Annotated in this window: 46 protein-coding genes (2 of these 46 cut by a window edge); 23 read left to right on the top strand and 23 right to left on the bottom strand. The window is 73.4% G+C overall.

The window, feature by feature from the left end; all coding sequences use genetic code 11:
• The 3 genes from ACIA6C_RS24120 to ACIA6C_RS24110 form a co-directional block, all read right to left on the bottom strand.
• On the bottom strand, positions 1 to 105 hold the start of the coding sequence (locus ACIA6C_RS24120) for a TetR/AcrR family transcriptional regulator (RefSeq protein ID WP_399278848.1). 522 nt of this gene lie to the left of the window's left edge; only the first 105 of its 627 coding nucleotides appear in the window; its start codon is at positions 103 to 105; the stop codon falls past the left edge of the window.
• Positions 106 to 315: 210 nt separating this feature from the next.
• Positions 316 to 627, bottom strand: coding sequence for a YiaA/YiaB family inner membrane protein (locus ACIA6C_RS24115; protein ID WP_329193971.1), 312 nt, complete (start codon positions 625 to 627; stop codon positions 316 to 318).
• A gap of 92 nt (positions 628 to 719) precedes the next feature.
• Positions 720 to 1,871: an acyl-CoA dehydrogenase family protein gene (locus ACIA6C_RS24110; protein WP_399278846.1), complete on the bottom strand. Its 1,152-nt coding sequence runs from the start codon at positions 1,869 to 1,871 to the stop codon at positions 720 to 722.
• A gap of 91 nt (positions 1,872 to 1,962) precedes the next feature.
• Here ACIA6C_RS24110 and ACIA6C_RS24105 point away from each other — a divergent pair, with 91 nt between their 5' ends.
• Positions 1,963 to 2,613 (top strand): TetR/AcrR family transcriptional regulator, encoded by a 651-nt coding sequence (locus ACIA6C_RS24105; protein WP_361133214.1) that lies wholly within the window; start codon positions 1,963 to 1,965, stop codon positions 2,611 to 2,613.
• Positions 2,614 to 2,778: 165 nt separating this feature from the next.
• Here ACIA6C_RS24105 and ACIA6C_RS24100 read toward each other — a convergent pair whose 3' ends face one another.
• The 8 genes from ACIA6C_RS24100 to ACIA6C_RS24065 form a co-directional block, all read right to left on the bottom strand.
• Positions 2,779 to 3,858, bottom strand: a complete 1,080-nt coding sequence (locus ACIA6C_RS24100; RefSeq protein ID WP_399278844.1) for a Zn-dependent alcohol dehydrogenase — start codon at positions 3,856 to 3,858, stop codon at positions 2,779 to 2,781.
• Positions 3,859 to 4,020: 162 nt separating this feature from the next.
• Positions 4,021 to 5,433, bottom strand: coding sequence for an aldehyde dehydrogenase family protein (locus tag ACIA6C_RS24095; RefSeq protein WP_399278842.1), 1,413 nt, complete (start codon positions 5,431 to 5,433; stop codon positions 4,021 to 4,023).
• A 100-nt stretch (positions 5,434 to 5,533) separates the two neighbouring features.
• Positions 5,534 to 7,006, bottom strand: coding sequence for a CitMHS family transporter (locus ACIA6C_RS24090; protein ID WP_399278840.1), 1,473 nt, complete (start codon positions 7,004 to 7,006; stop codon positions 5,534 to 5,536).
• Positions 7,007 to 7,079: 73 nt separating this feature from the next.
• Complete coding sequence (locus ACIA6C_RS24085) at positions 7,080 to 9,371, bottom strand: molybdopterin-dependent oxidoreductase (protein ID WP_399278838.1); 2,292 nt, start codon at positions 9,369 to 9,371, stop codon at positions 7,080 to 7,082.
• A gap of 150 nt (positions 9,372 to 9,521) precedes the next feature.
• The gene (locus ACIA6C_RS24080; RefSeq protein WP_399279112.1) at positions 9,522 to 10,142 is read right to left on the bottom strand and encodes a TetR/AcrR family transcriptional regulator; all 621 of its coding nucleotides are present in this window, start codon (positions 10,140 to 10,142) and stop codon (positions 9,522 to 9,524) included.
• A gap of 36 nt (positions 10,143 to 10,178) precedes the next feature.
• Complete coding sequence (locus ACIA6C_RS24075; protein WP_399278835.1) at positions 10,179 to 11,546, bottom strand: hypothetical protein; 1,368 nt, start codon at positions 11,544 to 11,546, stop codon at positions 10,179 to 10,181.
• Complete coding sequence (locus tag ACIA6C_RS24070; protein ID WP_399279110.1) at positions 11,543 to 12,415, bottom strand: hypothetical protein; 873 nt, start codon at positions 12,413 to 12,415, stop codon at positions 11,543 to 11,545. The genes ACIA6C_RS24075 and ACIA6C_RS24070 overlap by 4 nt, the downstream gene beginning before the upstream one ends.
• Positions 12,416 to 12,471: 56 nt before the next feature.
• Positions 12,472 to 14,604: a right-handed parallel beta-helix repeat-containing protein gene (locus tag ACIA6C_RS24065; RefSeq protein WP_399278833.1), complete on the bottom strand. Its 2,133-nt coding sequence runs from the start codon at positions 14,602 to 14,604 to the stop codon at positions 12,472 to 12,474.
• A 1,572-nt stretch (positions 14,605 to 16,176) separates the two neighbouring features.
• Here ACIA6C_RS24065 and hmgA point away from each other — a divergent pair.
• Both hmgA and ACIA6C_RS24055 read left to right on the top strand, forming a co-directional pair.
• Entirely contained in the window at positions 16,177 to 17,508 is a 1,332-nt protein-coding gene (gene hmgA, locus ACIA6C_RS24060; protein WP_399278831.1) for a homogentisate 1,2-dioxygenase, read from the top strand.
• Positions 17,509 to 17,584: 76 nt separating this feature from the next.
• Positions 17,585 to 18,334: a GntR family transcriptional regulator gene (locus ACIA6C_RS24055; RefSeq protein WP_399278829.1), complete on the top strand. Its 750-nt coding sequence runs from the start codon at positions 17,585 to 17,587 to the stop codon at positions 18,332 to 18,334.
• Between the two features lie 124 nt (positions 18,335 to 18,458).
• Here ACIA6C_RS24055 and ACIA6C_RS24050 read toward each other — a convergent pair whose 3' ends face one another.
• A complete protein-coding gene (locus ACIA6C_RS24050; RefSeq protein ID WP_361133189.1) occupies positions 18,459 to 18,626 on the bottom strand; it encodes a hypothetical protein in 168 nt (55 codons plus the stop codon).
• A gap of 148 nt (positions 18,627 to 18,774) precedes the next feature.
• On the opposite strand from ACIA6C_RS24050, the gene ACIA6C_RS24045 reads away from it, so the two are divergent.
• Positions 18,775 to 19,911: a type ISP restriction/modification enzyme gene (locus ACIA6C_RS24045; protein WP_399279108.1), complete on the top strand. Its 1,137-nt coding sequence runs from the start codon at positions 18,775 to 18,777 to the stop codon at positions 19,909 to 19,911.
• An 18-nt stretch (positions 19,912 to 19,929) separates the two neighbouring features.
• On the opposite strand, the gene ACIA6C_RS24040 is transcribed toward ACIA6C_RS24045, so the two are convergent.
• The gene (locus tag ACIA6C_RS24040) at positions 19,930 to 20,646 is read right to left on the bottom strand and encodes a TetR/AcrR family transcriptional regulator C-terminal domain-containing protein (protein ID WP_399278827.1); all 717 of its coding nucleotides are present in this window, start codon (positions 20,644 to 20,646) and stop codon (positions 19,930 to 19,932) included.
• A gap of 78 nt (positions 20,647 to 20,724) precedes the next feature.
• On the opposite strand from ACIA6C_RS24040, the gene ACIA6C_RS24035 reads away from it, so the two are divergent.
• The 3 genes from ACIA6C_RS24035 (at position 20,725) to ACIA6C_RS24025 (ending at position 24,029) form a co-directional block, all read left to right on the top strand.
• The gene (locus tag ACIA6C_RS24035; protein WP_399278825.1) at positions 20,725 to 21,726 is read left to right on the top strand and encodes an ATP-binding cassette domain-containing protein; all 1,002 of its coding nucleotides are present in this window, start codon (positions 20,725 to 20,727) and stop codon (positions 21,724 to 21,726) included.
• The gene (locus ACIA6C_RS24030) at positions 21,723 to 22,511 is read left to right on the top strand and encodes an ABC transporter permease (RefSeq protein ID WP_399278823.1); all 789 of its coding nucleotides are present in this window, start codon (positions 21,723 to 21,725) and stop codon (positions 22,509 to 22,511) included. The genes ACIA6C_RS24035 and ACIA6C_RS24030 overlap by 4 nt, the downstream gene beginning before the upstream one ends.
• A 258-nt stretch (positions 22,512 to 22,769) precedes the next feature.
• Complete coding sequence (locus tag ACIA6C_RS24025) at positions 22,770 to 24,029, top strand: CaiB/BaiF CoA transferase family protein (RefSeq protein ID WP_399278821.1); 1,260 nt, start codon at positions 22,770 to 22,772, stop codon at positions 24,027 to 24,029.
• A 174-nt stretch (positions 24,030 to 24,203) separates the two neighbouring features.
• Here the strand turns inward: ACIA6C_RS24025 and ACIA6C_RS24020 are convergent, their stop codons facing one another.
• Positions 24,204 to 24,473 carry a hypothetical protein gene (locus ACIA6C_RS24020; RefSeq protein WP_361133174.1) on the bottom strand — a complete coding sequence of 90 codons (270 nt, stop codon included), beginning with the start codon at positions 24,471 to 24,473 and terminating at the stop codon, positions 24,204 to 24,206.
• Between the two features lie 285 nt (positions 24,474 to 24,758).
• On the opposite strand from ACIA6C_RS24020, the gene ACIA6C_RS24015 reads away from it, so the two are divergent.
• On the top strand, positions 24,759 to 26,399 hold the full coding sequence (locus ACIA6C_RS24015) for a protein kinase (RefSeq protein WP_399279106.1): 1,641 nt from the start codon (positions 24,759 to 24,761) through the stop codon (positions 26,397 to 26,399).
• Between the two features lie 13 nt (positions 26,400 to 26,412).
• Here the strand turns inward: ACIA6C_RS24015 and ACIA6C_RS24010 are convergent, their stop codons facing one another.
• Positions 26,413 to 27,219 (bottom strand): SGNH/GDSL hydrolase family protein, encoded by an 807-nt coding sequence (locus ACIA6C_RS24010; protein WP_361133781.1) that lies wholly within the window; start codon positions 27,217 to 27,219, stop codon positions 26,413 to 26,415.
• Between the two features lie 196 nt (positions 27,220 to 27,415).
• On the opposite strand from ACIA6C_RS24010, the gene ACIA6C_RS24005 reads away from it, so the two are divergent.
• Positions 27,416 to 28,525, top strand: coding sequence for a DUF5925 domain-containing protein (locus ACIA6C_RS24005; RefSeq protein ID WP_399278818.1), 1,110 nt, complete (start codon positions 27,416 to 27,418; stop codon positions 28,523 to 28,525).
• A 94-nt stretch (positions 28,526 to 28,619) separates the two neighbouring features.
• Positions 28,620 to 29,174, top strand: coding sequence for an FABP family protein (locus tag ACIA6C_RS24000; protein ID WP_399278816.1), 555 nt, complete (start codon positions 28,620 to 28,622; stop codon positions 29,172 to 29,174).
• 63 nt (positions 29,175 to 29,237) lie between these two features.
• On the opposite strand, the gene ACIA6C_RS23995 is transcribed toward ACIA6C_RS24000, so the two are convergent.
• Complete coding sequence (locus ACIA6C_RS23995; RefSeq protein ID WP_399278814.1) at positions 29,238 to 29,630, bottom strand: GntR family transcriptional regulator; 393 nt, start codon at positions 29,628 to 29,630, stop codon at positions 29,238 to 29,240.
• Positions 29,631 to 29,700: 70 nt separating this feature from the next.
• Between ACIA6C_RS23995 and ACIA6C_RS23990 the strand changes: the two genes are divergently transcribed.
• From ACIA6C_RS23990 to ACIA6C_RS23970, 5 genes are all read left to right on the top strand, one after another.
• The gene (locus tag ACIA6C_RS23990) at positions 29,701 to 30,669 is read left to right on the top strand and encodes a GNAT family N-acetyltransferase (RefSeq protein WP_399278812.1); all 969 of its coding nucleotides are present in this window, start codon (positions 29,701 to 29,703) and stop codon (positions 30,667 to 30,669) included.
• A gap of 5 nt (positions 30,670 to 30,674) precedes the next feature.
• A complete protein-coding gene (locus tag ACIA6C_RS23985) occupies positions 30,675 to 31,148 on the top strand; it encodes a DUF402 domain-containing protein (protein ID WP_361133778.1) in 474 nt (157 codons plus the stop codon).
• Positions 31,149 to 31,253: 105 nt separating this feature from the next.
• Complete coding sequence (locus tag ACIA6C_RS23980) at positions 31,254 to 32,306, top strand: M4 family metallopeptidase (protein ID WP_399278810.1); 1,053 nt, start codon at positions 31,254 to 31,256, stop codon at positions 32,304 to 32,306.
• A gap of 308 nt (positions 32,307 to 32,614) precedes the next feature.
• Entirely contained in the window at positions 32,615 to 34,111 is a 1,497-nt protein-coding gene (locus ACIA6C_RS23975; protein ID WP_399279103.1) for a M4 family metallopeptidase, read from the top strand.
• Between the two features lie 213 nt (positions 34,112 to 34,324).
• Entirely contained in the window at positions 34,325 to 35,368 is a 1,044-nt protein-coding gene (locus tag ACIA6C_RS23970) for a lytic polysaccharide monooxygenase (protein WP_399278808.1), read from the top strand.
• A 31-nt stretch (positions 35,369 to 35,399) separates the two neighbouring features.
• Here the strand turns inward: ACIA6C_RS23970 and ACIA6C_RS23965 are convergent, their stop codons facing one another.
• From ACIA6C_RS23965 to ACIA6C_RS23955, 3 genes are all read right to left on the bottom strand, one after another.
• Complete coding sequence (locus tag ACIA6C_RS23965; protein ID WP_399279101.1) at positions 35,400 to 36,260, bottom strand: esterase/lipase family protein; 861 nt, start codon at positions 36,258 to 36,260, stop codon at positions 35,400 to 35,402.
• Positions 36,261 to 36,521: 261 nt separating this feature from the next.
• Positions 36,522 to 37,505, bottom strand: a complete 984-nt coding sequence (locus ACIA6C_RS23960) for a hypothetical protein (RefSeq protein ID WP_399278806.1) — start codon at positions 37,503 to 37,505, stop codon at positions 36,522 to 36,524.
• Positions 37,502 to 40,915, bottom strand: coding sequence for a DNA polymerase III subunit alpha (locus tag ACIA6C_RS23955; protein ID WP_399278804.1), 3,414 nt, complete (start codon positions 40,913 to 40,915; stop codon positions 37,502 to 37,504). The genes ACIA6C_RS23960 and ACIA6C_RS23955 overlap by 4 nt, the downstream gene beginning before the upstream one ends.
• A gap of 232 nt (positions 40,916 to 41,147) precedes the next feature.
• Between ACIA6C_RS23955 and ACIA6C_RS23950 the strand changes: the two genes are divergently transcribed.
• On the top strand, positions 41,148 to 42,242 hold the full coding sequence (locus tag ACIA6C_RS23950; RefSeq protein ID WP_399278802.1) for a DUF3533 domain-containing protein: 1,095 nt from the start codon (positions 41,148 to 41,150) through the stop codon (positions 42,240 to 42,242).
• Between the two features lie 18 nt (positions 42,243 to 42,260).
• Here ACIA6C_RS23950 and ACIA6C_RS23945 read toward each other — a convergent pair whose 3' ends face one another.
• Complete coding sequence (locus tag ACIA6C_RS23945) at positions 42,261 to 42,686, bottom strand: VOC family protein (protein WP_399278800.1); 426 nt, start codon at positions 42,684 to 42,686, stop codon at positions 42,261 to 42,263.
• A 166-nt stretch (positions 42,687 to 42,852) separates the two neighbouring features.
• On the opposite strand from ACIA6C_RS23945, the gene ACIA6C_RS23940 reads away from it, so the two are divergent.
• Positions 42,853 to 43,755 carry an alpha/beta fold hydrolase gene (locus tag ACIA6C_RS23940; protein WP_399278798.1) on the top strand — a complete coding sequence of 301 codons (903 nt, stop codon included), beginning with the start codon at positions 42,853 to 42,855 and terminating at the stop codon, positions 43,753 to 43,755.
• A 13-nt stretch (positions 43,756 to 43,768) separates the two neighbouring features.
• Here the strand turns inward: ACIA6C_RS23940 and ACIA6C_RS23935 are convergent, their stop codons facing one another.
• On the bottom strand, positions 43,769 to 44,944 hold the full coding sequence (locus tag ACIA6C_RS23935) for a hypothetical protein (protein ID WP_399278796.1): 1,176 nt from the start codon (positions 44,942 to 44,944) through the stop codon (positions 43,769 to 43,771).
• A gap of 298 nt (positions 44,945 to 45,242) precedes the next feature.
• Here ACIA6C_RS23935 and fxsA point away from each other — a divergent pair, with 298 nt between their 5' ends.
• The 6 genes from fxsA to ACIA6C_RS23905 all read left to right on the top strand — a co-directional run bounded on the left by fxsA (position 45,243) and on the right by ACIA6C_RS23905 (position 54,939).
• Positions 45,243 to 45,407 carry an FxSxx-COOH cyclophane-containing RiPP peptide gene (gene fxsA / locus ACIA6C_RS23930; RefSeq protein ID WP_361133135.1) on the top strand — a complete coding sequence of 55 codons (165 nt, stop codon included), beginning with the start codon at positions 45,243 to 45,245 and terminating at the stop codon, positions 45,405 to 45,407.
• A 28-nt stretch (positions 45,408 to 45,435) separates the two neighbouring features.
• The gene (fxsBH, locus tag ACIA6C_RS23925; RefSeq protein WP_399278794.1) at positions 45,436 to 47,700 is read left to right on the top strand and encodes a radical SAM/SPASM protein FxsBH, inactivated beta-hydroxylase extension form; all 2,265 of its coding nucleotides are present in this window, start codon (positions 45,436 to 45,438) and stop codon (positions 47,698 to 47,700) included.
• Positions 47,697 to 48,494 (top strand): aminoglycoside N(3)-acetyltransferase, encoded by a 798-nt coding sequence (locus ACIA6C_RS23920; RefSeq protein ID WP_399278792.1) that lies wholly within the window; start codon positions 47,697 to 47,699, stop codon positions 48,492 to 48,494. The genes fxsBH and ACIA6C_RS23920 overlap by 4 nt, the downstream gene beginning before the upstream one ends.
• A gap of 43 nt (positions 48,495 to 48,537) precedes the next feature.
• Positions 48,538 to 49,950 (top strand): TIR-like protein FxsC, encoded by a 1,413-nt coding sequence (locus ACIA6C_RS23915; protein ID WP_366081834.1) that lies wholly within the window; start codon positions 48,538 to 48,540, stop codon positions 49,948 to 49,950.
• The gene (gene fxsT, locus ACIA6C_RS23910) at positions 49,934 to 53,911 is read left to right on the top strand and encodes an FxSxx-COOH system tetratricopeptide repeat protein (RefSeq protein ID WP_399278790.1); all 3,978 of its coding nucleotides are present in this window, start codon (positions 49,934 to 49,936) and stop codon (positions 53,909 to 53,911) included. The genes ACIA6C_RS23915 and fxsT overlap by 17 nt, the downstream gene beginning before the upstream one ends.
• Positions 53,912 to 54,042: 131 nt before the next feature.
• Positions 54,043 to 54,939 (top strand): DUF4231 domain-containing protein, encoded by an 897-nt coding sequence (locus ACIA6C_RS23905; protein ID WP_399278788.1) that lies wholly within the window; start codon positions 54,043 to 54,045, stop codon positions 54,937 to 54,939.
• A 24-nt stretch (positions 54,940 to 54,963) separates the two neighbouring features.
• On the opposite strand, the gene ACIA6C_RS23900 is transcribed toward ACIA6C_RS23905, so the two are convergent.
• Together ACIA6C_RS23900 and ACIA6C_RS23895 are read right to left on the bottom strand one after the other, a co-directional pair.
• Positions 54,964 to 55,443 carry a hypothetical protein gene (locus ACIA6C_RS23900; RefSeq protein ID WP_399278786.1) on the bottom strand — a complete coding sequence of 160 codons (480 nt, stop codon included), beginning with the start codon at positions 55,441 to 55,443 and terminating at the stop codon, positions 54,964 to 54,966.
• Between the two features lie 89 nt (positions 55,444 to 55,532).
• Positions 55,533 to 55,776, bottom strand: partial view of a S1 family peptidase gene (locus ACIA6C_RS23895; protein ID WP_399278784.1) — the final stretch only. It continues 638 nt past the right edge of the window; 244 of the gene's 882 nt are visible here — the last part of the coding sequence; its start codon lies beyond the right edge, outside the window; it ends in the stop codon at positions 55,533 to 55,535.

The following is a 55,776-nucleotide window of genomic DNA, read 5'->3' as shown; positions in this document are numbered from 1 at the left end:
CGCGAAGGTCTCGACGGCGGCGACCAGCAGCCGCCGGGCGGCGTCGGGGGTGACCTCCGACCACGGCTGGTAGCCGTCGGTCTCGGCCGCGCCGGCACTGTCCATCGCTCGCTCACCCTCTTCGGCTTGTAGGAACCAACACCTTACCGGAGGGTGAGCAAGCGCTTAGGGCATAGCGCGCCTGGGCTCGGCACTGAGGCCGGGGCTGAGCGGCGGGGGGGGCTGAGCGGCCGGTGGCCGGAGGCTGCAGTGGCCAGGCGGCCGGGGGCTGAGGGGCCGGGCGCTGCGGTGGCCAGGCGGCGGGGGCTGCGGTGGCTAGGCGGCCGGGCGTCCCGGGGGCTGCTTCGGGGAGAAGGGGTCGTACTCCGTCATGATCTTCTCCATTCGGGCCTGGTCGACCCGGCTGACGATCTGCGTGACCTCCTGGCGGTCGCGGATGACCTTGGCGAGGGTGAAGGCGGAGGTGGTGAGGTAGAGGACCGCGATGCCGAGGAAGGCGCGGACCCAGCCGTCGGCGTCCATGTTGTAGATGCCCAGCCCGACAGCGGCGAGGGCGGTGGCGAAGGAGGCGACGGCCTGGCCGTAGTACGCCCCCGTGTTCTGCTGCTTGACCGGTGTCTCGTTCATGGCCCCAGCTTCGCGGCGGGACGGCCGGCGGCACATCCGCGCGCGTACTCACGTACGTACTCAGACGGGCGCGCCGACGCCCTTGCCGCCCGCTAGAACGCCGAAACCCCGGTGCGCGCACGGCCGATGAGGAGCTTCTGGATCTGGCTGGTGCCCTCGTACAGGGTCATGACGCGGGCATCGCGCAGCAGTTTCCCGGCCGGGTACTCGTCGATGTACCCGTAGCCGCCGTGCACCTGGAGGGCGTTGCTCGCGGCGCGCACGGCGGCCTCGGAGGCGAAGAGTTTGGCGGTGGAGGCCTCGGTGGCGAAGGGCTGCCCCCGGTCGATCAGGTCGGCGGCCCGCCAGGTCAGCAGTCGCGCCGCGTCGACGTCGACGGAGATGTCGGCGATCAGCTCCTGGACCAGCTGGTGCTGGGCGATGGGCTTGCCGAACTGCTCGCGCTGGGCGGCGTATCCGACGGCGGCGTCGAGCGCCGCCTGAGCGATGCCGACACAGCCGGCGGCGACGGACATCCGGCCCTTGGCCAGCGCCGACATCGCGACGGAGAAGCCCTTGCCCTCGGGGCCGAGCATCGCGGAGGCGGGCACGCGGACGCCGTCGAGGGCGAGTTCGGCGGTGGCCTGGCCGCGCAGGCCGAGCTTGCCATGGATCTCGCGGCGGGTCAGGCCCGGGCTGTCGGCCGGGACGAGGAAGGCGGACACGCCGCGGTGGCCCGGTTCCTCGTTGGTGCGGGCGAAGAGGAGCACCACGTCGGCCCAGGTGCCGTTGGTGATGAACATCTTGCTGCCGCTGATGACGTACGCGTCTCCCTCGCGCGTGGCGCGGGTGGCGAGGTTGCCCGCGTCGGAGCCGGTGCCGGGTTCGGTCAGACCGAAGCAGCCGAGCGCGTCACCGGAGCACAGGCGGGGCAGCCAGGCCCGCTTCTGCTCCTCGGTGCCCCAGGCGGTGATGGTCTTGGCGACGAGCCCGAGGGAGACCGAGACGATGCCGCGGACGGCGGAGTCCCCGCGGCCGAGCTCCTCGGTGACGAGCGCGTAGGCGAGGTGGTCGCCGCCGGAGCCGCCGTACTGCTCCGGGATGGTCAGGCCGAGGAAGCCGAGGTCGCCGAGTTTCTTGACGATGGACCGGTCGACGCTTTCGGCGCGGTCCCATTCGGCGGCGTACGGGGTGATCTCGCGCTCGGTGAATGCGCGGGCGAGCCTGCGTACGGCGGTCTGCTCCTCGCTGAGCTCCAGATTCACGGGGGACCTCCGGGCGTGGTGGGGGCGGGGGTGGTCGCGTGCGGCCGGGGCATTAATTAGCAGCGCTAGTTTAACGGGACCGGGCCTTACTATGTGCCGCATGGCCAGACCGCGCAAGCCCCTCCTGAGCAGAGACCTCATCGTCGAGGCGGCGGGCGCGCTCGTGGACGCGGAGGGACTGGAGGCGGTGTCGACCCGGCGGCTGGCGGCAGCGCTCGGGGTCAGCGGGCCCTCGCTGTACAACCACTTCCGGACGAAGGACGAGATCCTGGAGGCGGTGGCCGACTCGGTGAGCGGCCGGGTCGACTTGTCGATGTTCGACGGCGGCCTCGGGTGGCGGGAGGCCTTGCACGACTGGGCGCACTCCTACCGGGCCGCCCTGGCCGACCATCCGAACATCGTGCCGGTGCTGGCGCGCGGGCCGGGCCGGCGCCCGGCGGGGCTGCGGGTCGCGGACGCCGTGTTCGGCGCGATGACGGAGGCCGGGTGGCCACCGGCCCAGGCGACCAGGATCGGCGCGCTGATGCGGTACTTCATCCTGGGCTCGGCGGTCGCTTCCTTCGCCCGGGGTTTCGTGGACGACCGGACGGCATACGACCCGGGCGATTACCCCCACCTGGGCCAGGCCCACCTGCTGGCGGAGCGGCAGCAGGAGGTGGACGAGGGTGCGTTCGAGACGGGCCTGTCGGCCCTGCTGGACGGCCTGGCACTCCAGTACGAGGCGCTGCGGCAGACGTCGTGACGCCTGCCGGGTGCCCGGTACCGGGGGCGTTAGCGGTGAGGGACGGCCGACCGCCGCGGGCGGCCGCCCCAACCGCCGGGGCGGGGCGGGGTGGGGCGACCGCGGCGGGCGCGGCGGGCGCGGCGGGGGCGGCGGGCGCGGCGGGCGCGGCGGGCGCGGCGGGCGCTAGAAGACGACCAGGGAACGGCCGCCCTTGCCGGCCAGCATGTCGTCGAAGGCTCCCGGGATGCCGTCGAGGGTGATGTGGTCGGTGACGAGGTCCTTGAGGACCAGGCGGCCGGCCCTGATGTGGTCGGCGATCACCGGCAGGTCGCGGGCCGGGTCGCTGTTGCCGTAGACGCAACCGGTGAGGGTGCGGGCGAAGTGGAAGATCTCCAGGGCGTGGAAGGTGACCTGCTGCTCCTTGCCGCCGATACCGACGACGGTGGTACGGCCCCCGCGGCGCGTGGACTCCCACGCCCCCCGGATGGTCTCGGCCCGGCCGACGCATTCGATGGCGACGTCCGCACCCTGCCCGCCCGTGAGTGCGCGGACTTGCTTGGCCGTGGTGTCGGACGCGAGGACGAACTCGGTGGCTCCGGCCGCGCGCGCCAGCCCCTCCTTGGCCGGGGAGACGTCGACGGCGACGATCGGACCCGCCTGCGCGATCCTCGCCGCCTGGAGGGCGGCCAGCCCGACCCCGCCGACGCCGAAGACGGCGACCGACTCGCCTGGGCGGACCTGGGCGCTGTGGTGGACGGCGCCGTAGCCGGTGAGGACGGCGCAGCCGAGCAGGGCGGCTTCGGTGAGCGGGATCCCCTCGGGCGCGGGGAGCACGCAGTTGGCCGCGACCACCGTCTCCTCGGCGAAGGCGGCGACATTGAGCCCGGGGTGCAGCTCGGTGCCGTCGGCGTCGTGGGCGTAGACCGCGCCGACCCCGGTGAGGGCATTGGCGCAGAGCCACACCTCGCCGATCCGGCAGTGGTGGCATTCACCGCAGGACGGCGCCCAGTTGAGCACCACTCCGTCTCCCGGGGCGACGTGGGTGACCCCCTCCCCCACGGCGATGACCGTCCCGGCGCCCTCGTGGCCGAGGACGGCGGGGACGGGAACCCGCATGGTGCCGTTGGTGAGGGAGAGGTCGGAGTGGCAGACACCGGCTGCGGCGAGGCGCACCCGGACCTGCCCGGGGGCGGGTGCGGGCAGCACGATGTCCCGGATCTCCAGCGGGGCTCCGACGGCGGGCAGGATGGCGGCGCGGACCATGGTCGTTTCCGTCTCTCGGGGCGGTGTTGAGCGGGGCGGGGTGTGGGGTCGGGGCGGGTTGGGGGCCGGCCCGGGGTGTCGGCCCGGGCGGGGTCGGGGGCCGGGGCCGGCCGGGGAGGGGCCGGTCGGGTCGGGGCCGGCCGGGGAGGGGTTCGGCGGGGCTCAGAACTGCAGGGACTTGGTCTGGAGGTACTCGGCCAGGCCGTGCGGACCCAGCTCGCGGCCGACTCCCGACTGCTTGTAGCCGCCGAAGGGCGCGAGCACGTTGAAGCGGCCGCCGTTGATGTCCACCTGGCCGGTGTCCATACGGCGGGCGAAGGCGACCGCGGTCTCCTCGTCCGCGGCCCAGACGGCCCCGCTGAGCCCGTACACGGTGCCGTTGGCGATGCGCAGGGCGTCCTCCTCGTCCTCGTAGCGCAGGATCGACAGCACGGGGCCGAAGATCTCCTCCTGGGCGATGGTCATCTCGGGCGTGACGTCGGCGAACACGGTCGGGGCGACGAAGTACCCGTGCTCGTGCGGCGCCTCGGGGCCACCCGCGACGAGGCGCGCGCCTTCCTCGACGCCCTTGACGATGTACGCGCGGACGCGGTCGCGCTGCCTGGCGTTGACGACCGGGCCGACACGGGTGCCCGGCTGGGTGGGGTCACCGGTGGTGTACTTGGCGACGGCGGAGGCCGCGAGGGCGACGGCTTCCTCGTACTGGTCCCGGTGGACGAGCATGCGGGTGAGGGCGTTGCAGCTCTGGCCGGTGTTGCGCATGACGTCGGCCACGCCCGTGGAGACGGCCTTGGCGAGGTCGGCTCCGGGCAGGATGACGTTGGCCGACTTGCCGCCCAGTTCGAGGGCGACGCGCTTGATTGCGGCGCCGGCGGTGGCGCCGATCTGCCGGCCGACGGCGGTCGAGCCGGTGAAGGAGACGAGGTCGACTCCCTCGTGCGCGGCCAGCGCCTGCCCGGCGACCGGGCCGGTACCGGTCACCAGGTTGAAGACCCCGGCCGGGATGCCCGCCTCGTGCACGGCTTCGGCGAAGAGCTGTGCGGTCAGCGGGGTGTCCTCCGCCGGCTTGAGGACGAGGGTGCAGCCGGCGGCGAGAGCGGGCGCCACCTTTGCAACGATCTGGTGCAGCGGGTAGTTCCAGGGCGTGATGGCCCCGACCACACCGACCGGTTCCAGCAGCACCGTGGAGTTGCCCAGGCGCTCCTCGAAGGCGTAGGAGGCGGCGAGTTCGGCGTAGGAGGCGGCGACCCCGATCGGAGCGCCGACGTGGACGGCCTCCGCGAAGCCGAGCGTGGTACCGAGTTCGGCGGTGATCGTCTCGGCGAACTCGGTCTTGCGGGTGGCCAGTACGTCGCGCAGGGCGCCGATCAGGGCGGCCCGTTCGGCCGGGGCCGTCGACGCCCAGCCGGGCAGGGCCGCGCGGGCCGCCCGTACCGCGGCGTCCACGTCGTCGGCGGTGCCGGCCGGGACCCCGCCGATGACCTGCTCGTCGGCCGGATTGACGACCTCGATCCGGTCGCGTCCGGAGGACGGCCGCCAGGCGCCGCCGATGTACATCCCGTCGTGGGCCTTCATGGCTTTCCTCCCGAGCACGCACGAGCGTGTAGACGCTTGACCTCGCGGACAGCCTACAAACTAGCAACGGTAGTTTTACCGGCGCCAGGGTCCACCGGGATCAGATGATGCCGAAAACCATCCCTGCCGCGAGGACCACGAGGGAGGTCAGGGCCGCCCATTTCACGGTGAAGCGGGTATGGTCGCCGAATTCGACCTTGGCCATGCCGACGAGTACGTAGACGGCCGGAACCAGTGGGCTGGACATGTGCAGGGCCTGCCCGACGAGCGAGGCGCGCGCGATCTCCAGCGGTGAGACGCCGTGGGCGGCGCCGGCTTCGGCCAGCACCGGCAGCACGCCGAAGTAGAAACCGTCGTTCGACATGAAGTACGTCAGGGGCAGGCTGAGCAGTCCGGTGACGAGGGCCATGTGCGGGCCCATGCCGTCGGGGATCGTGCCGACCAGCCAGTCGGCCATGTGCTTGACCATGCCGGTGCCGGTGAGGACGCCGGTGAAGACGGCTGCCGCGAAGACCATTCCGGCGACGTTCAGGACGTTGTCGGCGTGGGCGGCGATCCGGGCCTTCTGGTCCGGCATGTGGGGGAAGTTGACGGTGAGGGCGAGGGCTGCGCCGAGCAGGAAGAGCACCGGGATCGGGAGCAACTCCATGATCATCGCGGTGAGGAGGGCGACGGTCAGGGCGGCGTTGAACCAGTAGAGGCGGGGACGCAGGGTCGACCGGTTCGGGTCGAGGCCCTGCATCCCGTCAGCGTTCGCTTCCCCGGCGGGCGACAGCGCGGCGGGTGCGGGGGCGGGGTGGGGGGACGTGTGCTCGCCCGTACCGGCGTGCGCCGCCGGGGCTGAGCCGACACCGGCTCCGGCTCCGGCTGTGACCGTGACGGGCTGCGCCTCGGCGGCCTCCGCCACGAGCACCGCCTCGTGCGCGTCCTCGTGCGCGTCTTCGCCGGGTAGCACCAGGGTGCCGACGCGGCGGCGCTCCTTCACGCCCAGCACGTAGGCGAGGATGAGCACGCACACCAGCCCCATCGCGAGGGCCGGGATCATGGGCACGAAGATGTCGGCGGCGTCGAGCTTGAGGGCGGTGGCCGCACGGGCGGTGGGGCCGCCCCAGGGCAGCGTGTTCATGACGCCGTTGGCGGTGGCCGCGACGCCGGTCATGACCACCAGGCTGAGCCCGAGCCGCTTGTAGAGCGGGTACATGGCCGAAACGGTGATCATGAAGGTGGTCGAGCCGTCGCCGTCGAGCGAGACGACCGCGGCGAGCACCGCGGTGCCGACCACGACGCGCATCGGGTCGGCCTTGCAGAACCGCAGGATCCCCCGCACGACCGGGTCGAAGAGGCCGACGTCGATCATCACGCCGAAGTAGACGATGGCGAACATCAGCATGGCGGCGGTCGGCGCCAGTTTGCCGACGCCGTCGATGACGTAGTCGCCGAGGTGGGCGCCCTTCCCGGCGAACACGCAGAAGAGCGCGGGGATGAGGACGAGGGCCGCGATGGGCGACATTTTCTTCATCATGATCAGGACGAGGAACGTCCCGATCATGGCGAAGCCGAGGAGAGTCAGCATGCAGGGAACGTAGGCGCCCCCTCCGGGGGCCAACAAGACGTGCACGTGTGAGCAATACGAGCAAAACCCCAGCTCAGGGCAGGGGTGCCAACTCGACGGGGAACCCGTTGAGCACGGCGGTGCCGGACAGCGGGTCGAGCCGGCTGCCGTCCAGCAGCTGGTTCACGTTGACTCCCGGATCGGTGGCGGCCACCGACAGCCGGGAGCCGGCGCGGTCGTGGCCCCAGCCGTGCGGGAGGCTGACGACTCCGGTCCGCACGGTGTCGGTGACCTCGACAGGAACGTCGAGGGCGCCGCCGTCGGCGGTGATCCGGGCCCGGCCGCCGTCGGTGAGGCCGAGCCGGTCCGCGTCGTACGGGTGCACCTGGAGGGTGCAGCGGTTGGAACCTCCGACCAGGGCCGGGACGTTGTGCAGCCAGCTGTTGTTGGACCGCAGATGGCGGCGGCCCACGAGCACCAGTGCGGCGGGGCGTTGGGCGAGCGCCGCGCGCAGCCTGGGGAGCTCGGCCGCGATCGGGTCGGGCAGCAGCTCGATCCTGCCGCTGCGGGTCCTCAGCACGCCCGGGAGCCGGGGGCGCAGCGGCCCCAGGTCGATGCCGTGCGGGTGCGCGAGCAGCCGGTCCAGGCTCAGGCTGCCCTCGGGCACGCCCCAGGCCCCGGTTTCGGGCGCGCCCGTACCCGCCGGCGCGTCGGCGTCCGTGTGCAGCTCGGTGGCGAACCGGTCTCCGTACGGACCGAGTCGCAGCATCAGGTCGAGGCGCCGCTCGGGGCCGCTCTCGCCGTGGAGCAGGCCTGCCAGGCGCGTCGGTTCCTCGCCGTGCAGGGGGGAATGCGGGTCGGCGGTCTCCTTGGCGAGGGTGGCCCGGATGACCGACTCGTCGACCTCGGACGGGGCGGCTCCGTGCATGCCGGAGACGGCGAGGACGAGACGGGCGTGGATCTCGCACTCGTCGAGCCGGTCCGCTTCAAGGGGCACGGCAGGCCGGGTGTAGCGCACCTGGTTGCGGATGGCGAAGCCGTTGAAGGCGAAGTCGTGGTGCGCACTCTGGGCGGGCGGCGGCGGGGGCAGGACGACATGGGCGTGGCGGGAGGTCTCGTTGAGGTACGGGTCCACACTCACCATGAAGTCGAGTCCGGCCAGGGCCCCGTCGAGGCGGCGGCCGTCGGGGGCGGACAGCACCGGGTTGGCCGCGATGGCGATCAGTGCCCGTATGCGCCCCTCACCCGGCGTCTCGATCTCCTCCGCCAGTGCGGCGGTGGGCAGTTCGCTCTTGACCTCCGGGTGACCGCTGACCCGGCTGTGCCAACGGCCCGTGACGAACCCCTTGCCGGAGCCGGCGGGACGGGGCCTCGGGCCGGCCGCAGGGAGCGGGAAGAGGGCTCCGCCCGGTCGGTCGAGGTTGCCGGTGAGGATGTTCAGTACGTCGACCAGCCAGCTGGCGAGGGTGCCGTACTCCACGGTGCAGCTCCCGATCCGCCCGTACACGGCGGCGGTGGGCGCGGCCGCGAGCTCGCGGGCGAGGGCGCGGATCTCGGTGGCCGGGAGGTCGCAGGCGGGGGCTACGGCCTCAGGGGTGAAACTCGCGAGCGCCGCTCCGAGTTCCCCGAGGCCGTCGGTGTGTTCCGCGAGTGCCCCGGGGGTCGTCAGCCCCTCGGCGAGCAGGGTCTGCGCGAGGGCGGCCAGCAGCAGGGCGTCGCTGCCGGGCCGCGGGGCGAGGTGCCGGTCGGCGAGCCGGGCCGTGCGCGTGCGGCGGGGATCGACGACGACCAGCTTGCCGCCGCGGGCGCGCAGGGCCTTGAGCAACCCCGGGAAGTCGGGAGCGGTGCACAGGGAGCCGTTCGATTCGACGGGGTTGGCGCCGAGCAGCAGGAGGAAGTCGGTGCGGTCCAGGTCGGGCACCGGGATCGCGAAGGGGTCGCCGAAGAGCAGGCCGCTGGAGACGTGCTTGGGCATCTGGTCCAGTGTGCTGGCGGTGAAGAGGTTGCGGGTGCCGAGGGCCTTGAGGAGGAGCGGCGGGTAGAGGGCGCCGGCCATGGTGTGGACGTTGGGGTTGCCGAGGACCACGCCGACCGACTGGGCTCCGTACTGCCGCACCAGGGCGGGCACCGCTTCGGCGATGGCGTCGTACGCCTCTTCCCAGGTGGCTTCCCGCAGCCGCCCGTCACGGCGGACGAGGGGGGTGCGCAGCCGGTCGGGGTCGGCGTCGAGGGCACCGAAGGAGGCGCCCTTGGGGCAGATGAAGCCGCGGCTGAACACGTCGTCGCGGTCGCCCCGGGCGCCGGTGACGGTGGTGCCCTCGATGGTGAGGGTGAGGCCGCACGTGGCTTCGCAGAGGGGGCAGATGCGCAGGGCGGTGCGGGACATGGACCCTCCTGGGGCGGCAGGCTGCGGCGCTGGCCGACGGCGGACCGAGCATACCGACCGGTAGGGAGGTTGGGGAGGGTGCCGGGCGGGAAATCCGCCGGTCACGCGGGAGACGGGCGCCACGGGGCCCGGGTCGCAGTCGATACGGGGTCAGTCCAGGACCCGTGCGAGGTACGCCTGCATCATGGCGCGGGTTTCGGCGACGATGCCCGGGTCCCCCGCCGGGTCGGTCCGGAAGGCGAGTTGGACGAGTGCGTCGGTGGCTTCGACGGCGACCAGGACCGCCCGTTCGAGGACGGCGTCGGGAACGAGCCCGAGGTGGTGCGAGAGCAGTGCGGTCAGCCGGACGGCGACCAGGTGGTTCGGGTCGGCCGCGGGGCCCTCGGGGGGCGGCGCGGGCACTCCGAAGTCCACGAGGGCGAAGCCGGGGACGCTGCGCTTCATGGCCAGGTACTCGTCCAGCACCGCGTCCACGACGGGCCGCCAGTGGGTGCGCGGGAGGGTGGCGAGCCGCTCCTGGATCCCCTCGGCGTAGCGGTCGAGGTTGCGGTGCGCGAGGGCGATGGCCATGGCGCGCTTGTTCCCGAAGAAGCGGTAGACGGACCCGATGGGCACGCCGGCGCGCTGGGCCACGGCGCGGGTGCTGAGGTTCTCGTACCCGGTCTCGTCGAGCAGTTCGGCGCAGGCGTCGAGGATGCGGGCGAGGCGGTCGGCGCTGCGCTGCTGGACCGGGGTCCGGCGCATGGGCTGGGCGGGGGGCACGGGGTCCATCATGCCGCTCCTGGCGGGTGCTCGGGTCGGGCGGTCTCAGTTCAGCAGGAGGCTGAGTCCGCCGATGGTGTACGTGATCATCAGCGCGAGCAGCGGCAGTTGGCCGGCGACGGCCTTCGCCGGCGGGAAGAGGCGCACGGAGCGGTCGTGCGCGGCGACGACCCCGAGGACGTGGCCGGTGACGACGGCGATGACCTGGAGGGCCGCGAGGGCGCCCGGACCCAGTGGCGGCAAGGGTCCTGGGGCGTTGTCAGTGCCCAGTGCCATGATTACTGTGCGTGGTCCTTCGGTGACGAGGAGGGAGAAGTAGTGAGCGGTGAGATAGCCGAGGGAGATCGGCACGAGTGAGTGTGCGAAGGCGGTCAGCGGGCCGGGGTGCGGGCCGCTGACGAGGCGGGTGGCCGCCGCGCACAGGCAGTACAGGGTGGCGACGAGGGCGATGGAACCGAGGAGTCCGAGTGTGGCCGTGGGGGTGCGGCCGAGGGGGGAGGTCTGTATCGCGTTGATCCAGGAGGGGTTGTCGGAGAAGCCGTCGTAGGCGGTGGAGCCGAGCAGGACGCAGACGGTGGCGACGAGTCCGGGCCGCTCGGGCGTCGCGTCGAGTCCGTGGAAGGGGTTGCGGAGGACGAGGCGGCCGTCGTCTCGGCGGCCGAGGGGGGAGAGGCGGGCCAGGAGGGTGGAGTACGCCTCGAAGGCGTCCCCGTCGGCGAACCAGTTCTCGCCGAAGCGGGCGGCGAGGGCGAGGTGGAGGGCGGCGTAGCCGCCGAGGGCGATCAGAAGGGTGGTGGTTGATGCGGGATCCGGGGAGACGAGCTCAAGCCAGGTGAAGCCGAACAGTGCGGCCGCGGCGGGCCATTGGCCGAGCCTGGTGGGCAGCGGCCGGCTGGGACCCTGGCGGGGCAGGGCCCGGGCGAGCAGCCGGTGCAGGGTGCGCAGCGGGTTGAGGAGGCGCCAGACCGGGCCGAAGAGGAGGGAGGCGGGCACGAGTCCGACCCAGAGGAGGACGTAGACGGCGCCCGGAGCGGGGTTGCGGGCCGGGCCGTCAGGACCGAGGAGGAGGTGGAGGAGCAGGGCGAGGGCTCCGGCGAGGCCGAGTCCGCGCAGGGTGGTGCGGGTGGCCGGCGCGTCGGCCACCCGCTGGAGCCCGGCGGGCAGGCCGAGGCCGGAGCGGGCGCCGCGGAAGCGTGAGGTGGACCAGAGCAGGCCGAGGGCGAGGAAGGAGACGAACAGTGCGGCGAAGGCACCGGCGAACGCGTAGAAGGGAGATATGGGCAGATCGTGCTGGGATCCGATCCCGTGCGCGAGGTAGGTGACGGCCGGATCGGCCGGGTGCGGGACCACGTCCCGGCCACCGCGGTCACCTCCCGCGCACAGGGCGGGGATCAGGAGCGGTAGCGGGGTCATCGGACGAGGAGCTGGGTCAGGACCAGGTCGGACTCGTGGGTCTCGACCTCGAACAGGCCGGTGCGGTCGGCCGTCAGGACCAGGGCGGCCTCCTGGCCTGCCGGCAGGGCGAGTTCCTTGTCGTATCCGTGGACGTGCAGGGTGTCCGCGCGGTCGCTGGTGACCCGCAGGGCCACGCGTTCGCCGCGCGTCACCTCGATCCGGCCCGGGGCCGGGGTGACCTTGCCGGCCCGGACGGTGAGGGTGATCGTCCGGTCGGCGGCCGGGGTCGCCGACGGTGGGGCTTCCGACGGTGGGCTTGTGGACGGTGGGGTGGGTGCGGCGTGGGTGCGGCCCGCTTCGCCCGGGGCTGCGCCGGTCAGCGGGATGGAGGCCTCCACCGCCTTGCCGCCGACGGCCCAGGCGGTGTGGTCGTCGGCGTAGAGGCGGACGGTCAGCGTGTGCGCGCCCTCGGGCACCTGTGCCGCGGGCAGGTGGAACCACGGGCCGTACACCCGGGCCAGCTTGCGGCCGTCGAGCTCCAGGTGGGCGTGACCGGTGCCGGGGAGGGCGGCGCCGCCCGTGCTGTCGGGGGTGAAGCGGAAGTCGGTCACCGTCAGTTGGAGGTTCCAGCCGTCCTCGGAGTCGGGGTGCGCGGTGAGGGCTACTTGTGGCGCGCCCTGGGCCGGGACCTCGCGCAGGTGGTGGCCGGCGCCGTCCTGGACGGGGAGCAGGGTGCCGACGCTGCCGGAGGCCTGCTCGTGGCTGGTGCCGGGTTTGTGGTGGGTGGTCGCCCTGCCCCCGCAGCCCGTCGCCGCACCGCCCGCGAGCAGGAGGAGGACGACGACCAGGGCTGTCGTGCGGGGCGCGCGCGACGCGGTGCGGGGCAAGGGGGCGCAGGCGTCACAGGTGACGCGGGCGGCCGGGCGGCCGGCGGAGGGGTGGGTCACGGGGTGCCTCCGGTGGTGTCCGGCACGTCCGGGGCGGCCGTGGCGCTCAGGACGGGGGCCGGGCCCGCCGGGGCCGGGGCGCGGTCTCCGCCGGGGCCGGCGGGGCGGGCGGGCGCGGTGCCCGGGCGGGCGGAGGCGACGACCGCCCACAGGGTCCACAGCACTGCCACGACGCCTCGTATCCAGGCTGGGCCGAGTGGTATCCAGGGGATCATCAGGACGGCCTTGTCGAAGGCGTCGAGCAGGGTGAGTGCGCCCAGCAGCAGGGTCAGCCGGGCCAGCCAGGGCCGGTACGGGCGCAGCGCCAGGCCGGCTCCCGTCCACCACAGGCCCAGGAGCAACAGGGCGAGCGCGGGGACGAAGGTCGGGTTGAGCGTCATGGTGGAGCCGGCGACGTCCAGCGCCAGCCCGGCCAGGCCCAGCAGTGAAGCGGCGGTCCCGAGCCGCGAGTGCCGCAGGCGGCGCCACCACAGCACCCCGCCGACCAGCAGCAGTACGGCGGCCACGGCGAGCGCGATCTGGGTCTCGACCCGCTCCAGACCGCGGGCGCCGTACCAGTCGCAGCCCGCGGGGAGTTTGCGTGCCTGGACGTTGTAGTCGGCGCAGACGAGCAGCTGTACCAGCTTGACCGGTTCGCCGGCCAGGCGCGCGGAGCCGCCGGAGACCGATCCGCGGCGGTCGCCGCACTCGGGCAGGGTGCCGGGCGTCGAGCCGTCCGGTCCCGCCTGCCAGCAGTTGCCGCTGCCCTGGCCGTCCCACCACACGTCCATGCCGTTGGGGCGGGAGGCGCCCGACTTGTCCGTGCCGAGGATGTTGCCGGCGTAGCGGTTGTGGTGGGAGGTGTCCGTCTGCTTCGACCACGCCTCCTCGCCGCGGATGAAAGCGGGCACGGCGCTGAGGAAGAAGCCCGCGCGCTTGTGCCCGTACACCCAGTTGTTCTCGTACAGGTTCCAGTTGCCGCCCGCGGTGATGATGCCGGTGCCGGGGGGCATGGAGATCTGGGGGCAGACCACGCCCTGTTCGTAGCCGCGCTCGATGGGCGGCTTGGCGCAGGTGCCGTCGGCGACGTTGGGGTAGTAGTCCGCGTTGTTGTCGTGGATCAGGTTCCGCTCGAACTTGGCGTGGTTCTGCGGGAGTCCGGGGTGCCCGGGGAAGGCGCTGTCCATGGAGGCGCCGCCCATGTTCTGGTCGAACTCGTTGTCGTGCACCCAGACCGAGTCTCCGGCGGTGCCGGAGTAACCCACCATGTTGTGGTGGCTGTGGCAGCCGGTGATCTCGATGGAGTAGCGGGGGACGTCGTAGCCGCGGCCGTCGTTGATGTTGGAGGCGCTGCCGGGGTAGATGCCGGAGTCGCCGTTCCCGTACGACTCGCAGTTCTTGTACAGGCCGTGGTCACTGGCGAAGGTCAGGAACCCGTATTCGTCGTTCCAGCGGGTGAGGACGTCGTCGATGACGAAGCCGTCGCCCGCGAGGACGTAGAGGGAGTTGAAGGTGGTGCGCTGGGCGGTGAAGTTGCGGAAGTAGATGCCGTTGGACTTGTCGGCGCGGATGGCGTTGAGCTTCTGGTACTTGGCGTCGATGACCACGTCGAGCCGGGAGGCGCCGGTGCCCTCGATCTGGAGGTTCGTCTTGCCGAGGATGGCGACCAGGTTCTGGTTGTGGCGGCACTGCTCCTGCTGTTCGTACGACAGGATCTGGTAGCCGAGCGCGGAGTTCGGGGCCTTGAGGTGGGCGCATTCTCCGCTCGGCTTGGGGAGGGAGGGGTCCTCCTCGTAGAGGCCCGGCAGGATCGCGATGTTCATCCCGGCCCGGTCGACGGCGTCGACGGCGTCCTGGAGATGGCGGTAGCCGCTCTTCTCGCAGCGGGCGTAGAGGGCGAGGTTGCGCTGCTTGAGGGCTTCGGGAAAGGCGGATATCCGGCGCTCGAAGTCGGGGCGGTCCGTCTTGCAGACCAGCAGGTCGGGCTCGGCGTTGCGGTACTCGGGAACGGATCCGGTTCCGTCGGGGAGGGTGACGGGGCGCTCCTCGTGCGCAGCGGCGGTGGGCGCGGCGGCGAGGAGGGACAGGAGAGCGAGGAGGGCGGCGAGGAGCACCGCCGGCACGGCAGGAATCCTGCGGGTCCACGGCATGCGCGAGAGAGTAGAGCAATGTTCATCTTTTTGGATCCCCTCGGGCACGAATAGCCCGAACTCCGCCGCCATCGCGTGCGCGCCCCACCGGAGACGGCCCCGCGCCGATCGCCGGCTTCGCCGGACCGGAAGCCGCGCCGCGCCCCCCACCGGGGTTGATGCCGTCGGGCCGAAGCCCCCTGAGGGCATGGCGTTCGCCGAGGCCGTCGGGCGGGAGGCACGCGCACCCGCGCCCGCCGGACGGGCCCGGCGGAGACCGCCGCTACAGCGCCCCGGCCGGAGGCCGGAACTGACCGGGGCCACCCGGCACCCGACGCGACGAGGCGGGGCGCCAGACCTGCATCCGGGGCTCGGGCCAACACCGCAGGACCCCCGCACCGCCCGGGCCCGCGCCTCAATCGCCGGCGGGGCTGGATGGGGGGAGACCGTGTCAGCGAGGACAGCGTGGGCGCCTCGGTCAGGCGGGAGCAGCGACCAGACGGCGGAGCCGGGGCACAGTCCCCGCATAGGCGGACCGGCACCCGGGCCGAACGCGGGCCCGGCGAAGACCCCGCTCCGCCGGGCACGGCGCTCCGTCCCGCCAGTGCCTCAGTCGCCGGCGAGGCCGGAAGGCGCAAGGCCCGTGCGCCGCCGACGGTCCGGGATTTCTCCAGCGGGTCTCCCGTACCGGGCCTCGGGTGACTTGAGGACGGGGGAAGGGGCGGCTCAGGCGTGGAGTCCGGAGATCCTGCACAGCGCGGGCCCCGTCCGAGTGCTGCGGGCGTTCTCCAGCGGGCGGGTCCACTAGCACCCCGGCCCGGGGGCAGACGACGCCCCGGACGAACTCGGCCCCCGGGGGCAAACCGGGCCCGTCCGCGGGCGGTTTGCGGCACACACAGCCCCCGACGCCCCCGGACTCCCCCGGGGCCCGCCGGGGCAGCATAGACGGGCCGCGACCGACCTCGGGGCAGTCGGCGCCCCGGCCGGCTACGGGCGGCGGCCGCACAGGCGGCTCCGCCACGGCCCCTGCCCCGGGGCAGTCCTCCCGGGGCAGCAAGGACGGGCAGCGACCGCCGGGGCAGGCGGGCGACCCGGCCGGCTGGGGGCGGCGGCCGCACAGGCGGCTCCGCCACGGCCCCTGCCACGGGGCAGTCCCGCCGGGGCAGTAAGGACGGGCAGCGACCGACCTCGGGCAGGCGGCGGCGCGGTGGGGTGCGGGCGGCTGCCGCACAGCGGCTCCGCCACGGCCCCTGCCCGGGGGCAGTAAGGACGGGCAGCGACCGCCGGGGCAGGCGGGCGACCCGGCCGGCTGCGGGTGGCTGCCGCACAGGCGGCTCCGCCACGGCCCCTGCCACGGGGCAGTCCCGCCGGGGCAGTAAGGACGGGCCGCGACCGACCTCGGGGCAGTCCGCGCCCCGGCCGGCTGGGGCGGCGGCCACACAGGCGGCTCCGCCACGGCCCCGGCCCCGGGCAAGCCGCGCCCCCGGTCGGGGCGGCGCGGGCGGGCGGGACGGGCCGTTGGGCGTTGACGGGGGGACCCGGGGAATCCTACTGTCGGGCATAGGATTCCTACGGCAGACCCGGGAGCGTTGCATGAGTGACGGCGGTAGCAGCAGCGAGCAGGCCAGGAAGATCGCGGAGGGGCTGGCGTACCTCACCGGCTTCGGGAACGAGCACAGCTCCGAGGCCGTTCCCGGGGCGCTTCCGCATGGCCGGAACTCGCCCCAGCGCTCACCCCTCGGGCTCTACGCCGAGCAGCTCAGCGGCAGCGCGTTCACCGAGCCCCGCACCCACAACCGCCGCTCCTGGCTCTACCGGATCCGCCCCTCGGCCGCGCATCCGCCCTTCACCCGGGTCGATAACGGCGCCCTGCGCAGCGCGCCGTTCACCGAGACCGTCCCCGACCCCAACCGCCTGCGCTGGAACCCGCTCCCCGACCCCGCCCCCGGCACCGACTTCCTCGCCGGCCTCTGGACCCTCGGCGGCAACGGCGACGCCGCCCAGCGCACCGGCATGGCCATCCACCTCTACGCCGCCAACGCCCCCATGACGGACCGGGTGTTCAGCGACTCCGACGGCGAACTGCTCATCGTCCCCGAGCGGGGCGGCCTGCTGCTGCGCACCGAACTCGGCCTGCTCAGCGCGCGCCCGGGCGAGATGGCGCTGATCCCCCGCGGCGTCCGCTTCCGCGTCGAGCTGCTGGACGAGGACGCCCGCGGCTACGTCTGCGAGAACTACGGGCAGCCCTTCGAGCTTCCGAACCTCGGTCCGATCGGCGCCAACGGCCTCGCCGCCGCCCGGGACTTCCGGGCGCCCGTGGCCGCGTACGAGGACGTCGAGCGTCCGACGGAGGTGGTCAACAAGTTCTGCGGCAACCTCTGGTCCGCCACCTACGACCACTCCCCACTCGACGTGGTCGCCTGGCACGGCACGCACACCCCGTACGTGTACGACATGCGCCGCTTCAACGTCATCGGCTCCATCAGCTTCGACCACCCGGACCCGTCGATCTTCACCGTCCTGACCTCGCCCTCCGACACCCCGGGCCTCGCGGGGGTGGACTTCGTCGTCTTCGCGCCCCGCTGGCTCGTCGGGGAGGACACCTTCCGCCCGCCGTACTTCCACCGGAACGTGATGAGCGAGTACATGGGCCTGATCGAAGGCGCCTACGACGCCAAGGCCGAGGGCTTCGTGCCCGGCGGCGGCTCGCTGCACAACATGATGTCCGCGCACGGACCGGACCGCGAGACCTTCGACCGGGCGAGCGCCGCGGAGCTCAAGCCGCAGAAGATCGACGACGGGCTGGCCTTCATGTTCGAGACCCGATGGCCCGTCACCGCCACCGCCCAGGCGGTCGGCGCCGGACACCTCCAGCGCGGTTACGACGACGTGTGGCAGGGTCTGGAGCGCCACTTCCGGGCCTGAACCGGCCGGGCGGCCCGCCGCCCGCCCCGGCCGGCCGGCAAAGTCCCCACACGTCCCGCCCGTACGGAGAAACCCCGTGACCGCCTTCGCCCCCGACTCCCTGGTGCTGAACCGGAAGCTTCCGCTCTGGTACCAGGTCTCCCAGTCGTTGCGCGCCTCGATACTGGGGCGCACCCCGGACGCCTCGCTGCGGCTGCCCACCGAGGAGCAACTGGCGGAGCACTACGGGGTGAGCGTGCTGACGATGCGCCAGGCGCTCAAGGAACTGGAGGGCGAGGGGCTGATCAGCCGGCACCGCCGGCGGGGCACCTTCATCGAACCGGGCGCCCGGCGCGGTGCACCCGTCCGGCTGTTGGGTTCGGTGGACGCGATCGTGGCCCAGCAGTCGGGCGAACGTACGACGGTCCTCGGCCACTCCCGCGAGGTGGTGGCCGGGGACCTGCTGGAGCACTTTCCCGGCACCGCGGAGGTGGTCACGTACCGCCGGCTGCGCCACGACAGCCAGACCGGGGAGCCGAGCAACTGGGCGGAGAACGCGGTCCTCCCGGAGCTGGCCTCCGCGATCGACCCGGCGGATCTGGAGCGCTGGCCGATGACGAAGGTGATCCGGGACATCGTGGGCGTGCGGATCAGCCGGATCACGGACACGGTCGAGGCCCGCCTCGCCGATCCGGAGACCGCCGAACTGCTGCGCGTCCCGCTGCTCAGCCCGATCCTGCACTACACGGGGGTGACGTACGACGAGGAAGGCCGGGTGGTGGACGTCGCACGGATCCGCTACCGCGGCGACAGGTTCTCCTTCACCGTGACCGTCGACGCCACCTGAGAGAAAGCCGCCGCAAGGGCCAGCCGGCCCGGGAACGAAGGCCAGCCGGCCCGGGAATGAAAGGGCGGCCGGCCGGGGAACGGAAGGGCGGCCGACCGGAGAAAGGGCCTCCCGCCGGACAAGGTCAGCCCTTCTTCTCCTCGTCCTCCGTGCCCCGCTCGCCCTCCGCCTGGGACGGCGTGCCGCGCATGGTCTGCGGGTGGCGCTGCCCCTTCTCCTTCTCGTCCATGTCCTCGTCGAGGCGCTCGCCCTCGGCCTGCGACGGGGTCGAGTATTCGTCGTACTGACTCATGACCGCCTCCTGCCGGAAATGCATACATAGGCCTACACAAGGAGCGTAACGCTTCGTCCGGGACCGGGCCCGGCCATCTCTCCCCGTCGATACCATCGGCCGCGTGAGCACCGACGTACCGCCGCAGACCCCGCTGCTGGACGATCTGATGCCCTGGGCCGTGCGCCCGCCGCGCCTGGGACGGGAGTGGGTCGCGGCCCCCGACCCCGCCACCCTGCGGGCCCGCTGGACGGCGCTCGCCGCCGCCGAAGGCGCGGAGCAGGAGCGGCTGTTCCGTCCCGCACGGGGCCGTACGCCCGCCACCGGGGCCGCCGCCCTGCCCGGGCAGCGCTCCGCCACCGCCCCCTTCGCGGTCGCGCCCGGTCCCTGCCCGCAGCCCGTACGCGTCCTGTGCGCCCCCTTCGACGAACAGTGGCTCCTACCGGACCAGCGACTCATCGACGCCGCCCGCCCCGAGCTATGGCGGGTCCTCGACGGCCACCAGCTGTTCCTGGTGGAGACCCCGGAGCAGCCGTCGGTCACCGCGCACCTGCCGGTCGGCCGCGTCGGCCTCGTGCGCCCCCTGTACCGGCGCCCCGGCGGCGCGGAGCCCAACCTCGCGCCGGGGCTGGTGGCCCTGCTGGGTGAGCGGTACGGCGGCCCGGTCAGCGCGCAGGACGTGCTGTGCTGGGCCCTGGCGGCGGCCCGCCCCGGGCCCCGGGGCGCGTACGAGGTCCCGCTCACCACCGACCCGGAGTGCTGGCGCGCCGGGCTGGAACTGGGCCACCGGCTGCTCACGGTGCAGCTGCGCGGAGCGCCGGGCGGGGACGCGCCCCGGCTGCCGGGCGGGCGGCGGCCGTACGTCCGCTCGGCGGTCACGGCCTGGCCGGGCGGGCTCGCGTACGACCCGGAGACCGAGACGCTGAACCTCGGTGACGGGAGCATCTCCCCCGTCCCCGAAGGAGCGTGGCGGTACGAGGCGCAGGGCGCCCGGGTGCTGGAGGCCTGGTTCGCCGCCCGCGCCGCGCACCGGGTGGCCCGCGCGCAGGGGCTGGAGGCGCTGGAGGCGCTGGGCCCGGCCGAGTGGCCGCAGGCCTGGACGTCGGAGCTGCTGTCCCTGGTGACGACCCTGGCCCTGCTCGCCGACCTCGCACCGCGGCGGGCGGCGTTCGAGCCGGGTCCGCCGCTGCCGGCCGCCGGTCTCGAAGCCGCCGGGGTGCTGCCCGCGCCGCGCTGGGCCCGGCGCCCGGCCTCGGTCCTGGACCACCGGGAGGAGGGCCCCGGCGGTCAGTTCGCCCTGTTGTAGCGCCCGGCTCGGCCCGCCCTACGCCCCCCACGCCCCCAGCAGCCGCGACACCGAGCGGTCGAACGCCTCGCCCAGGTCGGCGGGGATGCCCGTCCACCCCGCGAGGGCGGCGGCCAGCCTGGGGTACTCCCCCGTCGCCAGCCGGGAACCCAGCCACGCCGTCCGCGCGCCCTGCTCCTCGGCTTCGCTCCAGGGGAGCGTGCGCGCCCGCTCGGCCAGGGCCAGCTCGCTCGCCACGAACGTGGCCACCGCCCCGTTGACGGCGGCGATGAGTTCCAGCTTCTCACCGTCCGGCACCTCCAGGGGCTCCAGGCAGGCCAGGCCGTGCTCCAGGTAGCGCAGGGCGTTGGGGCTGAACCCGTGGGCCGGGCTCAGCAGCCGGGGCAGCCAGGGGTGGCGGTGCATGAGCGCCCGTGTCTGGCGGGCCAGGGCCAGCAGGTCCGCGTGCCAGTCGCCGGTCGGCGGGGCGTAGGAGTACTCCCCGCCGACCGCGTCGACCATCAGCTCGTACAGGTCCTCCTTGCGCGGGACGTAGTTGTACAAGGACATCGTCCCGGCGCCGATCCCCGCCGCCACCCGGCGCATGGAGACGGCGTCGATCCCCTCCGCGTCGGCGATCCGTACCGCCTCGGCCGCGATCGAGTCACGGCTGTGCGCGGGGCGGGGGCCCCGGCCGGCCCGTTGCGGGCGGGCCCAGATCACTTCGGCTTCGGCAGTGCGGTCGCCGGGCGTCATCGGCCCATCACCTCGTCACTTCTTCCATCGCCCCATCGTAGTTACGTACACCGTACGTAGTGCGGTAGGGTGCCGAACATGACAACTACGTACGCTGTACTTAGTGAGGGTCTGGAGAAGAGCTACGGAGAGGTCCACGCCCTGCGCGGCCTGGACCTGTCGGTGCCGTACGGCACGGTGTGCGGCCTCCTCGGCCCCAACGGCGCGGGCAAGACCACCGCCGTCCGCACCTTCACCACCCTCACCGCACCCACCGGCGGCCGCGCGCTGGTCGCCGGTCACGACGTCACCCGCGACCCGGCCGCCGTCCGCCGCTCCATCGGGGTCACCGGCCAGTACGCCACGGTCGACGGGGACTTGACGGGCCGCGAGAACCTGCGGCTCTTCGCCCGCCTGGCGGGGCTGCGCGGTGCGGCGGCCCGGACCCGCGCCGACGAGCTGCTGGACCGCTTCGACCTGGGCGAGGCGGCCGACCGGGTGGCCTCCACCTGGTCGGGCGGGATGAAGCGGCGGCTGGACCTGGCCGCCGGGCTGATCAACCGCCCCCGGGTGCTGTTCCTGGACGAACCGACGACCGGCCTGGACCCGGCGGCCCGCGAGCAGATCTGGGCGGCCGTACGGGAACTCGCCGTCGAGGGTGCCGGAGTGCTGCTCACCACCCAGTACCTGGAGGAGGCCGACCGGCTCGCCGACGACATCGTGGTGGTCGACGGCGGCCGGGTCGTGGCCGGCGGCACGCCCGCCGAACTCAAGGCCCGCATCGGCGCCCACGCAGAGGTCACCGTCGCCGACCGCACGGCCCTCGCGGGAGCGGCGGTCGTACTGGACCAGCTCACCGGCGCCGTGCCCGTACTGGACGAGGAGCACCTCACGGCCGGCGCGACGGTCCTGGACGGCGCCCTGACGCTGCCCCGGATCATCCGCGCCCTCGACGCCGCCGGGATCCCGGTCACCGACGCAACGCTGCGGCCCCCCACCCTCGACGAGGTGTTCCTGCGCCTGACCCGGGTCCGCAGCGCCACCACCGGCCGGATCGATCACATCGACCACACAGCCCACATCAAGGAGGACGCGGCATGAGCACCCTGCTGTCCGACGGCGGCGCCGTCTTCACCCGGCAGTTGCAAAAGGCCCGCCACGCACCCGCGCTGCTGATCCTCACCCAGACGATGCCGATCACCATGCTGCTCTTCTTCGGCTACGTCTTCGGCAGCGCGCTCGCCATGCCGGGTTCGCAGTACCGGGAGTTCCTGGTGCCGGGGCTGCTCGCCGCCACCGCCGCCAACGGCCTGATGACCGGCATGTTCACGGCCGCGCAGGACGCCCACCGGGGGGTGATGGACCGCTTCCGCACGCTGCCGATGAGCCGGGCCGCCGTGCCGCTCGGGCAGACCGCCGCCGACCTCCTGACGACGGCGCTGTCGATGGTGCCGCTGATGCTGGTGGGACTGGCGATGGGTTGGCGGATCGAGCACGGCCTGCCGGGCGCGCTCGGCGCCCTGGGGGTGCTGCTGCTGTTCCGCTTCGCCACGGCCTGGACGGGCACGTACCTCGGGCTGCTGAGCAAGAGCGAGGAGGCGGCCGGCCAGTTGGGCAGCGCCACCTTCGTGCTGCCGATGCTCTCCAGCGCGTACCTGCCGACCGCCGGACTGCCCGGGTGGCTGCGGGCGGTGGCCGAGTGGAACCCGATCAGCGCGGTCGCGAGCGCGGTGCGCGTGCTCTGCGGGAACGCGGGCGGCGAGGCCGCGGCGGGAGCCGCCTGGCCGGCGGCGCACCCGGTGGCGGGAGCGGTGGCCTGGTCCCTGGTCCTGCTGGCGCTGTTCGCCCCGGCGGCCGCGCGCCGGTTCACCCGCGGCCTGGGCTGAGACCGGGCCGGGCCCGAAGCACGCCGGGCCGGGCCCGAAGCACGCCGGGCCGGGAGCACGCCGGGCAGCAAGCAGCCCCCCTCCGAAGACGCCGGGCTCCGCGCAAGCGGGCTCCGAGCAAGCCGGGCCGGGTGCCGTCCGGCTCCGAGCACGCCGCGCGGAAAGCCGTCCGGCTGCGGCACCCCGCGCGGAAAGCCACGGAGTTCTCGGCACTGTGCGGGATGACAGCCCCGGGTCCGAGCAGGTAGGCAGGCTGTCATGGCTCCTGACCCGCACCCCGCCCCGCGACCCGTCCCGCCCGCCGCGCCGCGACCCGCTCCGCCCGCCGCCGATCCGCTGCCCCTCGAAGGCATCACCGTCGTCGCCGTCGAACAGGCCGTCTCGGCCCCCTTCGCCACCCGCCAGCTCGCCGATCTGGGAGCGCGGGTGGTCAAGGTCGAGCGGCCCGACGGCGGCGATTTCGCGCGCGCCTACGACGCCACCGCCCACGGCCTCGCCTCGCACTTCGTCTGGGCCAACCGCGGCAAGGAGTCCATCGCGCTGGACCTCAAGGACCCGCGCGGCAGGGAGGTCCTGCACGGCCTGCTGGACGGCGCCGACGTCTTCGTCCAGAATCTCGCCCACGGCGCCGCCGCCCGGCTCGGCCTCGACTCGGCGGCACTGTGCGCCCGTTACCCGCGGCTGATCGCCGTGGACATCTCCGGCTACGGCCCCGAGGGCCCGTACGCCCACAAGCGCGCCTACGACATGCTCGTCCAGTGCGAGGCGGGGCTGGTGTCGGTGACCGGCACCCCGGAGCAGCCCGTCAAAGCGGGGATTCCCGCGGCCGACATCGCGGCCGCCATGTACACGTTCTCGGGGGTGCTCGCCGCCCTCCTGCGCCGCGGGACCACCGGACGCGGGGGCAGGGTGGAGGTGTCGATGCTGGACGCCCTCGCCGAGTGGATGGGCCACCCCCTGCACCACACGATGCACGACGGACGGCAGCCGGTGCGCACCGGCCTCGCACACGCCGTCATCGCGCCCTACGACGCCTACCCGACGGCCGACGGGGACCGCGTACTGCTGTCCGTGCAGAACGACCGCGAGTGGCGTCGCCTCGCGGAACAGGTGCTGGAGCGGCCGGAGTTGGCCGACGACCCGGCGTACGCGACGAACGCCGCACGCACCCGCGGCCGGGAGGCGACCGACGCCGTCGTGGCCAAGGCGCTCGCGGCGCTGGACGCGCAGGAGGCGATCGGGCGTCTGGAGGCGGCCGGCATCGCCTGCGCGCGGCTGAACTCGGTGGCGCGGCTGGCGGGGCACCCCCAGCTGGCGGCCCGGGACCGCTGGCGGGAGGTGGGGTCCCCGGTGGGCCCGCTGCGGGCACTGCTGCCGCCGATCGGGCTGCCGGACGGCCCGCCGCCGCGGATGGGGGCGGTGCCCGCGCTCGGCGAGCACACCGAGGCGCTGCTGCGCGGCCTGGGGATGACGGACGTGCGGATCGCGGCGCTGCGCCGGGACGGTGTGGTCGCCTGAGGAGTGACGGCGGGGCCCGGCCTCCCGGCGCGAAGGCGCCGGGTTGCCGGGACACCGGGGACCGCCGGGAGGGGGCGGGGCACACCCGGGTAGGCCGGGGCACTGCCGGAGTACGCCGTGGACAAGACGGGGCCGGGGGTGCGGCCGGACCGACCGGCCGCCTCGCAGGGGCAGTTACGAGCGGCGGCTGCCGAAGAGCGTGCGCCGCAGCCGACGCAGCGGCGCGAACAGCGCGACGCGCGCGCTCCGGCTCCGCTGGACGTGCGTGTGGTCGCGGGAGGTGAGTTCGCGCATGAGCAGCGTCGCCTCCGCGGCCTGGTGGTGCGGGACGGCGGGACCGCCCAGCACGGCGAGGTGGCGGTCGAGGCGCGAGCTGGTCGCACCGCTGCCGCAGGTGATGGCAGGCACGCGAGGCGGCCTGCTGCGCATTGCTATCTGTTCCATGTCTCTCCCCACCCGTACGAGGGCACCCGGCCCGGGCAGGTTAACCCTATCGCCCCGACGTCGCCCCCGGGTATCCCGGTGGTGTGAATTACCCCTATACCTACGGGGAGTTGACGATTACTCAGCGCATTCGGCGATCACTCTCCGCACAGGGCGGATGCCTTCCGGACCGCATCGGGGGCTCCATTGCGGCAGTCCCGTCACGACAGGGGTCAAGACACCCCCGCCGCGCTAACGTGGAGTGATCGTCCGGTGACGGAGACGGGGGCTCGTGTGAGCGGGAACATGGACGGGGACGGGCGTGTCATCGCCGGCCGCTACCGACTGCTCGGTCCACTGGGCCGCGGCGGCATGGGCACCGTGTGGCGGGCCCGCGACGAAGTTCTGGGCCGCGAGGTCGCGGTGAAGGAGGTCCGGGCCCCCGCCGGACTGGACCGGGCCGAAGTGGAACGGATGTACCGGCGGCTGGAGCGGGAGGCCCGGGCGGCGGCGCGGGTCTCGCACCGCGCAGTGGTCACCGTCTACGACGTGGCCACCGAGGACGGACGCCCCTGGATCGTGATGGAGCTGGTGCGCGGGCTCTCGCTGGCGGAGGTGCTGGAGGGCGAGGGGCCCATGACCCCGCAACGGGCCGCGCACATCGGCGAACAGGTGCTGGCGGCGCTGCGCTCCGCGCACGCGGCGGGGGTGGTGCACCGGGACGTCAAGCCCGCCAACGTGCTGGTCGCCAACGACGGCCGGGTCCTCCTCGGGGACTTCGGGATCGCGAGCCTGGAGGGCTCCTCCGCGATCACGATGACCGGAGAGGTGGTCGGGTCCCCCGAATTCCTCGCGCCGGAGCGGGCGCTGGGCCGCGAGCCGGGACCCACGTCGGACCTGTGGTCGCTCGGGGTGCTGCTGTACGCGGCCGTCGAGGGGGTCTCGCCGTTCCGCCGGGACACCCCGCCGGCCACGCTGCGGGCGGTCGTGGAGGGTGAACTGCCGCCGCCGCGCCGGGCCGGGCCGCTGGCGCCCGTACTGGAGGGGCTGCTGCGCAAGGACCCGGACGTGCGGCTGTCCGCGGCGGAGGCGGCCCGGATGCTCCGCGTCATCGGCGCGGGAGGAACCGTACGGGACCCTCAGGGCGCGGGAGGGACCACGCGGGCCCCCGGTGCGGTGGGTGCCCTGCGGGCCCCGGCCGGTACGGCGTCGGGGCCGGACGCGGCGGCGGCCCCGCCGCACGGGCTCAGCCCCTACGGCCCGGCGCCCACCGCACCCCTCTCCGCGCGCGACGCCGCCCCGGAGCCCGGGCGCAGGAGGGCCGCACTGGTGCTGACTGCCGGGATCGTGGTGCTGCTCCTGGCGGCCGTGGCCCTCGGCCTGCTCCTGCTCGACCCGCGCGGGACGCCGGACGACGGCACCGGCGGCGCCGGGAGCGGCCCGACGGGGCCGGCGGCCGTGTCCACGAGCCCGCCGCCGACCCCGGCCGCCTCCCCTTCGGCCGGCGGCAGCCCGACGCCCGGGCAGCAGGTGACGCTGTACGTCCACACCGTGTACGGCGCCTACCGCGGCACCTGTCCGCCGCCCCCGGCCGCCGCGCCCGCCTTCACCGGCACGATCGCGGTGGACACCCTCCCCGCCGTGGTGGAGTACCGCTGGGTGACGCGCGGTGGGGCGACGGCCCCGGAAGCGCCCTGGCAGAGCGTCACGTACGAGGCGGGCGGCGCGAAGACCCGGCAACTGAACCACACGGAGCCCGGCACCGGCGGAAGCCTTGAGGACGCGGTACGGCTGGAGGTGCGCACGCCCGCCCGGGTGGACTCGGCGTGGATGGACTTCTCCGTGACGTGCGAGGAGGAGACCCCGACGGCCGGGGCCTCCTCCTCCGCTCCACCGGCCCCCTCCGGCTCCCCGGGCCCGGCGCCGGGCCCGGGGGAAACGCCGTGAGAACCGGGCGGGCCTATGCCTTGCCGGCGAAGACGGGCAGGTAGCCGCTCGACTGCCCGGTGGCGGTCGGGTGGTAGGACTCGCCGATGTCCGCCCAGTTGAGGCTGTGCAGCCACGCGCTGCCGGAGCAGATCTCGTGGCCGGTGAAGGCGCCGGTGACCGAGGCGAAGGTGAAGCCGTGGTTGGCGGCGCGTTTGGCGATGGCGGCGTTGAGGTAGTCGGCCGCTCCGTTGATGGCGCTGCGTTCGCCCTCGGACAGTCCGGCGATGCAGGAACCGTTCAGCTGGTAGAAGCGGGGATAGCCGAGGACCACCACGTGGGCGGCCGGGGCGCGGGAGGAGATGGCGTTGTAGACCTGGTCGAGCTGACCGGGGAGGGTGGAGTCCACGTACGCCTTGGCCTGGTTGACGCGGTTGACGCAGGTGGACTCCGACTGGAGGACACAGGTCGTCATGACGTCGGAGAAACCGGCGTCGTTGCCGCCGATGGTGATGCTGACGAGGTCGGTGCCGGAGTTCAGCGGGCCGAGCTGGCCGGACAGGACGTCACCCGTCCGGGCGCCCGAGCAGGCGGTGAAGGAGAAGGTCTGCGGGGAGTGGGCGGCGGCCCACAGGGCCGGATAGGCCCGGGAGCTGCGCTTGCAGTTCCCGCTCGCGCTGTCGTAGTTGCCGGAGCCCACGCCGGAGGAGTACGAGTCTCCGAGGGCTGCGTAGCCGAAGTCGGCCTGGGCGGAGGCGGCCGCCTGGCCCGCGCCGAACAGGGTGGCGCCCGCGGCGAGTAAGAGGGCGGAGGTGAGGGTGGCGAAGCGCGACAGTCTCATGCTCATGTGTGCGGCTCCTAGTGGGGGTTACTCCTGAGTCGTTGGTACAGGGAGCACGGCCTGGCTGGAAGTGTTCATGCCAAGAATGTTCGGAGCGGAACCGGCTTCGAATCTTCACCCACGAGGGGTTTGAAGAGGGGACCCCGACACCCGATCCGGCGAAACACGGGTGCGGGAGGGCAGTTCGTGCCGGATCATGGGCGCCATGTCAGCCAACCCGCACGACGCGCTGCCGATCCGGCTCACCCTCGACGACAGCGACTCGCCGTCGGATGTCGTCGACGCCCTGTTCCTCGGCCGGTTCGCGTCCGGCGAGCAGCCGTACTCGCACAGCGTCTCCATCGAACGGGTCAAGGCGGAGGCCACCTTGCTGCCGCCCGGCGCGACCGTGCTGCGCGCGGCGCGCGACACCGACCGCAGTGCGACGCTCGCCGAGGGCGAGGGCTGGACGATGCTCGTGTCGCGCTGGAGCCGGGGCGCCGACGTGACGGTCACGGCCGTCAGCGACGAACTCGCCGCCGGTGTGCTCGGCGAGGCCACGCAAGGGGCGCGGGACGAGCCCGAACCGCAACCGGAGAACGTCACGATGGGGTTCTGGTACGTCTCCCCGCGCCGCGGCCCCTACCGCACGACCCGGCAGATCGCCGCGGGCACCTGGCCGGAGGTGCGGCCCAACTACACGGCGCCGGTGGCCGAGGCCATGGACCGGCTGATGAAGGTGACCCCGGACGACATCGCGGGCCGGCTGCTCCTGCTGCACGGGCCGCCCGGGACGGGCAAGACCTCCGCGCTGCGGACGCTGGCCCGGTCGTGGCGGGACTGGTGCCAGGTGGACTGCGTCCTGGACCCGGAACGGCTGTTCAACGACGTGGGCTACCTGATGGACATCGCCATCGGCGAGGACGAGGGCACGGCCAAGGGCCGCTGGCGGCTGCTGCTGCTGGAGGACTGCGACGAGCTGATCCGCGGCGAGGCCCGCCACCAGGCCGGGCAGGCGCTGTCCCGGCTGCTGAACCTGACGGACGGACTGCTGGGGCAGGGCCGCAACGTGCTGGTCGGGGTGACGACCAACGAGGACCTGGAGCGCCTGCACCCGGCGGTGGTCCGGCCGGGCCGCTGCCTGGCCCGGATCGAGGTCGGCCGGCTGACGCACCGTGAGGCGACGGAGTGGCTCGGCAGCGACGGGGGCGTCTCCCGCGAGGGCGCCACCCTGGCCGAGCTCTTCGCCCTGCGCCGCGGCGCGGGCCCGACGGCGGCCCTCCTCCCGCCCCAGGGGCACGGCGCCGAGCCGGGGCTCTACCTGTAGGTCCCGTCCCGGCGGGCCGGGTGCGACCACAATGGCCCCGAAGGCCACGCCCCGTCGTCCCCGCCGCCCCCGGGCACACCGAACAGGAGTCCAGATGCTCGAACCGGCGCAGGAGAACCCCTATCCCGACAGCCTCGTCCTCGGCGAGGGCCCCGAGCCGCACCCGCAGCTGCGGCCGGTGCTGCCCCTCATCGGGCGCTGGCACGGCCGGGGCAGCGGCGAGTACCCGACCCTGGAGCACGGGTTCCGCTACGAGCAGGAGGTCACCTTCAGCCATGACGGGAGGCCGTTCCTGCGCTACGAGTCGCGCGCCTGGCTGATCGACGGATCGGGCGCCGCCCTGCGCCCCTCGGGGCGGGAGGTCGGCTGGTGGCGGGTGATGCCGGACGCCTCGCTGGAGGTGGTGCTGGCCCACCCGACCGGGATCGTCGAGACGTACGTCGGACAGGTGTCCGGGACCCGGATCGAGATGGCCACCACGAGCGTGTCGGTGACGCCCCGGGCCAAGGAGGTGACCGCGATGCGCCGGAGGTACACCCTGGAGGGCGGGGAGTTGGTCGTGGTCCAGGAGATGGAGGCGGTGGGCCAGCCGATGCAGCACCACCTCATGGCCCGGCTCAGCCGTCGCGAGCACGCGGGCGGGAGCTGAGCCTCACGCCCCGTACCGCCGGCCCGGCCCAGCCCGCGCGAGGACGCGGGCGGGAGCTGGAACTCACGCCCCGTACCGCGCCCGCAGGGCTTCCCCCGCCGCGGCCGTGGCCTCCTCCCGGGTCAGGCCCAGCCGGTGGACGCGCTCGGCGAACGCCTGCGCCGCGGCGGCCGCCTGGCGCGCGGCGGAGTCACCGGCGGCGGCGACGAACGTCCCGGCCCGCCCCCGCGTCTCGATCACTCCGTCGCCCTCCAGGGCCCGGTACGCCTTGGCGACCGTGTTCGCCGCGAGCCCCAGGTCCTCCGCCAGCCCTCGCACGGTCGGCAGTTTGAACCCCACGGGCAGCCTCCCGGACCGGGCCGCGTCCGCGATCTGCGCGCGCAGCTGCTCGTAGGGGGCGGCGGAGCCGGCCGAGGCGTCGATCTTGATCTTGAGGTTGGGCGAAGTCGAGGTCACGGCGCCGATTGTCCCCCACCGCCCGGTAATTCGCAGGCGCCGACGGCGGCCGGCACCTAGCGTCGCCCCCATGACCGTTTCGATCCGCGACCTGCGCCCCGCCGACCCCGGGGACGCGGGGGCCGTCGCAGACCTGCGCCGGACCGTCCTCCCGTTCATGATCAGCACCCCGGCCGGGGTGGTCCACGAAGTCACCTCCGCCCACCCGGCCAAGCGGTACCGGGTCCTCCTCGCCGAGCGCGCGGACGGCCTGGCCGTCGCCACCGCCCAGGTCGGCATCGCGCACGACAGTCCCGAGCCCGGCCTCGGCTTCGTCAACCTCCAGGTGCACCCCGCCCACCGCGGCCTCGGCGTGGGAAGCACCCTGCTGCGGGCGGCCGAGGAACACCTGCACGCCGCCGGGGCCGTGGACTCCTACGCCTGGGTCCTGGACGGGCAGGGCGACCAGGCCTTCGCCGCACGGCACGGCTACCGCCCCGGCCGCTCGGCGCACTTCCTGCGCCTGGAGCTGTCGGAGCGGACCCTGCCGCCGTACCCGGCCGTGCTGCCTCCGGGCGTCGAACTGCGGCCCGCCTCCGCGTTCGCGGACGATCCGCGCCCGCTGTACGAGGCCGACGCCGAGGTCTCCTCCGACGAGCCGGGCGACGTGCCGGTGGAGCTGGACGACTACGACGACTGGCTCGCCGGGGTGTGGCACGAGCCCTCGCTCGACCACGACCTGACCACGGTCGTCCTCGTCGACGGCGTCGTGGCCGCCTTCTGCGCCGCCCGGACCGACGGGGCGGGCCGCTACGGCTCGGCGATGACCGGCACGCGCCGCGCCCACCGCGGCCGCGGGCTGGCCAAGCTGGCCAAGACCGCCTCCCTGCACCGGGCCCTCGCGGCAGGCTGCACCGAGGCACTGACCGGCAACGACGCGCGCAACGCACCGATGCTCGCCGTCAACGAGTGGTTCGGGTACGAGATCCGCGCCACCGAGACCCGCTTCGCGAAGCGGCTCGCCCCCTGCGGTCCCGGCCCTGAGGAAGTGACCGCGTGACCGGCATGCTCACCGTCGCCCTCGTCAAGGCCGGCCGCACCAAGATCCGCTATCCGGCCGAGCTGCTCGCCGACACGGGCGACCGGCTCTCCGTGCGCGCTCCCTGGGCGGCGGAGGGGGTACGGGACTTCGGCTTCGTGCGCTTCGAGCCGGGCGACGTGTTCACCGAGCACTTCTGGCGCAGCCGCTGGTACGCGGTCAAGGAGGTGCGGACGGGCGACGGCCGGCTCAAGGGGTGGTACTGCGACGTGACCCGGCCGGCCGTGGTCCGGGACGGCGAGGTGGTGGTGGAGGACCTGGACCTCGACCTGTGGGTGTCGGGGGACGGGTCGAGCGTCCTGCGCCTGGACGAGGACGAGTTCGCGGCGAGCGGCCTCGCCGAGCGCGACCCGGAGGCCGCCGCCCGGGCCGCATCGGCCCTCGACGCCCTCGAAGCGCAGGCCAGGACGCCTGCCGGCCTGCCCGCACTGCTCGTGTAGGCCGACACCGGCACCGACAGGTCCGTCCCGCCCCTGGCGCAGGGGAGTTCGGGTGGGTGAGGATCACGGCCTCACCCACCACCACTTCCTTGCAGGAGGACGACCATGATCCGCCGCACATCCCGCGGACTCGTCTGCGCTGCCGCCGCCACCGCGGCGCTGTTCGCCCAGCCCGGTCCGGTCTCGGCCCTGCCCTCGGCGGAGCCGGCAGCGACGCAGCTCCCCCAGGCCCGTGTCTTCATGGTCAACCCCGTCCAGTCCTCGGGCGACCAGACGCTGACCGACGGCAAGGACGGCGCCGACGCCGTGCCCGCCTCCGCCTACGCCGTCGCCGCGCTGCGCAATCTGGACGGCAGCGGATCGCTGTCCGGGAAGTGGGCTTACGTCCGTTCGGACACCGGCCCCTCCGCGAAGACCTCGGACGCCGCCGGGTACACCCGTGCCGACGACCGGTTCGAGCAGGTCATGGCGTACTTCTGGGTGAACGAGGCACAGGAGTACCTCCAGGGTCTGGGCTTCGGCAGCGAGCTGCCGGGGGCGAACGACCGCGCCCAGCCGGTGCGGATCAACCAGTGGGGCGCCGACAACTCCTTCTTCTCCGACAAGAAGGCCGAGATCCGTTTCGGCAAGGGCGGGGTGGACGACGCCGAGGACGCCGAGGTGATCGTGCACGAGTACGGCCACGCGGTGCACAACGCGCAGGTCCCGGGCTTCGGCACCTCCCCGGAGGCGGGTGCGATCGGCGAGGCGTTCGGCGACTACCTCGCGGTCGAGGTCGGGGCGCACGCGGACGAGGCGTACGGGTGGCCGCGCAAGACGGACCTGGCGTGCGTCGGCGACTGGGACTCGACCGGCTACAGCGCGGCGCCGCACTGCCTGCGGCGGATCGACGGCTCGAAGGTGTACGCCGACCGGGTCGGGGAGGTGCACGCGGACGGGGAGATCTGGTCGCGCGCGCTCTTCGACATCCGGGCCGCGTTGGGCGCCCGGACGGCCGACCGGATCATCGTCGACGCGCAGTTCGGCTTCCGCGCCGACACCGACTTCGCGGACGCCGCGCGGACGACCGTCTCGACGGCGCAGCGCATGTACGGCAAGTCCGCGGCGGACGCGGTCCGCGCAGCCTTCGCCGCGCGGCAGATTCCCGGGCTCGGCTGACCGGCGCAGCGCGCGCACCCGCCGCCGCCCCGGGCCGTCGGTCCCGGGGCGGTAGCGGAGCAAGTCCCTCCGATATCGGGCGCATTCACCGCCGAGCGGACACCGTTGTGCGTTCTCCGGACAACGGGAAGGTCAAATTCTTGTTGCGCACCTGCCAATCCGGGGTGACTTCCTGGCAAGGTCTCCACCACTGCCTCCCCACCGGCAACAAGGAGCAACGAGTGACTCACCCCACGCCGTCCTCAACCCCCCTCTCCCGCAGCCGTGTCCACGCCCTCCGTGCCGCCGCCCTCGTCGCCTCCGCCGCGATGGTCGCCCTCGCCGTGCAGAGCGGTCCCGCCAGCGCCGCCGCCGAGCGCGAGGCCGGCGCCACGGCCGTCTCGCTGACCGGGACGGCGCGCGCCTCCGCGATCGCCCAGGCCCAGTCCGACGCCCCGTCCACCGCCAAGGCCATCGGTCTCGGCGACCAGGAGGGGCTCGTGGCCCGGGACGTCGTCAAGGACGCGGACGGCACCGTCCACACCCGCTACGAGCGCACCTACGCCGGTCTGCCTGTTCTCGGCGGCGACCTGGTCGTGCACGCCAAGAACGGTGCGCGCTCCACCACCAAGGCCTACGGGGCCCCCATATCCGTGGACACCAAGGCCGCTTCCCTCGCGGCCCCCAAGGGCGCCCGCAAGGTCGTCTGGGCCGTCGGCGGAGCACCGGTCCTGGCCTGGGAGAGCGTCACCGAAGGCGTCGGGCACGACGGTACGCCGAGCAGGCTGCACACCATCACCGACGCCCGCAGCGGCAAGGTGCTCTACTCCTACGACGCCGTCGAGACGGGCATCGGCGCCAGCGAGTACAGCGGCTCGGTCACCCTCGGCACCAAGGCCAACGGCTCGCAGTTCGAGCTGAACGACGCCGCCCGCGGCGGCCACAAGACCTACGACCTGGCCGGCGGCACCAACGGGACCGGTTCGCTGTTCACCGACGCCGACGACACCTGGGGGGACGGCACCCCGGCCAACCGGCAGACCGCCGCCGTCGACGCCCACTACGGCGCCGCCGTGACGTGGGACTTCTACAAGAACGAACTGGGCCGGCTGGGCATCCGCGGGGACGGCGTCGCGGCCTACTCCCGCGTCCACTACGGCAACGCCTACGTCAACGCGTTCTGGGACGACGGCTGCTTCTGCATGACCTACGGCGACGGCACGAACAACACCAAGCCGCTCACCGCGCTCGACGTCGCCGGCCACGAGATGTCGCACGGCCTGACCGCCTCGACGGCCGGGCTGCGCTACACCCGGGAGTCCGGCGGTCTCAACGAGGCCACCTCCGACATCTTCGGCACCTCGGTGGAGTTCTACGCCGCCAACCCCTCCGACCCCGGTGACTACCTGATCGGCGAGAAGATCGACATCCGCGGAAACGGCACGCCGCTGCGGTACATGGACAAGCCGAGCCGCGACGGCGCCTCCGCGGACTACTGGGACAAGAACGTCGGCCGCCTCGACGTCCACAACTCCTCCGGTGTCGCGAACCACTTCTTCTACCTGCTGTCCGAGGGGAGCGGCGCCAAGACGGTCAACGGCGTCAGCTACGACTCGCCGACCGCCAACGGCTCGACCGTGGCCGGCATCGGCCGGACCAAGGCGTACAAGATCTGGTACAAGGCGCTGTCGGTGTACATGACCTCCTCGACGGACTACGCGGGAGCGCGGACGGCGACCCTCAAGGCCGCCGCGGACCTGTACGGAACGGGTGGCACCGAGTACCAGGCGGTCGCCGCGGCCTGGACCGCGGTCAACGTGAAGTGAACCCCCTTCCTCAGGGGCTGCTTACCCCTGCCTTAAGGGGGGCCTAAGGATCGCCCCGACGGCCCCGATCCGCGCGGAAGCGCAGGTCGGGGCGGTTAGGTTGGCGGGGCCAGGGAGGGCCGGGGACGGCGTCGGAGACACCTCGTGTCCGGGGACGCGCCGCCCGGTCCCCCTGGCGTACCCCATGACGCCACCGCCCGGAGGAGATCCACCATGCGTACCGTCACCCGCTCCGTCGGCCGCGTCGCCGCCGCCGGTATCGCCCCGCTGGTGGTGGCCGCGTACGCCGCCGCACCCGCGGCCGCGCACGGTTCGATGACGGACCCGGTCAGCCGGGTGGCCGCCTGCTACGCGGAGGGTCCCGAGTCCCCGCGGTCGGCGGCGTGCAAGGCGGCGGTCGCGGCGGGCGGCGCGCAGCCGTTCTACGACTGGAACGCGGTGAACATCGCCAACGCGGCCGGCAACCACCGGGCGCTGATCCCGAACGGGCAGCTGTGTTCCGCGGGGAACGACAAGTACCGGGGGCTCGACCTCGCCCGCGCGGACTGGCCGGCCGGCGCGATGACCTCCGGTGCGCACACCTTCCGCTACAAGGGCACGGCCCCGCACAAGGGCACGTTCGAGCTGTACGTGACGAAGGACGGCTACGACCCGTCGAAGCCGCTGAGGTGGTCCGACCTGGAGCCGGAACCGTTCGTGAAGGTCACCGACCCACGGATGCGCGGCGGTGACTACGTCTTCTCCGGCACGGTCCCGAAGAAGAGCGGCCGTCACCTGATCTACGGCATCTGGCAGCGCTCGGACAGCCCGGAGGCCTTCTACAGCTGCTCGGACGTGGTCTTCGGCAAGGACACCGGCAGCGGGGCGGGCACCGGGACGGGGGCGGGCACCGGATCCACCGGCGGCAAGCCCGGCTCGAAGCCGAGCAGCACCGCCACCGCCCCCGGCACCAAACCGTCGGACGGACCCGTCGCCAAGCCGCCGACGGACGAGCAGATCTCCGAGGGCGCGGCCAAATCGACCGTGGAGCACGGCGGCCACGGCGACAACGACCCGAACACGAACGGCACGACCGCCGAGTCCCCGCTCGCCTCGCCGTCCACGGCGGTGGCCAGGACCGGGGACCTCGCCCAGACCGGCGGCGACGGCTCCGCCCCGGTGATCGCGATCGCCGGGGCGGGCACCCTGGCCGTCGGCTCGGCCGTGCTCTTCGCCGTCGCCCGCCGCCGTGCGACGACGGGCCTGCACGGCCGCTAGGACCTGCCCGGGCGTCGCCGGGCGAGGCCCGTCACTGGAAGACCGAGGCGCAGGTGGTCCGTTCGGCGTGGGCCGGGTCGAGGGCGTTGGCCGCCTCGTGCCAGGCGATGCGGTCGGTCAGGCCGATGGCGACGTGCTCGGAGAAGTCGAGGGCGCACAGGTCCTGGACCACGACGTTGCGTACGTTCGGCCCGCTGAGGAAGCCGCTGGTGTACGGGGTCACCACCTCGTCGTACTTGGTGGTGATCACCGTGTACGCGACGCCCGGGACGGTGTCCCCGCCCGCGTTGAGGTTGGTGACGAACGAGGATCCGACGATCTGGTCGGCCAGGCCCGGGGTCGCGGAGCTGATCAGGTCCTCGGCTCCGGGGAAGTACGGCAGCAGCTGGGTCAGGCCGGACAGGGTGGTTCCGTGGTTGTCGGGGGCGAGTCCGACGAGGGCGTTCACCTTGGCGGCGCCGCCGAGGAACTTGAGGTACTGGCGGGGCATCATGCCGCCCTGGGAGTGGCCCACGATGTCGGTCTTGGCGGCTCCGGTGGAGGTCAGCACCCGGTCGACGAACGTGCCGAGCTGCACGGCGGACTTGTCGATGGGCCCGAGGCCGTTGAAGAAGGACTGGCCGGGGATCTGGCCGTAGTCGAGGGAGTAGACGCAGTAGCCGCGGTGGACGAGGTAGGGCGCGAAGCCGAGCCAGTTGTCGACGGAGTTCCCGAGGGTGCCGTGTACGAGCACGACGGGGCGCGGATGCGCGGCGGACGGCTTGCAGGTCCAGTCGTTCCAGCCGCTGCTGGGGGCGGAGGCGGCTTGCGCGGTGCCGGTGGGGGCGACGAGCGCGGCGGCTGCGAGGGTCAGGACGGCCAGCGGGCGGAGCAGGCGGCGCCAGGGCAGCATCGAGTGATCTCCTTGCGTCATGGGGATGGTGCGGGGGGTTTGTCCCGTGATCCGGATCACAAGGGGAGCTGCTGCCGATAAATTACGGGCGAGTAGCAAGACTTGGAAGTTACGCGTCGGTAAAAACTCGTGTGTCGAGCTGCCCTCAGGTCCCGCGCGATGCCGAAGCACCCACGCGGGGCCGGCGGACGCACGAAGGACGGGCTCAGGCAACGGGCTTGGCCTGGGGTTCACCAAGGAGACGGGCCTGCGGCCTCCTGCCTACGAGGCCTTGCCGAAGGTGGCCGCCGGGCGGACCGTGCCCGGGCCGAAGCGGGCGTTGGCGCGGTCGATGGCAGCTTCGACCGTCAGACGGGACTCGCGGACGGGGTCCAGGGTCAGCTGGCGGGCCACGCCCTCGGCGCCGGTGAGGTCCTCGGCCCGGAGCACCACGCCGGTCAGCCGGGCCCGTTGCAGGCCGGCCGCGTCCATCAGGCGGTACGCCATGGCCCGCAGGTCCTCGTCGTGGGCGGAGGGTTCCACCAGCCGCCGGGTCTTCTCCCAGCGGGTGCCGCCGGCGAACTGGAGGGTCAGGGTCAGCGCCCGCGCGGCCTGGCGGCGCCCGCGCAGGGTCGCGCCGAGCCGGACGACCAGGGCGAGCAGCGCGGCCCGGGCGTGCGGGCCGTCCAGCTCCTCCCGGGGGAACCCGGCGCGGACGGCGGCCGAGGAGGGCAGGTCCCTCGGGGTGACCGGCCGCGGGTCGGCCCCGTGGGCGCGCTCCACGACCAGCCGGCCCGCCCGCTTGCCGAGGATCCGCTCGACGACCCCGGGGGACACCTCGGTGAGGGCCCCGATCGTATGCAGTCCGTAGCCGCGCAGCGCCTCCGCCTGGCGGGAGCCGAGCCCGTACAGCGCCTCCACCGGCAGCGGCGCGAGGAAGTCGGACACCGCCTCCTCGGGGACGGCCAGGATCCCACCGGGTCCGGGCACCCGCGCGGAGGCCGTCGCGGCCACGGCCCAGGTGGCGGCGACCCCGATCCGGACGTCGGTGCCCAGCCGGGCCACCGCGCGCAGCCGGACCACCTCGGCGATGCGGGCCGCGTCCACGCCGAAGTAGCGCTGCGCACCACCGACTTGGACCAGCGCGGCGCGCGGCGGCAGGGCCTGCACCACCGGGGAGAACTCCCGCAGCAGCTCCAGGACCTCCCGGTAGCCCTCGCCGGTCAGCGCCGGGGCGCACCTCACGTGCAGGATCGCGCTGTTCATCCCGCGCTCCCCGGGCTGGAGTGCCACAGCTTGCGTCCGGTCGCCGGGCCCGTCCCGGGCGGCTGGAGGTCGGCCCACGGGTTCATCTCGTAGCCGGTCGACAGGTGGATCCGGCGGCCGGGGGCGGGGGGCTCGGTGCCTGCGCGCACCGGTTCGGACAGCCGGGCGGTGACCGCCTCCAGGCCGCTCTGCGCGCGCAGTTCGACCAGTTCGGCGAGGTTCCAGGCCGCCGCTCCGACGATGCTCAGGCTCTGCGGTCCGCGCCGCTGCACCACTCCGCGCACCAGCAGCAGGAAGGAGTGGAAGACGGTGTGGGCGCAGGCCTCGTGGCTGTCGTCGAAGAAGGCCAGGTCGACCAGGCCGGTCCCGTCGTCGAGGGTGGTGAAGATGACCCGCCGGCCGGAGCGGATGGGCGGGGTCTGGGTGGCCGCCTTGGCTCCGGCGACCAGTACGGTCCGGCCGTGTTCGGTGTCGCGCAGCCGCCGGGCCGGGACCACGCCCAGTTCGGCGAGGAAGGCGTGGTGGTCCGCCATCAGGTGGCGCGAGGTGTCCATGCCGAGGACGCCGAGTTCGGCGCTGAGCCGCTCGGCCTCGCTGAGGTCGGGCAGCCCGACGGCGGCGGTGGACCGCCCGCCGCCGAGGGGCAGCTGGGCACTGCCCCGGGCGTCGGCCGCGCGCTGGGCGCCGTGCAGTTCGCTCAGGTGCAGCAGCAGGTCGCGCCGATTGGCGCCGAAGGCGTCCAACGCCCCTACCTGGGCCAGCCGTTCGGCCACGGGTCGGCCCGGGTGGGCCCGGTCCCAGAAGTCGCGCAGGGAGGCGTAGGGCTGGCCGGCCTCGATCCTGGAGGCCTCCGCCTCGCTGATGCCGTGGACGTCGGCCAGCGCGAGCCGGAGCCCCCACAGCGGCGGCACCTCGGACACCAGTTCGATGCGGTGGCGGACCGAGGACCGGTTCACGTCCAGCGGCAGCACGGGGACGCCCCGGCGCCGCGCGTCCGCCAGCAGCAGCCGCTTCGGGTACATGCCGGGGTCGTGGGTGAGCAGACCGGCGTAGAAGGCGGCCGGGTGGTGCGCCTTGAGCCAGGCGGACTGGTAGGTGGGGACGGCGAAGGCCACCGCGTGCGCCTTGCAGAACCCGTACGAGCCGAAGGCCTCCACGATCTCCCAGGTCCGGGCGATCACTTCGGGCGAGTAGCCGCGCGCCCGCGCCGTCGCCGCGAACCAGACCTTGATCCGGCCCTGCGAGTCGGGGTCGGACAGCCCGCGCCGCACCCGGTCCGCCTCGTCGCGGCCGCAGCCGGTCATGACGTGCACGATCTCGATGATCTGCTCGTGGAAGACCACCACCCCGTACGTCTCCCGCAGCGCGTCCGCCAGGTCCGGGTGCGGGAACCGGGCCGGGGCCCGCCCGTGCCGGGCCTCGATGAACGGGCGCACCATGTCGGCGGCCACCGGGCCGGGCCGGAACAGGGAGATGTCCACGACCAGGTCGTGGAAGGTGGCGGGCTGGAGCCGCCCCACCAGGTCGCGCTGGCCCGGGGACTCGATCTGGAAGCAGCCCAGCGTCTCGGCCGAGCGGATCAGCTCGTACGTGGCCCCGTCGCCCGGCGGCACCTGCGCCGGGTCGTCCAGGTCGAGCTCCTGCCCCGTGGCGCGCCGCAGCTCGGCGACGGCGTGCGCCATCGCGGACTGCATCCGTACGCCCAGCACGTCGAGTTTGAGCAGGCCGAGTTCCTCCACGTCGTCCTTGTCGAACTGGGACATGGGGAAGCCCTCGCCGCTGCTCGGCACGACCGGGGTGCGGGCGAGGAGCGAGGCGTCGGAGAGCAGCACCCCGCACGGGTGCATGGCGATGCCCCTCGGCAGCCCGTCCAGCGCCTCGACCAGCTCCCACAGCCGCCCGTGCGACTCCCCCCGCACGCCCTGGAGTTCGGGCAGTTCGGCGAGGGCCGCGCGGGCGTCGCGGGCCCGAATGTGCGGGAAGGCCTTGGCGAGCCGGTCGACGGTGGCCGGGTCCATGGACAGGGCGGCGCCCACGTCACGGACGGCGTGCCGGACCCGGTAGGTCTCGGGCATGGAGACGGTGGCGACGCGTTCGGCGCCGAACCGGTCGATGATCCGCCGGTAGACCTCCAGCCGGCGGGCGGACTCCACGTCGATGTCGATGTCGGGCAGGACCCGGCGGCGCTTGGACAGGAAGCGCTCCATCAGCAGGCCGTTGGCGAGGGGGTCGGCGTGCGCGATGCCGAGGAGGTGGTTGACGAGGGAACCCGCGCCGGAGCCGCGGGCCGCCACCCGGATACCCATCTCCTTGACGTCATCCACCACTTGGGCGACCGTCAGGAAGTACGAGGCGAAGCCGTGGTAGGCGATGACGTCGAGTTCCTCGTGCATCCGCTCCCAGTACCGGCGCTCGCCGGCGTATCCGCGCAGCACCATGCCCGCGGCCGCCCGGGAGGCGAGGACCCGTTGGGCGGTGCGGTGGGCGGCGCCGACGAGCCGGGCCTCGGGGAAGTGGACGGACCCGATCCCCAGGTCGTCCTCGGGGTCCACGACACAGGCCTCGGCCGTCCTCCGGGTCTCCGCGAGCAGCCGGCGCGCGTCGGCGGGGCCCAGCCCGGCCGCCCGGGCGATCAGGTCGGCGTTCTCGGCCATGGCGGCGGGGTCCTTGATCCAGCGTTCGCCGCTGTCGAGGGGTTTGCGGGGGTCGACGGGGACCAGGCGGCGGGCCGCGTCGAGGACGTCGGCGACGGGCCCCTGGCCGGGGTCGGCGTACCGGACGGCGTTGGTCAGCACGGCCGGGACGCCCTGCTCGGCGGCGAAGCCGACCGTACGGGCGGCCAGGCGCAGCGAGCCGGGCCCGGTGCCGGTGCGGCCGTGGTGGACGGCCTCCAGGCGCAGGTCGTCGCCGTAGACCTCCCGCCAGGGCGCGAGCAGGCGCGCGGCCCGGTCCGGCCGGCCCGCGGCGAGGGCCCGGCCCACTTCGGAGCCGGGGCCGAGCAGGACGTACACGCCGCTCGCGCCGCGCAGCTCCTCCCAGGGCAGGAGCGGGACGTCGGGGGCGCCCGCGTGGGCGGCGGTGATCATGCGGCACAGCTCGGCCCAGCCGGTGGCGCCGTCGCGGGCGAGGAAAACGGCCCGGGCCGCGGACTCGTCGACGAAGGCGCCGCCCCTGACGGGGTTGCGCCGCCGGGAAGAGGCTTCGGCGGAGTCGGCGCGGACGGTGGCCGCGGGGCTCCCGGCCACCCCCAGGTCGACCCCGAACAGGGGCCGGATCCCGGCTTCCGCCGCCGCCCGGGCGAAGCGGACCGTGCCTGCGAGGGTGTCGCGGTCGGTGAGGGCGAGGGCGTCCATGCCCCGCTCGGCGGCGCGTTCCGCCAGCCGTTCCGGGTGGGAGCCTCCATAACGCATGGAGAACCCCGAAACGGTGTGCAGATGCGTAAAACCGGGCACCCGCGGCCTCCTGCTTCCCTTGGTCCTCGCCACACTCCTTCGGCCTCCCCCGTCTCCACCATAGAGCAATTCGAATACCCGTGCGAAACAACAGTTCGATCATCCATTCGCGGCCCCGCCCGCCGGTCCCGGCCCCCCGTTCGGACCACCCCTGCTGCGCCCGGCCCCCGCTCCGCCGAGCGTGTGAGACATGACCCAGCCCACCACCGACGCATCCGCGGGCCCGTCCGGCGGTTTCCTCGCCGAGATCAAGGACGCCGTCAGCACCCGGGCCTTCCTGCTGGTCCTGGGGGTACTGGCGCTCCAGCTCGCCTTCATCACCTCCTACATCGGGGCCTTCCACCACCCCGCGCCGAGCCGGATCCCCCTCGCGGTGGCCGCTCCCGCCGAAGCGGTCGCCGCGCGCGCCGCCCAGGGCCTCGGCGCCCTGCCCGGCGACCCGCTCGACACCCGCACCGTCGCGGACGAGGCGGCTGCGCGAGCACGGATCGAGGACCGGAGCGTGGCCGGGGCGCTGCTCGTCGACCCGGCCGGCAAGACCGACCGGCTGCTGGTCGCGAGCGGCGCCGGAGCCTCGCTCTCCCAGGCGCTCGAAGGGATCGTCGGCCGCGCCGAGGCGGCCCAGGGGCGCGACGTGCGGATCGTCGACGTGGCCCCGGCCGCCGCCGGGGACGCCCGCGGCCTGAGTTCCTTCTACCTGGTCGTCGGCTGGTGCGTCGGCGGCTACCTGTGCGCCGCGATCCTCGCGATCAGCGCCGGCGCACGGCCCGCGAACTCCGCCCGCGCCGTCATCCGGCTCGGCTCGCTGCTGTTGTACGCGATCGCCGCCGGGCTGCTCGGCACGGTCATCGCGGGGCCGGTCCTGGGCGCGCTGCCGGGCAACGTCATGGCCCTGTGGGGACTGGGCACGCTGGTCGTCTTCGCCGTCGGCGCGATCACGCTGGCCTTCCAGGGCGTGGCCGGGGTGGTCGGCATCGGGCTGGCCATCCTGCTGGTGGTGGTCTTCGGCAACCCGAGCGCGGGCGGCGCCTACCCGTACCCGCTGCTCCCGCCGTTCTGGAGGGCCATCGGACCGGCCCTGCCGCCGGGCGCCGGTACCTACGCCGCCCGCTCGATCACGTACTTCCGGGGCAACGACGCGGGCCCGGCGATGCTGGTGCTGGCGGCCTGGGCGGTCCTCGGCGCGGCCGTCACCGTGGTCTGCGCGGTCCTGCACCGCGGCAGGGGCGGCCCGGCGGTGGGCAGCGGCTCCCCGGACCCCGCCGCCCGGACCACGGGGCCGTGAGCGGGGCGCGGCCGGGCCTCAGGCGACCGGCTCGCCGATACCCAGCAGGTTGCCCTCGCTGTCGCGGAACCAGGCACCGCGTTCGCCCCGGGCGCCCTTGCTCGGGTAGTTGCCCTCGATCTCGGCGATCCCGTTCCTCGTGCGCAGCCCCGGCACGTCGACGTCCTCGAACACCACTCCGCGCGCCTTGAGCTGCGCCACGGCCGTCTCCAGGTCGTCGACCTCCCACCCCATCTGAGTGAAGGTGCCGGGCGAGGACCCCGTCGACCGGAACACCGCGAACTCCGTACTGCCGCAGCGGTACAGCAGCCCGCCGGGCCGTTCGTCCACGGGTTCGAGGCCCAGCCGCTCGGAGTAGAAGCGCCGCGCGCGGTCCAGGTCCCCGGCCGGCAGCCTGGTCGCCACGCGTCCCCGGGCCAACACGTTGTCGTCGTCTGCGTTCATGTGCCCACTGTGCCGTGAGCGCCTCCCGCAGGGGTGGAGGCGCCAGGGGCGGGGACGGTGCCCCCGGGCGCGCCGGGAAATTACCGGTGGGCGCGCTCTACCGCACCCCTGCCCCGAAGCGCACAATCACCCTGACTGCCCGCGTCGAACGTGAGGGAGGGAGCGCGTGCGCGATCAGGTGCGCACCGCCGACGGCCGCGCTCTGATGGTGGAGCGCTGGGGGGACCCGGACGGCAAGCCCGTCTTCCTGCTCCACGGCACCCCGGGCAGCCGGCTGGGACCGGCCCCGCGCGGCATGGTCCTCTACCAGCGGCGGGTCCAGCTCATCGCCTACGACCGTCCCGGCTACGGCGGCTCCGACCGCCACCCGGGCCGCACCGTCGCCGATGTGGCCCAGGAGGTGGCCACGATCGCCGACGCCCTGGGCCTGGACAGCTTCGCCGTCGCCGGCCGCTCCGGCGGCGGACCGGGCGCGCTGGCGTGCGCCGCCCTGCTGCCCGACCGGGTCACGCGCACGGCGGCCCTGGTCCCGCTCGCGCCCCGGGACGCGCAGGACCTCGACTGGTTCGACGGCATGGCCGCCTCGAACGTCGAGGAGTACACCAGGGCCTACGACGACCCCGAGGAGTTCGCCGCCCGGCTGATCCCGCGCGCCGAAGGCATCCGCCAGGACCCGCGCCGGCTGCTGGAGGAGCTGCGCAAGGAGCTGACGGAGAACGACCGGATGATCGTCGCCGACGCGGGCCTGCGGGCGATGCTGCTGCGCAACTACCGGGAAGGGGTGCGCATTTCGGCGTACGGGTGGATCGACGACGCGATCGCGTTCAGCGGCCCGTGGGGCTTCGACCCCGCCGACATCCGCTGCCCGGTGCTGATCTGGCACGGCGAGCTGGACGTGTTCTCGCCGGTGGGCCACTCCCGCTGGCTGGCCCGCCGCATCCCGGGCGCCGCCGCCACCTTCGATCCGGCCGCGGCCCACTTCGCGGCGCTGCGCGCGCTGCCCGGCGTACTGACGTGGCTGCTGCGCGACCTGCCGGTGCCGCTCCCCGGCGCACAGCAGCCGGCGTGAGGGGGCTTGCGGCTCAGCCGCCCGGGTGCTCCGGCTCGTAGTTGGTCAGGACGCATCCGTCGACCTGTGAGCGCTCCAGGCGGTAGCCGGCCGGGGCGGAGAAGCCGGGGACGCAGTTCAGGGCGAGGAACTGCGCCTGGTAGAGGCCGTCGCGGACGGCGGGGTCGTTGGACTCCACCGCTATGTTCTCGCCGACGAGCAGCCGGCTCGCGGTGGCGTTGAGCTTCCCGTCGTCCTTGAGGTCGGCCAGTTGCGCGGCCTTCGTCTTGGTCTGGAGCTTCTTCATGTTCCCGACGGTGTCGAGCCAGTTGAGGTCGTGGGCGCGCTGCGCACCCGCCGGCACCCCGCACAGCCCCCGCCCGGTGACGCCCCAGGCGAGCGGGTCGCCCTTGACCACCGGCTGGTAGTCGATCGACTCGATGGCCACGTCGCCGGGCGCGGTGGTGAAGTGCGAGCAGTCCATGCCGGCGCCCACGAGGTTCTTGAGCTCGGCCATGCTTCCGGCGCGCGGCAGCCCGAGGCTGCCCTGGGCCGGCTGCCCCGGCTTCTCGCCGCCCGGGTCCTGCGGGGTCTCCAGGTTCGGACTGCCGGTGCCGTCCGGGCTGTTGACGAAGTCGCTGAGGACGCAGCCCTCGACCAGCGCCTGCTCCTTCTTGTATCCCTTGGGTACGGCGAAGGTCGGGTTGCAGGTCAGTATCCGGAGGTCCGACCGGGCGAGCGCGAGGGCCGACTTCGTCTGCGTGGGGGTGACCACGTACCCCTTGCCGACGAAGACACGGCTGTTGAGGCCGGAGGCCCCGTCGCCGCCCTTGATCGCGTCCATGACCTTCTGCTTGTAGCGCTCCTGGAACTCCTTCATGTCGGAGGCGACGTAGAAGACGAGCTCACCGTGCGCGGGCCGGTCGCTGCACACCCCCCGCTGGGTCACGGACCACTGTCCGACGCGGGTGAACTCGGTCGACGGCAGCCGGGGGTCGTCCGGTTCGCTGCTGATGTCCTCGCAGGAGGTGAACTGCCGTACGTACTGCTGCGCGTCGAGGATCGAACCGCCGGCGGACGGCCGTCCGGCGGACGGGGAGGGGCTCGCGCCCGCGCGGCCGGCGGACGGCGCCGGGTCGCCCTGGCAGGCGGCGAGGGCGGGCAGGGCGGTGAGGACGGCGGTCGCGGCGAGGGTCCGCTGGAGGCGCATGAGGGTGCTTTCGGCCGAACGGCAGGTCAGAGGGATGGCGTGAACATGCTAAACCCTGGCCCGTCGGGTGATCGACTTCCGCGGTGACCCGGTGTCAGGGAGCAAGGATCTTGATGTACGGCAAACGGCCGATTACCGCACCCGGAGAATTGCCGGAGCCTTTCCGTAGAACGCTTGACCAGGCGTCATGTCTCGGTTGCCAATAAGGTGTGGACGGGTAAAGTCCACGCTTGACACCAGCGGGACCGCCGGTGTCCCTCCCCCGCCCATTTCGCATGGCCTCCCCGAGGACGGTGTCGTGAACACTTCCGCAACCCCCGCGACCAGCACGGTCAAGACCCCCCTGGTCCCGCTCGACCGGATCGACGTCCACAGCGCCTCGGCGGCCGAGACGCTCGGACGCGTCCTGCCTTCGGAAAACGGCCGTCACGTTCAGGCACCGATCTTCAACTCGGCGCTCTGACACCGGAGCCCGGCTCTAGACTGGTGGAATGACCGGCCTGATCGCTTTTCGCGAGATCGTCCTCAAGGTTCACAGCAGATGCGATCTCGCTTGTGATCATTGCTATGTCTATGAACACGCTGATCAGAGCTGGCGAGCCCGGCCGAAAGTGATCTCCCCCGAGGTCATTTCGCATACCGCGTCGCGGCTCGCCGAACATGCCCGTGACCATGCACTCCCCTCCGTCACGGTGATTCTTCACGGAGGGGAACCCCTGTTGGCGGGCACCGCCCGACTACGCCTCGTGTGCGAGGAGTTCACCCGCGCCCTCGCCGGGACCGCCGGCCTCGACCTGCGGATCCACACCAACGGGCTCCAGCTCGACCGCCGTTACCTTGACCTGTTCGCCGAGTTCGGCGTCCGCGTGGGCATCTCCCTCGACGGGGACCGCGCCGCGAACGACCGCCACCGCCGGTTCGCCGACGGGCGCAGCAGCCACCCCCTGGTGCTGGCCGCCGTCGCGTTGCTCCGTTCGGAGCCCTACCGCCACCTCTACCAGGGCCTGCTCTGCACCGTAGACGTCGCCAACGACCCCGTCGCCGTGCTGGACGCGCTCGTCGAGCTGCAGCCGCCCCGGGTGGACTTCCTGCTCCCGCATGCCACCTGGGAGGCCCCGCCGGTCCGCCCCGACGGCGCCCCCGACGCGTACGCGCGCTGGCTGCTGCGGGTCTTCGACCACTGGGAGCGGCTCGGGCGGCCGGTCTCCGTACGGCTCTTCGAGTCCCTGCTGTCCACCCTGCGCGGCGGTCCGAGCCTGACCGAGTCCCTGGGTCTCGCGCCGACCGACCTCGTCGTCGTGGAGACGGACGGGACCCTGGAGCAGGTCGACTCCCTCAAGAGCGCCTACGAGGGCGCCGCCGCCACCGGCTTCGACGTCTTCGCCCACTCCTTCGACGAGGTCGCCGCCCACCCCGGGGTACGGGCGCGGCAGCTGGGCCTGGACGGCGTCAGTGACACGTGCCGCCGTTGCCCCGTCGTACGTTCGTGCGGCGGCGGTCTCTACACCCACCGCTACCGGGCCGACCCGGACGGCGGCAGCTTCGACCACCCTTCGGTGTACTGCACGGACCTGCGCGAGCTGGTGGACGGGGTCGAGGGCCGCACCGCGTCCCGGCAGACCGCGCCGGAGCTCACCGACCCGGCCGAACTGGCCCGCTCGCAGGAGCAGCTGACCCGGGTCCTGCTCGCCCGGCTGAACGCCGACCGTACGGGTGATCCCGAATGGGCGCGGTCGTGGGAGCTGCTGGCCCGCGTGGAACGGGCCGGGGACGCGGGCGCGAAGGCCCTGGAAGCCGTACTGGACCACCCCTTCACCCGCACCTGGGTCCTGGAGGCCCTGGACGCCGGGCGGGACGGGCGCCCCCACGGCCCCGAGGCGGCGCGCAGGCTGGCCGCGCTCGCCGCCGCCGCCGTGCTGCGCGGCGGGCTCGACCTGCCGGCCGAGGTCCCCTACCGGGACGGCGAGGTGTACCTCCCGACGCTGGGGCTGCTGCGCCTGGGGGAGCCGGGCACGCGGGGCCGGGCCGCGCTGCGGTCCACCGGGACGGGGTACGCGGTCCGCGACGGCCGGGCCGAGCACCGCTTCGGCCCGGCGGCGGGGGACGCGCGCTGGCTGCCCGTACGGAGCTGGTCGCCGCCCGGGCCGGACACCGCCCCGGTGGCGCTGGAGGACCTCGACCCGTACCGCAACTGCTTCGCCCGCCCGCCGAGGCTCCGGCTGGGGGCCGGGGAGGCCGGGCAGTGGCGGGTCCGCCTCGACGCGGCCTGGACGCTGCTGCACACCGCCGTCCCGGAGTTCGCCCGGGCGGCCGCGGCCGGGCTGACGACGCTGACGCCGCTCGCGGGCGGTCCGCGGGCCCACGGCTGGGGCGAGGCGGGGCGGCACGGCCCCGGGGCGCTCGGGGTCCCGTACGGCGCCGGGGTCCGCGAGACGGCCCTCGCGCTGCTGACCGGGCGGCGCCGGGCCCGGCTGCGGGCGCTGACCGAGGTGGCCGACCTGTACGCGCTCGACGGGCAGTGGCAGCACCCCTCGCCGTGGCGGGAGCGCCCGGTCCCGGTGTCCCGGCTGCTGGCGGACGTGCACGAGCGGGTGGCGGTGGAGGCGTACCGGCGTGCGACGGCGGCTGCCGAACCGGGGGCGGCGGACCGGATCCAGCGGGCCCTGGACCGGCTGGCCGGCGCCGCCGAGCTGACCACCACCGGCAAGCGGCTGGTGGCGGAGCTGCGCTGGGAGTCGAAGGCGGTCGACGCATGAGGTCCCCCGAGGCCGCGGGCGCGCTCACGCCGGCCGGGGAGTTACGCCGGCTCGGGGTGCGCCCGGGGGCCCGGCTGCTGGTGCACGCCGCGCTCCGCGGCACCGGTCTGCGGGCCGAGGTGCTGCGCGACGCCCTGACGGACGTGCTGGGGCCGCACGGCACCTTGGTGGTGCCCGCGTTCACCTCGGAGAACTCCCGCACCTCCACGGCGCACCTGGAGCGGATCGCGGGTCTTTCGGAACCGCAGGTACGGGAGTTCCGGGCGCGGATGCCCGCGTTCGACCCGCGGCGGACCCCGAGCCAGGGCGTGGGGCGTTTCGCCGAGACCGTCCGCACCTCCCCCGGCGCCGCGCGCAGCGCCCATCCGCAGACTTCCTTCGCGGCGCTGGGAAAGGACGCGCGGCGGCTCTGCGCCGGTCACCGCCTCGAATGCCACCTGGGCGAGGAGTCACCCCTGGGAAGAATGTGCGGGGAGGGCGGGCAGGTACTCATGATCAATGTGGGATTTTCCTCCTGCACCGCTTTCCATCTGGCGGAGTACCGAATTCCCGAGCCCCCCTTGCGCATGTACGACTGTGTGGTGAAGGTGAACCTTCCGGGGGGACGGCGGGGGGAGGGGTGGACGACGTACGAGGACGTCGCGCTGGACGACAGTGATTTCGCACAGATCGGCGACGCGTTCCCTGATTCGCGGTTGCGCAGGGGCCCGCTGGGAGGGGCCGGGGCGGTGCTCTTCTCGATTCCCGATGCCGTTGGTCACGCTCTCGACTGGATGACCGAAAACAGACGCTGATTGACTGAACGATGAGGGGATGTGGCGAAGCAGCTCCGGAATGATGTTTCTTCGCTCGCATCTTCGGGACGGGGGTCGTGTGCCCGCATCAGTGCAGCCGTACTTCTTTCTCAGTTATGCGCATACGCCGAGATTCGGGGCCGGGGGGCCCGACCCCGACATGTGGGTCGAGCGGCTCTTCCGTGATCTCTGCAACCACGTCATGGCGCTGACGGACCTGCCCGCCGGTTCGGAGGCCGGCTTCATGGACCGCGAGATACGCAGCGGCGAGGGCTGGTCGGAACGGCTCGCGGCGGCGCTCGCCACCTGCCGGGTCTTCGTCCCCCTGTTCTCGCCGCGCTACTTCGCCAGTGAGATGTGCGGGAAGGAGTGGTTCGCCTTCGCGCAGCGCGCCATCCAGCACGGCGCGCGCCACAACGAGCCGCCTCCCGAGGCGATCGTGCCGGCCCTGTGGGTGCCGGTGCCGGCGAGCCACATGCCGGGCCCCGCCTCGCGGTTGCAGTTCAACCACAACACCTTCGGCGAGCGCTACGTCACCGACGGCCTGTACGGGCTGATCAAACTGCGCAGCTACGCCGAGCAGTACGAGGCGGCCGTGTACGAACTCGCCAAACGGATCGTGCACGTCGCCGAGACCGTGCGCATCGACCCGATCAAGCCGCTGGACTACCGGGTGGTGCCGAGCGCCTTCGGCAGCAACGGCCACAACCCCGCCCGCACCCTGCACATCACGGTCGCGGCCGCCTCCCGGCACGACCTCCCGGAGGGCCGCAGCCCCGAGTACTACGGGGACAACGCCCTGGAGTGGAACCCGTACCACCCGGTGGCGCAGCGGCCCATCGCCTACGTGGCCGAGGACGTGATCCGCAACCTCAACTACCAGACCAGCCTCGGCTCGTTCGACGACGAGGCGGGGCACTTCGACAGCAAGCAGCCGCCGACGCGGCCGGAGATCCTGATCGTCGACCGCTGGGCGGTGGAGGACGAGCAGCGCCGCCAGCGCCTGGCCGCCTTCGACCAGGAACACCGGCCGTGGATCAACGTGGTCGTGCCCTGGAACCGCTACGACCACCAGGGCCGGGCGAAGGAGAGCGAGCTCGCGGACCGGCTGGAGGGGACGATGCCCGTCAAGATGAGCCAGGGCCGGGCCGCCTGCCGGGCCGCCGCGAACGGCGTGGCCAACATGGAGATGCTCGGGCAGATCCTGCCGCAGGTGGTCGAGGCCGCCGCCCAGCAGTTCCTCAGACACGCCCAGGTGTACCCGCCGGCAGGCGGCACCCACACCGAACGGCCGCGGCTGGTCGGGCCGATGGGGATGGACGAGCCGCCCTCGCCGCTCCCGCCGCGCGCGCCCTTCCCGCCCGACACCGAAGCGGGCGGCGATCCGCCGCGCCGGAGCGACACCAACGACGTCAGCGACACAGAGCGGGGGGACACGGATGACAGCCGGTCGTGACAGCCGTGGCGGACGCATCGTCACCTTCTATTCCTACAAGGGCGGCACGGGCCGCACCATGGCGCTCGCGAACACCGCCTGGATCCTGGCGGCCAACGGCAAGCGGGTGCTGGCCGTCGACTGGGACCTGGAGGCGCCGGGTCTGCACCGCTTCTTCCACCCCTTCCTGGACCCCTCCACGCTCGGGGCCACGACCGGGGTCATCGACCTGATCAGCGAGTACGCCTGGGCCGCGACCAGCCCGGTGCAGCGCGCCGACGACTGGCACAAGGACTACGCGCGGATACAGCCGCACGCGGTCTCCCTCACCCCGGAGACGCTGGGCTGGGAGTTCCCCGACGGCGGCACGCTCGACTTCGTCTCGGCGGGCCGGCAGAACCGCGAGTACTCGGCGACCGTGTCCACCTTCGACTGGGACAACTTCTACGACCGCCTCGGCGGCGGCCTCTTCTTCGACGCGTTACGCGCCGACATGAAGAAGAACTACGACTACGTGCTGATCGACAGCCGCACCGGCCTCTCCGACATCGCCGACATCTGCACCGTGCACCTGCCGGACGTCCTGGTCGACTGCTTCACCCTCTCCGACCAGTCCATCGACGGCGCCGCCTCCGTGGCCCGGCAGATCGACGAGCGGTTCAACGACCGCGGCATCAAGATCTACCCCGTGCCGATGCGCATCGACGAGGGCGAGAAGGAGAAGGCCGACGCGGGCAGGGCACTGGCCCGGATCAAGTTCGACCGCTTCCCGGGCGGCCTCGTAGGGGACGACCTGACCTCCTACTGGGGCGCGGTGGAGATCCCGTACCGGCCCTACTACGCCTACGAGGAGACCCTGGCCACCTTCGGCGACGAGGCCGGGCTCACCAACTCCCTGCTCTCGGCGTTCGAGCGACTCACCGCCGTGGTCACCGAAGGCGAGATCACCTCCATGCCGGCCATCGCCGAGGACGTCCGGATGCGGATCCGGGACGCCTTCACCCGGCGCCGCCCGGCCCTCCCGGCCGACCTGTTCCTCTGCTACGTCGCGGAGAACCGGATGTGGGCCGACTGGATCGAGTCGGTGCTCACCCGGGCCGGCTTCCGCGTGGTCCCCAAGGACGTCTCGGCGGAGGTGGCCCCCGCCCCGCCGTCCGGGGACACCCTCGGCGGATCGGGCATCAGCGTCGACGGCGCCGCCCGTACGGTCGTGCTGCTGTCCACCGCCTTCCTCAAGTCCGCCCGCGCCGTCGACGTGTGGAACCGGGCCGCCGCCGAGGACCCGACGGGCGGCAGGCGCCAGCTGGTGCCGCTGCGGGTGGGCGACGTACGGCTCGCGACTCCGTACATCGACCGCAATCCGGTGGACCTCTTCCGCCTGGACGAGGTGCACGCGACGACGGCCCTGCTGCGCGCGGTGGAGCGGCCCATGGCCCTGAACGACACGGTCAACAGCGCCTCCCAGCCCGGGCCCCGCTTCCCGGGGACCGTGCCGAAGATCTGGAACGCGCCGCCCCGCAACACCGGTTTCACCGGGCGCAGCATCGTGCTGGAGCGGATGCGCAACCAGCTCGGCGGCGGCATGGCGGTGGTGCTGCCGCAGCCGCAGACCCTGTACGGGCTCGGCGGCGTCGGCAAGACGCAGGTGGCCCTGGAGTACGTCCACCGGTTCATGGCGGACTACGACCTGGTCTGGTGGATCTCCTCGGAGCAGACCGACGACGTGGTCGCGGCCCTCGCGGAGCTGGCGGTACGGCTGGGCGCCCAGACGGGCGAGGACATGGCGGCCGCGTCCCAGGAGGCGATCGACCTGCTGCGGCGGGGCGTGCCCACCTCGCGCTGGCTGCTGGTCTTCGACAACGCCGACGACCCCGAGGCGCTCAGGCGGTTCTTCCCGCCGGGCGGTCCGGGGCACGTGCTGGTCACCTCCCGCAACCAGTCCTGGTCGCAGTACGGGGACGCGCTGCCGGTGGACGTGTTCCTGCGCGAGGAGTCCATCGAGCACCTCCAGCGGCGGGCCCCCGGTCTCTCCCACGAGGACGCCGAGCAGGTCGCCGTGGCCGTGGGCGACCTGCCGCTGGCCGTCGAGCAGGCGGGTGCCTGGATCGCGGAGACCGCCACGCCCGTGTCCGCGTACCTGGAGCAGCTGGCTCAGCAGGCCGCCAGTGTGCTGGGACTGAACCAGCCGGCCGGCTACCCGGAGCCCGTCGCCGCGACTTGGAACGTGTCCATCGAGCGGCTCCAGTCACGCTCCCCCGCGGCCGTGCGGCTGCTACAGCTGTGCGCCTTCTTCGCGCCGGAGCCGATATCCGCGAACCTCCTCTACAGCAAGGAGATGATCAACGCCCTCAAGCCGTACGACTCCTCCCTCCAGGAGAAGCTGATGCTGGGCCGGGTGATCCGGGAGATCGGCCGGTTCGCGATGGCCAAGGTCGACCAGGTCGGCAACAGCATCCAGGTGCACCGCCTCGTCCAGGCCGTGATCCGGGCGCAGTTGTCGCAGGAGGAGCAGCGCGAGGCCCGGCACGCCGTGCACCGGATCCTCGCGGGTGCCCGGCCCGATGACGACGAGCCCATAGACAATCCGGCCACCTGGCCGCGCTTCAACACCATCTGGCCGCACCTGACGCCCTCCGAGGCCCGGTTCTGCAAGGAGCCGGAGACCCGCAGGCTGCTGATCGACCGGGTGCGCTACCTGTGGAAGCGCGGCGACTTCAAGGCCGCGTACCAGCTCGGCGAGGAGCTGCGCGAGGTGTGGAAGGAGATGCTGGGGGACAGCGACCTCCAGTACCTGTACCTGCGGTTCCACCTCTCGAACATCCTGCGCTCCCAGGGCCGGTTCGTGGAGGCGAAGGAGCTGGACGAGGTCACGCTGGAGCGGCAGCGGACCGCGCTCGGGGCGTCGCATCCGCACACGTACATGACCACCAGCGGCCTGGCGATGGACCTGGGGGCGCTCGGCCGCTACGGCGAGGCGATGGAGCTGGCGACGGCCGCGCACGAGGGCTTCGGGCAGATATTCCACGAGGCGCACCCGCGCACCCTGGCCGCCGCGAACAACCTGGCCCTGAACCTGCGCATGGTCGGGCAGTACTCCCGGGCCCGGGAGATCGACCAGGAGGTGTTCGACCGGCGCACCGAGGTGCTGGGCCCGGACCACCCGTACACGCTGTCGTCGGCGCAGAACCTGGCCCGGGACCTGCGCGAGGTGGGCCGGTACGACGATTCGGTGCAGTTGCTGAGCCGGACGTACGACATCTACAAGCGGACGCTCGGCCGGGCCTTCCCGGGCACCCTGTCGGCGGCGAAGAACCTGGCGGTGTCGCTGCGCCGCGCGGGCGACCTGGAGGACGCGCTGCGCCTGACGACGGCGACCCGCAACCGCTACCGCGCCAAGTACACCTCGGTCAACCCGGACCTGCTGGCCTGCGAACTGAACCTGGCGGCCGACCTGTTCGCGACCGGGGACCCGAGCGCGGCGCGGGACCTGGCGCAGGAGGTGGTGGACGAGTACGTGAAGGTGCCGGGCGAGCGGCACCCGTACACGCTGGCCGCGGTGAACAACCTGGCGGTGTTCCACTGGGGCACGGGCGCCGCGGACACGGCGGAGCCGATGCTGCGCCAGACGGTCCGGCACATGCGCGAGGTGCTGGGCGACGGCCACCCGCACACCATCTTCGGGAACCTGAACCTCGCCAACGCCCTCGCCGACCTCGGGGACCCGGAGGGCGCGCTGGAGCTGGAGCGGCTGGTGGTGCTGCGGCTGCGCGAGGCGCTGGGGGCGCACCACCCGGAGACCCTGGCGTCCGCCGCCAACATGGCGGTCAGCCTGGACATGATGGGCCGCAAGGAGGAAGCGGCCCGGGTGCGGGCGGAGGCGGTGGCCGAGCTGACGAGACTGCTCGGCGAGGACCACGGCCTGACCCGCTACGCCCGCGACGAGCGCCGGGTCCACCGCGACCTGGAGCCGCTCGCCGTGTGATCCGGCCCCGTCCCGAACCCGGCGCGGCGGCCGCGTGCGATCCGACGTCGTGTGATCCGGCGGAGGGCGGCCCCCGCACGGGCCGCGCTCCGCCCCTACAGCAGACCTGGGGGGTCGCTGTGAGCGACAGCATGACTTTCCGGAACGAGGACCTGCCGGCCCTCTTCCACCACACCGACCAGGCGGCGATCTCCCGGCAGCGGGAGTCCACCCGGGCCACGCGCAGGCAGCTGGCCCTGCTGGTCGCGGCCGCGGCGGCCGCCGCCCTGCCGTCCGGGCCCGCCGTGGGCCCGCTGCACCTGTTCGGCGCCCTGAGCGCGCTGGCCTACGCCGGGGTGCTGGCGGTGGGCATACGGGCGACCCGGCGCCGGGCCCGTCCGCAGTGGCAGCTCAACCGGAGCGCGGCGGAGTTCATCAAGTCCCTGGCCTGGCGGTACGCGGTGCACGGGGCGCCGTTCGGCAGTGACGTCGGCGCCCCGGAGGCGACGTACCGGACCCGGCTGGAGGCCGGGCTGGACGAGCTGCGCAAGATGGGCTGGGAGGATCCCCGGGCCGCGGGCCTGGTGCCGGAGGGCGGGGAGATCACCGGGGCGATGCAGCGGCTGCGCGGTCTGGGGTACCAGGTGCGCCGGGAGACGTACGTACGGGACCGGCTGATCGAGCAGCGCAACTGGTACCAGCGCAAGACGGAGGTGTCCCGGCGGGCGACGGCGCTGTGGTCGTGGACGATCGTACTGCTGACGTGCCTGGCCCTGCTGTTCGCGCTGTTCGGCGCGTTCGGTTCGGGGCCGGGCCCGTCGCTGACGGCGCTGCTGAGCGCGGCCGCGGCGGCGGCGATCGCCTGGAACGAGGTCCGGCGCCACCATCCGCTGATCGAGGCGCACACGCTGATCGAGCAGGACCTGTCGGCGATGATGGTGGTGATGCAGACGACGATCACCGAGTCGCAGTGGCCGTCCGCCGTGTACGAGACGGAGCGGTACGTCTCTCCCCAGCACACGGACTGGCTGGCCAGGCACAGCAGTTGAGCCCGGACGGGTGGGGGGTGTGGCTCACTGCCGGGTCACGCCCTCGCGCCAGATGACGGTAACGGGTTTGCCGAGCGTCCGGGCGTAGGCGACGATCTCGGCGGTGCCGCCGTGCCCGCGGGCCGGCAGGCCGTCCCAGACGGCGACCAGGCGGTCGCAGGTCTCGGCGATGTAGGTCCCGGCGGCGTAGTACGCCTCGTCGGTGGAGCGGGCGAAGCCCATCCGTACTTCCTGGGCGGCCCGGTGCCTGAGCTGCCGGTAGCGGGCCAGGGCTTCCGCGTCCGCGAAGTCGCCCTCGTAGTCCTCGCTGGGGATCACCACGGTGAGGTCGGCGCCGCATTCCAGGGCGATGCCGGCGAACAGCTGGTCCGCGCCCTCCGCGAGGCTGGAGAGCACCTCCAACGGCCCCTGCCGGCCGCACAGTACGCTTCTCAGGCTCTGCCTGACGTGGGCGAGCGCCTCGACGGGAATCGACCGGTGTCCGGTCACCCCGATGCGTTTCATACGGAAACCTGCCTCCCCCCGGGGACACGGACGCCCTGGACATCCTCCCAGAAGGCGGGAGGACGTCCAGGGGTACCGGGGCGGGTGGCTCAGTACACGCTGACGCCGTAGGCGTTGAGGGCTTCGACGACGGGCTGGAAGAAGGTGGTTCCGCCCGAGGAGCAGTTGCCGCTGCCGCCGGAGGTGAGGCCGACCGCACGGCTTCCGGAGTACAGCGGGCCGCCGCTGTCGCCGGGCTCGGCGCAGACGTTGGTCTTGATCATGCCGTAGACGATGTCGCCGTTGCCGTAGTTCACGGTGGCGTTGAGGCCGGTCACCGTGCCGCCGTGGACG

The organism is Streptomyces sp. NPDC051578 (assembly GCF_044454045.1).
Taxonomy (GTDB): domain Bacteria; phylum Actinomycetota; class Actinomycetes; order Streptomycetales; family Streptomycetaceae; genus Streptomyces.
This window is presented reverse-complemented; position numbering and strand designations above follow the sequence as displayed.

Excerpts from the sequence above, each read along its gene's own strand:
- ACIA6C_RS24115 (WP_329193971.1), bottom strand. The coding sequence starts at position 627 with ATGAACGAGACACCGGTCAAGCAGCAGAACACGGGGGCGTACTACGGC.
- ACIA6C_RS24105 (WP_361133214.1), top strand. The coding sequence starts at position 1,963 with ATGTGCCGCATGGCCAGACCGCGCAAGCCCCTCCTGAGCAGAGACCTC.
- ACIA6C_RS24100 (WP_399278844.1), bottom strand. The coding sequence starts at position 3,858 with ATGGTCCGCGCCGCCATCCTGCCCGCCGTCGGAGCCCCGCTGGAGATC.
- ACIA6C_RS24095 (WP_399278842.1), bottom strand. The coding sequence starts at position 5,433 with ATGAAGGCCCACGACGGGATGTACATCGGCGGCGCCTGGCGGCCGTCC.
- ACIA6C_RS24090 (WP_399278840.1), bottom strand. The coding sequence starts at position 7,006 with ATGCTGACTCTCCTCGGCTTCGCCATGATCGGGACGTTCCTCGTCCTG.
- ACIA6C_RS24085 (WP_399278838.1), bottom strand. The coding sequence starts at position 9,371 with ATGTCCCGCACCGCCCTGCGCATCTGCCCCCTCTGCGAAGCCACGTGC.
- ACIA6C_RS24080 (WP_399279112.1), bottom strand. The coding sequence starts at position 10,142 with ATGGACCCCGTGCCCCCCGCCCAGCCCATGCGCCGGACCCCGGTCCAG.
- ACIA6C_RS24075 (WP_399278835.1), bottom strand. The coding sequence starts at position 11,546 with ATGACCCCGCTACCGCTCCTGATCCCCGCCCTGTGCGCGGGAGGTGAC.
- ACIA6C_RS24065 (WP_399278833.1), bottom strand. The coding sequence starts at position 14,604 with ATGCCGTGGACCCGCAGGATTCCTGCCGTGCCGGCGGTGCTCCTCGCC.
- hmgA (WP_399278831.1), top strand. The coding sequence starts at position 16,177 with ATGAGTGACGGCGGTAGCAGCAGCGAGCAGGCCAGGAAGATCGCGGAG.
- ACIA6C_RS24050 (WP_361133189.1), bottom strand. The coding sequence starts at position 18,626 with ATGAGTCAGTACGACGAATACTCGACCCCGTCGCAGGCCGAGGGCGAG.
- ACIA6C_RS24045 (WP_399279108.1), top strand. The coding sequence starts at position 18,775 with ATGCCCTGGGCCGTGCGCCCGCCGCGCCTGGGACGGGAGTGGGTCGCG.
- ACIA6C_RS24040 (WP_399278827.1), bottom strand. The coding sequence starts at position 20,646 with ATGACGCCCGGCGACCGCACTGCCGAAGCCGAAGTGATCTGGGCCCGC.
- ACIA6C_RS24035 (WP_399278825.1), top strand. The coding sequence starts at position 20,725 with ATGACAACTACGTACGCTGTACTTAGTGAGGGTCTGGAGAAGAGCTAC.
- ACIA6C_RS24030 (WP_399278823.1), top strand. The coding sequence starts at position 21,723 with ATGAGCACCCTGCTGTCCGACGGCGGCGCCGTCTTCACCCGGCAGTTG.
- ACIA6C_RS24025 (WP_399278821.1), top strand. The coding sequence starts at position 22,770 with ATGGCTCCTGACCCGCACCCCGCCCCGCGACCCGTCCCGCCCGCCGCG.
- ACIA6C_RS24020 (WP_361133174.1), bottom strand. The coding sequence starts at position 24,473 with ATGGAACAGATAGCAATGCGCAGCAGGCCGCCTCGCGTGCCTGCCATC.
- ACIA6C_RS24015 (WP_399279106.1), top strand. The coding sequence starts at position 24,759 with ATGGACGGGGACGGGCGTGTCATCGCCGGCCGCTACCGACTGCTCGGT.
- ACIA6C_RS24010 (WP_361133781.1), bottom strand. The coding sequence starts at position 27,219 with ATGAGACTGTCGCGCTTCGCCACCCTCACCTCCGCCCTCTTACTCGCC.
- ACIA6C_RS24005 (WP_399278818.1), top strand. The coding sequence starts at position 27,416 with ATGGGCGCCATGTCAGCCAACCCGCACGACGCGCTGCCGATCCGGCTC.
- ACIA6C_RS24000 (WP_399278816.1), top strand. The coding sequence starts at position 28,620 with ATGCTCGAACCGGCGCAGGAGAACCCCTATCCCGACAGCCTCGTCCTC.
- ACIA6C_RS23990 (WP_399278812.1), top strand. The coding sequence starts at position 29,701 with ATGACCGTTTCGATCCGCGACCTGCGCCCCGCCGACCCCGGGGACGCG.
- ACIA6C_RS23985 (WP_361133778.1), top strand. The coding sequence starts at position 30,675 with ATGCTCACCGTCGCCCTCGTCAAGGCCGGCCGCACCAAGATCCGCTAT.
- ACIA6C_RS23980 (WP_399278810.1), top strand. The coding sequence starts at position 31,254 with ATGATCCGCCGCACATCCCGCGGACTCGTCTGCGCTGCCGCCGCCACC.
- ACIA6C_RS23975 (WP_399279103.1), top strand. The coding sequence starts at position 32,615 with ATGGTCGCCCTCGCCGTGCAGAGCGGTCCCGCCAGCGCCGCCGCCGAG.
- ACIA6C_RS23970 (WP_399278808.1), top strand. The coding sequence starts at position 34,325 with ATGCGTACCGTCACCCGCTCCGTCGGCCGCGTCGCCGCCGCCGGTATC.
- ACIA6C_RS23965 (WP_399279101.1), bottom strand. The coding sequence starts at position 36,260 with ATGCTGCCCTGGCGCCGCCTGCTCCGCCCGCTGGCCGTCCTGACCCTC.
- ACIA6C_RS23960 (WP_399278806.1), bottom strand. The coding sequence starts at position 37,505 with ATGAACAGCGCGATCCTGCACGTGAGGTGCGCCCCGGCGCTGACCGGC.
- ACIA6C_RS23955 (WP_399278804.1), bottom strand. The coding sequence starts at position 40,915 with ATGCGTTATGGAGGCTCCCACCCGGAACGGCTGGCGGAACGCGCCGCC.
- ACIA6C_RS23950 (WP_399278802.1), top strand. The coding sequence starts at position 41,148 with ATGACCCAGCCCACCACCGACGCATCCGCGGGCCCGTCCGGCGGTTTC.
- ACIA6C_RS23945 (WP_399278800.1), bottom strand. The coding sequence starts at position 42,686 with ATGAACGCAGACGACGACAACGTGTTGGCCCGGGGACGCGTGGCGACC.
- ACIA6C_RS23935 (WP_399278796.1), bottom strand. The coding sequence starts at position 44,944 with ATGCGCCTCCAGCGGACCCTCGCCGCGACCGCCGTCCTCACCGCCCTG.
- fxsBH (WP_399278794.1), top strand. The coding sequence starts at position 45,436 with ATGACCGGCCTGATCGCTTTTCGCGAGATCGTCCTCAAGGTTCACAGC.
- ACIA6C_RS23920 (WP_399278792.1), top strand. The coding sequence starts at position 47,697 with ATGAGGTCCCCCGAGGCCGCGGGCGCGCTCACGCCGGCCGGGGAGTTA.
- ACIA6C_RS23915 (WP_366081834.1), top strand. The coding sequence starts at position 48,538 with ATGTTTCTTCGCTCGCATCTTCGGGACGGGGGTCGTGTGCCCGCATCA.
- fxsT (WP_399278790.1), top strand. The coding sequence starts at position 49,934 with ATGACAGCCGGTCGTGACAGCCGTGGCGGACGCATCGTCACCTTCTAT.
- ACIA6C_RS23905 (WP_399278788.1), top strand. The coding sequence starts at position 54,043 with ATGACTTTCCGGAACGAGGACCTGCCGGCCCTCTTCCACCACACCGAC.
- ACIA6C_RS23900 (WP_399278786.1), bottom strand. The coding sequence starts at position 55,443 with ATGAAACGCATCGGGGTGACCGGACACCGGTCGATTCCCGTCGAGGCG.